This is a genomic window from Pseudomonas moorei, assembly GCF_042846945.1.
GTDB classification, from domain to species: Bacteria; Pseudomonadota; Gammaproteobacteria; order Pseudomonadales; family Pseudomonadaceae; genus Aquipseudomonas; species Aquipseudomonas moorei.
The window spans coordinates 3,987,317-4,044,223 of record NZ_AP035776.1 but is presented as its reverse complement, the minus strand read 5'-3'; the positions used below and the strand labels follow the sequence as shown (position 1 = coordinate 4,044,223).

The following is a 56,907-nucleotide window of genomic DNA, read 5'->3' as shown; positions in this document are numbered from 1 at the left end:
GTTTGGCCCCCGACGCAATGATTCATCACTGCAAGGGAGCCCGCCTCGTGAACGACAACCCGCCAAGCGATATCGAATTCTGCAATGTGGTCAAACGCTATGGCCAGGTGCAGGCCGTCAATGGTTTGAATTTCGCCGTGCGGCGCGGTTCGTTCCATTCCTTCCTCGGCGGCTCGGGCTGCGGCAAAACCACCACCTTGCGCATGATCGCCGGTTTCGAACAGCCCACCAGCGGTGAAGTGCGCCTGGCGGGCAAGAGCGTGGCCGGCGTGCCGGCCTTCGAGCGGCCGGTGAACATGGTGTTCCAGCATTACGCGCTGTTTCCGCACCTGACCGTGGCGCAGAACATTGCCTATGGCCTGCGTTATCGCACGCCGCGCCCCGACAAAAAACAACAGCTGCGCATGGCCGATGAAGCTCTGGAAATGGTGCGCCTCAGCGGCTTCGGCCAGCGCAAGCCGAGTGAGCTTTCAGGCGGTCAACAACAGCGCGTGGCCCTGGCCCGGGCGCTGGTCAACAAGCCCACCGTGTTGCTGCTCGACGAGCCACTGGCGGCGCTTGACCGCAAGCTGCGCAAGGAGATGCAGTCGGAATTGCTGCGCCTGCAACGCGAAGTGGGCATCACCTTCGTGCTGGTCACTCACGACCAGGAAGAAGCCCTGTCCATGAGCGACAGCATCAGCGTGATGCACAACGGCTCGATCATCCAGACCGCCACCCCGGAACAGCTGTATGAGGCACCGGCCAGCCGCTACGTGGCTGACTTCATCGGCGAGTCCAACCTGTTCAACGGCACCGTCCGCCATCTGAACGGCAGCTCGGTGGTTCTGCGCACCGAGCAGGGTCTGGAACTGTCCAGCCCGCTGACGCCCACCGGCAAGGCGCTGAGCGCGAACGCTGAAGGCTGCATCGCCGTGCGTCCGGAACTGATCAGCATCGCCGGTGCCAGCGCCGACATGGCGCGGGAAGTGACCCTGCACGGCTGTGTGGAGGACCGCATTTATCTGGGCAACACCACCGAATACCGCGTACGCACCCAGGCCTTCGGCGTGGTTTGTGTGCGCGTGCCGCGCCAGCAGGACCACGGCGCCAATGCATTCGAACACGGCGCGGCAGTGCGCGTCGGCTGGGATCACGCCAATGGCCTTGCCATGGCGTTGTAAGTCGTCGATTCGTTTCATCAACCGGATGGGGAGCGTGCTATGGACCAGAAGACCTTTATCAAAACCCTGCGCAGCTGGCAGAACGGCTCGATCAGTCGCCGCGACTTTCTTGGCCGCACCGGCCTCGGAATCGCCGCGGCGGTGGTCGCCACCCACATGCCCGGCCTGCTGACCTCCACGGCCGAGGCCGCCGAGCAAGGCAAGCTCGGGGATCGCCTGTCGCTGGCGACCTGGCCGAACTACCACAGTCAGGAAAACCTCGACGCGTTCGCCAAGACCACGGGGGCACGGGTGTCGATGAGCGTGTTCGGCTCCAACGAAGAAATGCTCGCCAAGTTGCAGGCCGGCGGCAGTGGCTGGGACGTGCTGGTGCCGACCAACTACACCATCAGCACCTATGTCGGCCTGGGCCTGATCGAACCGCTGGACCTGTCGCGCATTCCCAATTTCGATGCCTCGGCGTTCCAGCAGAAGTTCATGGCCCAGGGCACGGTCGACGGCAAGGTCTATGCGGTGCCGAAGAACTGGGGCACCACCGGCATGCTCTACGACACCGGCAAGCTGAAGAACGGCCCGACCAGCTGGAAAGAATTCTGGGCCGCCGCCCAAGGCCCCGCCAGCGGCCGCACCATGGTCCACGACTATCAACTCACCGCCATCGGCAACGCCCTGAAAAGCTTCGGCTACAGCTTCAACTCCCTGGACCCGAAAGAACTGGCCGATGCCGAAAAACTGCTGATCGAAGTCAAGCCACACCTGTTCGCCATCAACTCCGACATCCAGCCGTCGATGCGCAGCGGCGATGCCTGGCTGGCCATGTCGTGGACCGGTGACGCCTCGCAGCTGCATCGCGATAACGCGCAGATGCAGTTCGAGCTGGGTAAGGAAGGCGGTGAGCTGTGGAGCGACTTCTTCGCCATTCCGAAAAACTCGGAGCACAAGGACGCCGCCTACGCCTTCATCAACTACCTGCTCGATCCGCAGCACAACAAACTCGAAGTGCTGAGCCACGGCTACCCGAGCGGTGACAAGCGGGTCGATGCGCTGCTGCCGACGGCCATGCTTAATGATCCGATCATGTACCCGGCCGCCGAAGCCCTCAGCCCACTGGAATTCGGTGCGGCAGCGACGCTCACCAGCCCGGCCCGCGCCGAACTGATGGCCCGTTTCAAATCCGCCTGATCACTTGCCATGGCCAACGAGGAGTCGCCCATGAATGCCGCCGCCCACCCGCAAACGGTGCAGCCAGGCAGTGCCCTGTCAGTCGAGGTGCGCCCACGGCACAACCTCGGCCGGCGGATCACCCTGCTGATGCTCTTGCCTTCGACCCTGTGGTTCCTGCTGCTGTTACTGATGCCGCTGGTGATCATCCTGGTCTTCAGTTTCGGCGAGCGCAGCGCCGTGGGCGGGTATGCCGGGGGCTTCACACTGGCCAACTACCTGAACCTCGGTTCGCGGGCGGCGGCGTTCGGCAACACGCTGGTGTTGGCGCCACTGGGCACCCTGGTGTGCCTGGTGGCGGCCTACCCGCTGGCGTACTTCCTCGCCGTCAAGGTCAGCAAAAACCGTTCGCTGTTGCTGACGCTGGTGATCGTACCGTTCTGGACCAGTTTCCTGATCCGCACCTACGCGTGGATTTTCATCCTCAGCGGCAAGGGCATTCCGGCGTTGCTGGCCAGCCTTGGCCTGGAAGATGTGCGACTGATCAACACGCCTTGGGCCGTGCTGATCGGCATTGTCTACGGCTACCTGCCGCTGATGGTGTTCCCGATCTACGTCAGCCTGGAGAAACTCGACAAGCGCCTGCTCGAGGCCTCGGCGGACCTGGGCGCCAGTGCCTTCGAAAGCTTTCGCAGGATCACCCTGCCCCTCTCTGCGCCGGGGATCATCACCGGGGTGATGCTGGTGTTTATCCTGCTGATGGGCGAGTTCCTGATCCCGGCCATTCTCGGTGGCGGCAAGGTGTTCTTCGTCGGCAACGCGCTGGTCGACCTGTTCCTGCAGTCGCGAAACTGGCCATTCGGCAGCGCGCTGGCAATGACCCTGGTGGCGATGATGTTGCTGATCATCGGCCTGTATTTGAAGCTCGTGGCGCGCTACGGCGGCCGCCCTGCCGACGGAGGCCTGTGACATGTGGCTGCGCAGCTATTCGACTTCGCTGTACCTGTTTCTCTACGCGCCGATTGCCCTGATCATCCTGTTCAGTTTCAACGCCGGGCGCAGCGGCCTGGCCTTCGAGTGCTGCTCGGTGCAATGGTTTGGCCGCGCCTTCGACAACCCGTTCATCATGGAAGCCCTCGGTCACAGCGCCTTCATTGCCCTGTGCTCGGCGGTGCTGGCGACGCTGTTCGGCACCCTCGCGGTGTTCGGTCTGCAGCGTGCCGGACGCAAGGTTCGCCTGCTGTTCGATGCCCTGACCTACTGCGCGATCATCGTCCCGGGCATCGTCATCGGCATCTCCACGCTGATCGCCTTCATCAGCCTGTTCGACCTGATCAACCCGCTGCTGGCGAGCTGGATGCCCAGCGTGCCACGGTTGAACATGGGCTTCTTCACTGTGATCGCCGCGCACTCGCTGTTCACCATGGCACTGGTCATGGTGATCGTGCGCAGCCGTGTCGACTCTCTGGACAAGGCGCTGCTGGAAGCCTCCGCCGACCTGTACGCCCCGCCCATGCAAACCTTCTGGCGGGTGACCCTGCCGCAGATCAGCCCCGCGATCATGGCCGGGTTCCTGCTGGCGTTCACCTTCAGCTTCGACGACTTCATCATCGCCTTCTTCGTCGCCGGTTCCGAGACGACGTTGCCGATCTACATTTTCTCTTCCATCCGCCGCGGCGTGACCCCGGAGATCAACGCGATCTCGACGGTGATCATCTGTCTGTCCCTGGCACTGCTATTCACTTCCCGCTCTCTGCAAAACCGCCAGACCGGCGTCCAGGAGTCGCACCATGCGTGATCAGCTATACATCAACGGCGAGTGGGTCAGCCCGGACCTGGGCGGCTATCTGGAGGTCGTCGACCCGGCCACCGAGCACGCATTCCACCGCGTGGCGGCCGGCACTGAAGAAGACGTCGACCACGCCGTGCGCGCGGCCAGGCGCGCCTTCGACAATGGCTGGAGCCAAACCAGCGGTGCCGAGCGAGCGCAGTGGCTGGAAGCCCTGGCCGATGAACTGGAAAGTGGCCAGTCAGCGCTGGCGGAACTGGAAGTGCGCGACAACGGTAAACCGTTGCCCGAAGCGCAGTGGGACATCGGCGATGCGATTGGCTGTTTTCGCTATTACGCCGGCCTGGCCCGCGAACTGGACGAACAGCAGGACCAGCCGCTGGCATTGCCGGACGCCCGTTTCCGCTGCCGTATCCGCCATGAACCGATTGGCGTGGCCGGGCAGATCATCCCGTGGAACTACCCGCTGCTGATGGCCGCCTGGAAAGTGGCTCCGGCCCTGGCGGCGGGGGCCACGTTGGTGTTGAAGCCGTCCGAGCTGACGCCATTGACGGCGCTGGAACTGGCCGCCGCCGCCGACCGCATCGGCCTGCCAGCGGGTGTCCTGAACGTGGTCACCGGGCTCGGCGCCGAGGCTGGCAGTCCGCTGACCGAGCACCCCGGCGTGGACAAACTGGCCTTCACCGGCAGCGTGCCCACCGGGGCGAAAATCATGTCGGCGGCGGCCCGCGACATCAAGAACATCAGCCTCGAACTGGGCGGCAAGTCAGCGTTCATTGTCTTCGACGACGCAGATGTCGAAGCCGCCGTGGAGTGGATTCTGTTCGGGATCTTCTGGAACCAGGGCCAGGTGTGCAGCGCCACCTCGCGTCTGTTGGTGCAGGACACAATCGCCCCGAGGTTGATCGAACGCCTGGTCGAAGCAACCCGCAAGATCACCATCGGCCCCGGTCTTGAGTCCGGCGTGCTGCTGGGGCCACTGGTCAGCCAGGGCCAGTACGACAAGGTGCTCGGCTTTGTCGATCAGGGTCTGGCCAGTGGCGCGCGCCTGCTCACCGGAGGCCGGCGGCCGGCGCATTTGCCAGAGGGTTACTTCATCGAGCCGGCGATCTTCGACGAACCGGGACACAGCAGCATCCTCTGGCGCGAGGAAGTCTTCGGCCCGGTGCTGTGCATCAAGCGTTTCAACACCGAAGACCAAGCCGTGCAAATGGCCAACGCCAGCCGCTTCGGCCTCGCCGCCGCAGTGATGAGCGCCGACTTGCAACGCAGCGCACGGGTCGCCAACCAGTTACGCGCCGGGATTGTCTGGGTCAACTGCTCGCAACCGACCTTCGTCGAAGCGCCCTGGGGCGGCATGAAACACAGCGGGATCGGCCGTGAGCTCGGGCAATGGGGGCTGCACAATTATCTGGAGGTCAAACAGATCACCGAGTACGTCAGTGAGCAACCCTGGGGCTGGTACCTGAAGTAAACAGGCCAGGTACTTCGCGAGCAGGCTCAGCCCCACAGTTTGATCTTCAGCGGCCTCAAAGACCGAGCCCGGCTACGGTCCTTGTGGGAGCTGGCTTGCCAGCGAAGGCGTCGGCACATCCACCATCAATGCTGACAGGGGCGACGCCATCGCGAGCAGGCTCGCTCCCTTAAGGGATTGGCGGTATACGCAGAGGCCAGGTCCGCCAAACAACCTGTGGGAGCTGGCTTGCCAGCGATGACGTCGGCACATCCACCCTCAATGCTGACAGGGGCGACGCCATCGCGAGCTGGCTCGCACAGCTTGATCTTCAGCGACCTCAATTCATCACTCACGCAAACAGACCCTGCATAAAACGTTCGGCGTTTCCCTGACGAGTTCGTCCATCAATTCCCGCGCATTGTCGTGACGAATCAGCGCGACGGATTGCCCGGCAGACAACGAACCGAAATCCTCGCGGCCCTGCCCGACCGCCAGCTTCGCGAGGCTGCCCATGAACCAGGCCTGGACAGGATAAGGCGCGATGGGTGAGTCGCCGTGATTGATCTCGCGGGTCATCCGGTTCGTCAGGCTTCTGGCCAGGCGACCGGTGAAAGCTTTGGTCAAGGTCGTCGATCCCGCATAAATACGGACGCAGCAACGCGCCTGCCTGGCGAGCATCGGCGGGACTTGGCGCTGACTCCTGCGCATTGCACATCCAAAAGTTGATCGCAAAGGGTTTGCTCGTGGCCTGACGGATCTGCCGCACCACTTCAATCATCTGGTGCGGCTCCAGTGATTGCATGCCAAACGAACCCAAGCCGCCGGCATTGGAGACACTACTGAGCAGTTCCACGAATGAAGGACTGCCACCGGGCGCTTCCACCGCGCCCGGCAACATGAACATGCACCTCGAGCAACAACACCTGGTCATGCAAAGCGCGTTCGCCTAGGGAGTGCTCGCGTCCCCTCTTATCGCCATACCGGCATCGAGAGGGGACCTCCCGGCTTGTCGCCGCCGCTGATCAACGCGTAAGTTGAGTGGACTGAATGCCCCATCAGGCAGGAGTTGATCAATGCGCATTGCCTTGCTGTCCGACGTTCACCTCTCCGTCAACGCCATGCCGTTTCCCCAGGTGGAGGCCGATATCGTGGTCCTCGCCGGGGATATCGCCCGTCCGGCAGCGGCGATCGAATGGGCCAGATCCTGCCCTGCTCCGATCGTTTACGTGGCAGGCAACCATGAGTTTTATGGCAGCGATCTGGTCTCCACCTACGAGCACTTGAACCGATTGACCTACGGCACACGGATTCACGTGCTGGAACGCTCGGAATATGTCCACGAAGGCGTGCGGTTCCTGGGTTGTACCCTGTGGTCCGACTATCGGTTGTTCGACAAGCCGGAGGATCGGGCACAGGGTATCGAGATGGCGACGAAGCTTATCCGCGACTTCAGCCACATCAAGGTATCCCCCGACTTCCCGGACCTGTTCACGCCCGCCATCTCCCAGCTGGTGTTCCTGCAGACGGTCGCCTGGCTGGAGGAATGCTTCAGCCGCGACAGCCACCTCCCGACGGTGGTGGTGTCGCATTTCGCCCCGACACGGTCGAGCATCAGCCCGGCGTTTGCCAATTCGCCGATCAACTCGAGTTTTGTCTCGGATCTAGAAGCGCGGATCAAGGTCTGGCAGCCGGCGCTCTGGCTGCATGGCCATACCCATGGGAGCTTCGATTATCGGGTGGGCAACACCCGGGTCATTTGTAACGCCCGTGGCTATGCAAAGGGCGGTATCAATGAAAACCCGGATTTTGATGAGGCCTGCGTGATTGAATTGAATGGCTTGCAGGACATGTAGGCCACGCAATACCTGTAGGGGCCAGCCTGCTGGCGATGGTCTCAAGTGCGCCGCGGTTAACCAGGTTACACGCGTTACCCTTGACGACCATCGCTGCGATGCGGCGACTCGACGAGCCAGCTCCCACAGGGCGCTATCACATGGACAAAGCCGTCACATTGGCCCGCGCCATGTGCAGCTTTTTGTAGCTGTCGATCAGCTTCAAGTGGCGGTCGAGCCCTTCGAGCTTCATGCTCGTAGGCTTCAAGCCGTAGAAGCGCACGCTGCCGTCCACCGAGCCGATTGCCGCGTCCATCCGTTCGTTGCCAAACATCCGGCGGAAGTTGACCTCGTAATCGCCCAGCTCCAGGTCGTCGTCCAGTTCCACCTCCAGCACCACATTGAGGGCCTGATAAAACAGCCCGCGCTCGACGGTGTTGTCGTTGTACTGCAGGAAGGCCTCCACCAGATCCTTGGCCTGGTCGAATTTCTTCAAGGCGAGATAAATCAGCAGCTTCAGTTCCAGGATCGTCAACTGACCCCAGGCGGTATTGTCGTCAAACTCGACGCCGATCAACGTGGTGATGTCGGTGTAGTCATCCAGCTCACTGTCTTCCAGGCGCTTGGCCAGCGTTCGCAGGCCGACTTTGCTCAGGTTATGCAGGTTCAGGATGTCGGCGCGGAACAACAGCGCTTTGTTGGTGTTGTCCCAGATCAGATCGTCGACCGGGTAGATTTCCGAATAATCCGGTACCAGGATGCGGCAGGCGGTAGCACCGATGTGCTCATACACCGCCATGTACACTTCCTTGCCCATGTCTTCGAGAATGCCGAACAAGGTCGCGGCTTCCTCGGCATTGGAGTTTTCACCCTGGCCGGAGAAGTCCCACTCGACAAACTCGAAATCCGCCTTGGCACTGAAGAAGCGCCACGACACCACACCGCTGGAATCGATGAAGTGTTCGACAAAGTTGTTCGGCTCGGTCACCGCATGACCTTCAAAGGTCGGCTGGGGCAGATCGTTCAGGCCTTCGAAACTGCGGCCCTGGAGCAATTCCGTCAGACTGCGCTCCAGCGCCACCTCCAGGCTTGGGTGGGCACCGAACGAGGCAAACACGCCGCCGGTACGCGGGTTCATCAGGGTCACGCACATCACCGGGAACTCCCCGCCCAGCGACGCATCTTTCACCAGCACCGGGAAGCCCTGGGCTTCCAGGCCCTGAATCCCGGCCAGGATGCCAGGGTATTTCGCCAGCACCTCATGCGGCACATCAGGCAGTGCGAGCTCACCTTCGAGAATTTCGCGTTTTACCGCGCGCTCGAAGATTTCCGACAAGCATTGCACCTGAGCTTCGGCCAGCGTGTTACCCGCACTCATGCCGTTACTGAGGAACAGGTTTTCGATCAGGTTGGACGGGAAATACACCACCTCGCCATCCGACTGGCGCACAAAGGGCAGCGAGCAGATGCCACGCTGCGTGTTGCCGGAGTTGGTGTCATATAGATGCGAGCCAAGCAACTCGCCATCCGGGTTGTAAATCTCCAGGCAGTATTCGTCGAGGATTTCCGGCGGCAGCGCATCTTTCGGGCCGGGCTTGAACCAGCGCTCATCCGGGTAGTGCACAAACGCCGCGTTGGCGATGTCTTCTCCCCAGAACTGATCGTTGTAGAAAAAATTGCAATTGAGGCGTTCGATGAATTCGCCCAACGCCGACGCCAGCGCGCTTTCCTTGGTCGCGCCCTTGCCATTGGTAAAGCACATCGGCGAGTGCGCATCACGGATATGCAGCGACCACACGTTGGGAACGATGTTGCGCCACGAAGCGATTTCGATCTTCATGCCCAACTCGGCCAGGATGCCCGACATGTTGGCGATGGTCTGCTCCAGCGGCAGGTCCTTGCCGGCAATATAGGTGCCGGCCTGCTCGGCTGAACCGGGCATCAGCAATGCCTGGGCATCGGCATCGAGGTTTTCCACTTCCTCGATCACAAACTCCGGCCCGGTTTGCACCACTTTCTTCACCGTGCACCGGTCGATGGAACGCAGAATGCCCAGGCGGTCCTTGGCGGAAATGTCCGCCGGCAACTCGACCTGAATCTTGAAAATCTGGTTGTAGCGGTTTTCCGGATCGACAATGTTGTTCTGCGAGAGACGAATGTTGTCGGTGGGAATGTTGCGGGTTTCGCAGTACAACTTCACAAAGTAAGCCGCACACAACGCCGACGAAGCCAGAAAGTAATCGAACGGACCCGGTGCCGAACCGTCGCCCTTGTAGCGAATGGGCTGATCGGCCACCACCGTGAAGTCATCGAACTTGGCTTCAAGTCGAAGGTTGTCGAGAAAATTGACCTTGATTTCCATGTGCGATTACCAGAATAACGAGCTAAACAATTTGGCCGCCATTATCCGGCTTTTCAGCGGGAAGTCTTGTGCTTCTGTCTGTTGTCTTTAACTTGCAGTGGCGGGTTTCGGCCAGACGGCACCGGCATCGCATCAAGGACCGGGAGTACCGTATGCTGCCGGCTGAAGCGGTTACGACCGACCGGCACAGCCGTCCTGTCGGGAGGCTTACGGTCGGAAATCCAGTGATCACAGGCAACCCTCCATGGAGTGCAATTCGTGAGTAAAGCGTCCTATGTTCCTCCCAAAGTCTGGAAGCACACCGCCCCGTCTGGCGGCCAGTTCGCCAGCATCAACCGCCCGACGGCCGGGCCCACCCATGACAAGACGCTGCCGACAGGCAAGCATCCGTTGCAGCTTTACTCGCTGGCGACGCCCAATGGCGTGAAGGTGACCATCCTGCTGGAGGAGCTGCTGGCGCTCGGGCATACCGGCGCCGAGTACGATGCCTGGCTGATCCGCATCAACGAGGGTGATCAGTTTTCCAGCGGTTTTGTCGAGATCAACCCGAATTCGAAGATCCCGGCGTTGCTGGACCGCAGCGTGGAGCCGCCGATCCGTGTCTTTGAATCCGGTTCGATCCTGCTGTACCTGGCGGAAAAATTCGCCGCCTTCCTGCCCACCGATCCCGCCGGGCGCACCGAAACCCTGAACTGGCTGTTCTGGCAAATGGGCGCGGCACCTTACCTCGGCGGCGGCTTCGGCCATTTCTATGCCTATGCGCCGGAGAAGCTCGAATACCCGATCAACCGCTTTACGATGGAAACCAAGCGTCAGTTGGATGTGCTCGACCGCCGCCTGGGCGAAAGCCCCTACCTGGCCGGCGAGCACTACACCATCGCCGACATCGCGGTCTGGCCCTGGTACGGCCAGTTGGTGCGCAACAACGTGTACTCCGCCGCCGAATTTCTGAACGCGCAGCAATACACCCATGTGCAGCGCTGGGCCGAGGAAATCGCCAAGCGGCCAGCGGTCATTCGTGGCCAGCGAGTGAATCGGACGTGGGGGGATGAAGCAAGCCAGGTGCCCGAGCGGCATCAGGCGCAGGATCTGGACTGACGAGAGTGTTACGCCCTGCCCCTGGCGACCTGACGAACGGCCGCGCGCGGCAATGAACAACGTATCAGCAGAGACAAGGATGTCTCGCCCAACCCCGCCAAGGTGGCTGTCGGTGACACTGGTCCATGAATTCAACCAGTCGCTGCAACACCCTCTAAACTGAGGGGAGCGCGGTCACACACGCCTCTGGCCAATTTGCAGGTGAACCCCCATGACTGGAATAACCGTACGCCGATGTGCGTCATGTGCCCTGCTCTCCCTGCTGGCCATCAACCTTGCGTTGACCGGGTGTGCGGGCAAAGCAGGCACCTCTCGCCATGCCACTTCAAGCACGGGTTCAAACTGCTACGCCAAAGCCCTGCCCACGGCCGGCGAGGGCGGCCTGGCCTGGGGCGACACCTTGAACATGGCTCGCCAGAAATCCATGGACAATTGCATTCGCTATGCCAGCCACTCCGGCGGCACGCCGAACACCTGCCAAGTGGTGTTGGCCGAGTGCAGGCACTGACCACACTCCCTCAAGTCGCGCCGGTCATAACGCGCCAGACAACGAACCGTTATTGGGCAGCGCAGCCCCGCTCTTCGTTGACTGTCACTTTTAATGGTTTCCTTTCCAATAACTGATCGCGAAAAAAAAAAGCGGCTATCGTTGTAAGTGTCGGTCACCCAGACCTGAAGCGTACTGATGGAGTTCTTATGAAAAGGACCATTCTTACTGCTGTTGTCACTTCTCTTATTGCCGCAACCACCCCCAACATCTCGAGTGCCGCCCCGCCTACAGATCCGATATTTTCCTTTGGCTTACTGGGAAGCTACAGCGTTCTCGAATTCGACGGGCAGAAAAGCTCGAGCACCGAACACATGCCCGAAGGAGGATTGTTTCTCAACTATGGCAACAAGATGACCGCTCAGACCGGCTTTGTTTATCTGGCAGAAATCACTGGCCAGTACTCTGAAAAGCAGAATCAGAAAGTGAAGGATGGTCAGGTGGACCTGGATCTTGGCTGGCGCACGGCACTGGATGCGCACAACTTTTTAGACGTCTTGCTGGGCGCAGGATACAAGTGGAACCGGTTCAATCCGGACTCCAAAAAGTACGACATCGATCTCACCAGTCGCACTTCCTTCGCTAAAGCCGCGGCGGGTTACAACCATCAGTTCAGCACCGCAACCCTGCGTCTTGAGGCAGGGGTTCGACGGCTGATAAACGGTGATTCGCAACTCAAACTCCATGGCGTCAGCAGCGAGACGCTGGACTTGAAAGACAACACCAATCCTTATGTCGAGCTGAGCCTCCTGTTTAATCAACAAGGCACGATTCCGCTCATGGCATCCCTTTACTACAACCGCTTCAATTACGACCTGGACGGTCGATTTGCGGTGACCGATCTCGACAAACAGACCCGGGATGAGTACGGCATAAAAATTGGCGTGGCCTTTTAATGCGGTTATCAATTTTTCAGGATCGACAACCGTTGATGTTTGTTCCAGCAGCTGTGATGGGTAGCGCTTCAGTCAAGCCATCGCCAAGGCTTGACGATAGTCAGGCTGCAGGGTGCGCAGTTCAACACACCCTCGGCGGTGCTGCCGATGAAACGGTCGATCCCGCCTTCGTAGAGCGTGCCCAGCACGACCATGTCGAAGGCGTTTTGTCGGGCGAACCGCGTAATCACCTGATGAGGAATGCCCGTCAGCAGGTGGCGGCGCCTTTCGCCAATGCCATAACGTTCGGCAAGCACATCAAAAGCTTCTTCCTGAGCATCGTTGAGCGCGTCTCGCAAACTGTCTTCCAGACTCATTGTCGGCACGCTTCTCACGGCATCGCCCAGCACTGACCAGTGGCTCACGTTGAGCAAATGCAGGGCGGCGCCACAGGAAGCGGCCAGGGTCGAGGCGAAGTCGAGGATCCGGTCATTCAAGCCTTGGGTCAGGTCTTCGAGATGGGACAGGTCGACAGTCGCGAGAATTTTCAGCGGCTTTGGATGGTTGCCGTCGGTCACAAGGTGCAGATTCGCGGGGCAGTCACGCAGCAATAGCGAGTCCAGTGGACGATGAAACACGCGGTTAAGTGCAGGCACATGATGAACGTCCTTGATCACCAGATCCGGACGGAAGTCATTCACGTACTCAAGCACATGCGCCAGGCTGGCCGGGGCCCACACCACTTCCGTAGTGACTTGCGAGCCCGTGCAGCGCTGTAGCCGGGCTTGCTGTTCCAGCCACTGCCGATGCACCTGCAGATAGCCCTCCCGGGCCTGGTACATCGCGTCATGATCAAACAAGCCCGCCACCGCCAGCGTCTGAACATAATTGAACGCGACGATGTGCAACAGCGCACCGGTTGCACTGGCCAAGGCGTTCGCCCGATCAAACGCCGGGGTGCGGCTCATTTCGTTGGGTGCTATCAACAGGATACGTTTGAGTTTCAGCATGACATACCTCGTCCTGGAAGCGCGTTATCTGCCTGGTCACAAGCCCTTGATCCATTGGGCTTCATTCAACCGCCCGTGACTTGGAGTCCCCTTCCCCGCCGTCCCGGCGCTGCGGACATTCATCTCATCGGCAGTCCGTTGCGCAGCTCGCCTCTAACGCAGGAACAGCATCGGACGATGGTTCAAGTATCCGGCGCTGGCTTGTGAGGATTCTGATATAGGTCAACCAAGTGCCCTCTGGTTATTGAGCACAATGGTCCTGGCTCACAGAGGCGTTGTTGATATAGCTCAAGGCCGCCGTATTGCGCTGGCGTAGAAACAATCGAGGATTACCCCTGCTGCGAGAGGTTCGCCATGCTGGCCGTCACGCTGATCAATACACTGGTGGTCGTCCTTGCCGTAGTGATCCACTACGAATGCCTGTTGCGCCTGAACGACTGGCTGCCTCGCCTCAAGCTCTGGAGCCGGTTCAGGATTGTCGTCGGCGTATTCGGCGCCCTGATGGCCCACGCCGTTGAAGTCTGGTGCTTCGCGCTGGTCTATTACCTGATGGCTCGCGCCGGTGAATGGGGAAGCCTGATCGGCAACTTCGACGGTTCATTCATGGACTGCGTTTATTTTTCCTTCACCACGTACACCACCATTGGCTTTGGCGATATTTCACCCGTGGGCAACTTGAAGTATTTGACCGGATTGCAGGCACTCACCGGTCTGGTGTTGATTTCCTGGACCGCGTCATTTCTGTTCCTTGAAATGCAGAAATACTGGAAGAGCAAATAGCACTCGGGTCGGCAGCGTTAAAGCAGCTGCATCTCAACATCGTAAAATTGACAGGAAAACTTGTACAAAACAGTCCATTCGTCGACTAACCCGCAGTCACTTGCACCTGTCACCGACTCGTTAACTTGCAGGCACTATCCTGAATGTTCAGACAGAGGACCGGATGAAATGCCTGAAGCCCCCCCCTATCAAGCTCATCAACTGAAAACGGCCTGCTCCAGTTGCAGCGTTGTCGAGTTGTGCCTGCCCATTGGTTTGACGGGCTCGGAAGTCGAACGTCTCGATACGCTGATTGCGCAACGTTTCAAGGTCAAAAAAGGCGCAGCCCTCTACCGTGCCGGTGATCCCTTGCGTTCGCTGTACGCGGTGCGCATCGGTTCCTTCAAGACCAGCGTGCTCTCGGTCGATGGCCGGGAACAGGTCACCGGGTTCCAGATGCCCGGCGAAATGCTCGGTCTGGACGCGATCAGCACCGACTTGCATGCCTGCAACGCGATCGCGCTGGAGGACAGCGAAGTCTGCCCCATCCATTTCGCGCATCTCGAGAAACTGGCCGGGGAACTGCCGTCGCTGCAGCACAACCTGAACAAAATCCTCAGCCGGGAAATCGTGCGTGATCACGACATGCTGATGGTACTGGGCAACATGAACTCGGATGAGCGCCTGGCGGCCTTTCTGCTGAACCTGTCGCAACGCTTGAGTATGCGAGGTTTCTCGCCCAGGAACTTCGTCCTGAAAATGCGCCGCGAGGAAATCGGCTCCTACCTGGGGTTGCGGCTGGAAACCATCTGCCGAGGCATCGCCCATCTGCGTGATCAGGGCCTGGCGGAAATCAACGGGCGCGAGGTCAGGATTCAAAACCTGGATGGACTCAAACAACTGGTCGTGGGCTGTCATCGCCCGCTGCAATAGCACCGCACACCGGGAAAGTCATCATGCGCGCCATGGTTCTGCATACGCCCGGCCAGCCGCTGCAACGGGAAGAGCGCCCGATTCCGACCCCCGCTGCATGCCAGCTGTTAATCAAAGTGCTGGCGTGCGGCGTGTGCCGCACTGATCTGCACCTGGTCGATGGCGAATTGCCGCAAGCGGTTTTGCCTCGGGTCCCAGGCCATGAAATCGTCGGTGAAGTGGTGGCGCTGGGCGCGGACGTCGCACCCGAGTGGATCGGCCAGCGAGTGGGCGTGCCCTGGCTGGGCTGGACATGCGGTGAATGCGACTTCTGCCGCGCGGGCCAGGAGAACCTTTGCGACCAGGCCCGCTTCACCGGTTGTCATCTGGACGGCGGCTACGCCGAATACACGGTGGCCGACCAGCGCTTCTGCTTCCCCATCCCGAAGGCGCTCTCCGACACCCAGGCCGCCCCGCTCCTGTGTGCCGGGCTGATCGGCTTTAGGGCCTTGCAAATGGCCAGGGGCGCCCGGCACCTGGGCCTTTATGGCTTCGGCGCCGCCGCCCACCTGGCCATTCAAGTGGCGCGCGGGCGCGGGCAGCAGGTGTATGCCTTCACCCGCCCGGACGACAGCAGTGGCCAGGCCTATGCGCGATCGCTGGGCGCCGAGTGGGCCGGTCCTTCAGACCAGCCTCCCCCGCATTTGCTCGATGCCAGCCTGATTTTCGCTCCCGTCGGTGCGCTGGTGCCCATAGCACTGTCCGTCACCACCAAGGGTGGCTGCGTGATCTGCGCCGGCATTCACATGAGCGACATTCCGGCGTTCCCCTATCGGTTGTTGTGGGGCGAACGCAGCATTCGCTCGGTGGCCAACCTGACCCGCGAGGACGGCCTGGCGTTCTTCAAGGAATTGCAGCACACGCCGGTGCACAGTGATGTCACCTGTTTTGCCCTGGACGATGCCAATCAGGCACTGGTATTCCTCAGGGCCGGTCAATTCAATGGCGCCATCGTGCTCACGCCTTGACTGACTGCCTGACCGCCAGAATGCTGCCCGGCACCGAATACAAGGCGCGCTCGGTGTTGCTGCCGATCAGCCGGTCGATTCCCACTCGATGCACCGTCCCCATGACGACCACATCGACCAGGTACTCCTCGACAAACTCGCTGATCACCGGCACCGGCAGGCCCATCACGAAATGCCGCCGTTCGGGCGGGATACCGTAGCGATCCGCCAGAGTGACAAAGGCCAGGTGCAGGGATTCGCGCAACTCCTCGACGAAATCCACGCCCCAGCCACCACTGACCAGCGGCGCATCGCCATTGAAGGCCGGCGTCAGGTCATAGGCGTAAAGCAGGTGCAGTGGCGCGTCGCACGCCAGGGCCAGTGCATGGGCGGTTTGAATGATCGTGTCGTTCAGGCCATTGATTTGCGTGGAAGGATCGAATGGGTCCACTGCTGCCAGCACCCGGTGCGGCAACCCGTAACGGATCTGATTGACCAGGTGCACAGGGACCGGGCAATCGCGCAGCAGGTGACAATCGAGCGGTGTGATGAACACTCGCTTGAGTACCGGTTCCAGGCTGACATCCTTGATTAACATGTCCGGCTTGAGCTCCTCGACGGCCCTCAAGATGTCTGGCAACGGATGGGTGGTGAAGACCACTTCAACCGTCGCCTCCAGGCCCTGGCCACTGAGCCGCTCGACTTCGTCGGCTATCCAGCGGCGCACCCGGCGCAAATAGCGTTGATAGCTGGCATCGTCGACTTTCTCTTCCCACAAATGGACCACCGGCGCCGGTTCGACAAAGGCCCGGACATCCAGCGCGGCGCCGCTCGCCTTGGCCAACGCCACGGCACGCAACAAGGCGGGAGACGAATGCAGGGTTTGGTCGGCGATCAGCAGCAAACGTTGATATTGACCCATCACACACCTCGGCTCGACACCGGTCGCAATACGCCGGCACAGTCCTAGACTGCTCGTTGTCGCCTGCCTGTGCTTGATCTACATCAGACACCGATCAAAGAAGGCCTGCCGACACAAGTCTCTGATCCAGATCAGTTCCACGCACCATCAGCGGCGTACAAAGGAATCAACCGCTTGGTTCGCCACGGCGCGCCAATCTCGCCAACCCGCTGGAGGATCCCACCATGCTTACGGTCAAAGACCACAATGATCGGGCGGCGGCCGCCTACGCCGCAGTCACTGGAAAATACTGGATTGAAGCCCTCAAGGACGGGCGTCACGTGCTGATCCGGCCGCTGGCGGAAAAGGACCGCGACCGTGAATACGAATTTATCAAACGCTTGTCGCCCGAATCCCGACACATGCGCTTTCTTGCGCAGGTCAACGAGCCCGGGGCCGCCATGCTTGATCAATTGATGGACACCGATAACAAGCATCGCGTGGCGTACATCGCCATGGTCCACGACAACGGTAAATTGATCGAGATCGGCGTCAGCCGCTATTGCGCCACGGGCGAACATGAATGCGAATGCGCGGTGACCGTCGCCGATGAATGGACGCACCTGGGCCTGGGGACCTTACTGATGGAACATCTGATCAAGGCCGCGCGCAGGAACGGATATCACCAGATGTATTCGGTGGACAGTGCCAGCAATACGCCGATGCGCGACCTGGCCAAGGCACTGGGTTTCGAGACGCAAAATGATCCTGATGACAGCCGTCAGGTCATTCATCGTCTTCACCTGTAAAAAAATCGCCCCGTGATGGACCGGCCAACGGTCCATCACGGGGCGATTCAATGTTCGGGATTCACTCAACCGCACAGACAGCCCGGCTACCCTGGGTCGATGCAGTGAATGTTTTGTGCCCGGTGGTGCTGGGCCAGACATGCGGCGCATCGATGCGGGCCTTCAGTTGGGCGACGAACGCCTGCGCCTCTTCCAGGCTGTTGAAATTCACTTCCAGGGCGTCCAGTTGCACAGCCCAGCCGCGGTTTACCGGCTTTTCGGACACTTCAATGATCATGGTCTCCTCCGTCAATCTTGAGCGCGTCCGGCGTGCCATCAAGGTGCCATTACCACCTTCATGACGCCGTCCCGCTGCATTTGGCTTGCTCCCAAGACTGCGCCGCCGGGAGGGGTTAAAGATTGATCAGGGTCAACTTTTGCTCTATGGAAACCGTGGCGGACCGACCGGGCGTCGGACAGCCTTTTCGCGCCGCGCAACCGTTTGACAAAGATCAACCCGAGCCTCGGGGCCACGAGCAGGATAAGCACAAGGCTTCACCGTACAAGCGCACCACCGCCGGTGAGGGCACAGGGTTCTGCTCGTCCGCTTGGGAGATTTGTCATGTCTGAACAATCACGTTTCATGCTGGTCGTTTCACCCCTGATGGAAAACAGTCCTGCTTTCGACCGGGCGGCAGCATTGGCCAAGGCTTCGGACGCGGCACTGCACATCGTGGCCTTCGATTACCTGGAGGGCCTGGCGACCGCCGGCATGGTCAACGAGCAGGCGCGGGAGCAAATGCGCATCGGCTATGTCGAGCGCCATCGCCAATGGCTTGAAGACCAGGCCCGCCCCCTGCGCAAGATCGGGGTGCACGTCACCACCGAAGTGGTCTGGGTTGAAAAACCCTTGCAGGAAATCCTTGTTCACCTCAAGGAGCAACCCATGGCGGCCTTGATAAAGGCCCTGCATCACGAATCGCGGCTGTCACGCCTGCTGTTCACGCCCCTTGATGTCCACCTGCTGCGCGAGTGCCCGGTGCCTTTGCATTTTGTCAGTCATATGCTTCATGCATTGCCACGCAAGATTGTCGCGGCGGTCGACCCTTTCCACCGCGATGGCCAATACAAGGATTTCAACGACCGGATTCTGCGTGAGGCAGCAAAACTGGCGAGCACCTGCAATGCCCAGCTCGATGTGATCTATGCCCACGACCTGTCCACCATCAGCGCGGATGAACTGGGTTTTGCCGATGGCTCGGGGTTCTTCTCCTCACGCAAGGCCAAGACTCTGTACGACGCGCAAGGCGAAGCCTTCCGCGAGCTGAGCGAACGCAACGGCATCCCGCCAGAGAATCAACACATGATCATGGGGAACCCGGCGAAGGTGCTTGCCAGCTTCGCCGATGCCTATGACATTGACGTGATCGTCATGGGCCGAGTGGGTCACCATGGCCTCGGCCGGTTGATCGGCAGCACGGTGGAAGAGCTTCTGTACAAAATGCCTTGCAGCGTGTGGGTGATTTCGCCCGAAGAACTGCCTGACTGAAAAACCGATCCCTGTCGATCCCGGCCTGTCCGAATGCAAGGGCCGGGAACGCCAGTCTTGGCGCGCACCCGCGCGGTTCGGCAATACGCCTTTTCGGCCATCATCGAAGTCACGCGCTGGATCTTGTCCGTACGTGCGTCTGTACTCAGGCTCGATATATACGTATATTCGAATATTCATATTTACACATAGGCATGACATTCCATGAGCCTGTCCCCCCCTGCTGTCTTCAAGTGCCTGGGCGATGAGACCCGCGCCCGGATCATGCTGATGCTGTGCGCCGAGGGTGAGCTGTGCGTGTGTGAACTCATCTGGGCCCTGGATGACAGTCAGCCCAAGGTGTCCCGCCATCTCGCGCAGTTGCGCGCCTGCGGCCTGCTTGAGGATCGCCGCCAGGGCCAGTGGGTTTACTACCGCCTGCACCCGCAATTGCCGCAGTGGGTTCAGGACGTTCTCCAAGTGACTCTCAAGGCCAATCCGGCCTGGGCCGGGCGCGACACCGAGCGACTCGCTTCCATGGAAGGCCGGCCGGTTCGCCAGGCCTGCTGCTGACCCTAACCGCAAAGGCCCCGCGACTGAGCGTCCACGCCTGGGAGAAATAATGAAAGTCCTGTTCATGTGTACCGCCAATAGCTGCCGCAGCGTGCTCAGCGAAGGCCTGTTCAATCACCTGGCTCCGGACGGGATGACGGCCGTGAGCGCCGGCAGCTTCCCGAGCGGGCGCCTTAACCCACGCGCGGTGAGCACCTTGCAAGCTCTGGGCGTGGACACCTCGGCGCTCTACAGCAAAGACTCTTCCAGCTTCACCGACAGTCCGCCCGACATCGTGATCACGGTCTGCGACAAGGCCGCCGGCGAGCCCTGCCCGGTGTACTTCGGGCCATCGGTCAAGAGTCATTGGGGCCTGGCCGACCCCTCTGAAGTAGAAGGCAGCGACGAACAAATCCAGGCCGCATTTGACGCGACGGTTGCGCAAATCCGCCGTCGCTTTGCCGCCTTCTTCGCCCTCGATTTCGACACCCTCGCCCCAACCGAACTCAAGCCGGCGCTGGACCGCATCGGAGAAATGCAATGAACGAATACCCCACGCAAACCCCGGACGACTTTCCCAGTCTGGACCTGTCGCTGTTCGACACACCCAGCGCCGAGCAGCTCGCGCAACATGAGCAACCCGGGCACAGGCCACGCATCCTGCTGTTGTATGGATCGACCCGCGAACGCTCCTTCAGCCGCTTGCTGACGCAAGAGGCGGCACGCATCCTGACACTCATGGGCGCAGAGACCATCATCTTCAATCCCAGCGGCCTGCCGCTGCCCGACGATGCGCCCTCCGATCATCCCAAGGTGCAGGAGTTGCGCGACTTGATGACGTGGTCGGAAGGCCAGGTGTGGTGCTCGCCGGAGCGCCATGGCGCGATGTCGGCGGTGTTCAAGGCACAGATTGACTGGGTGCCGCTGGCAATGGGCGCCATTCGTCCGACTCAGGGCAAAACCCTGGCCGTCATGCAGGTCTCTGGCGGCTCGCAATCCTTCAACGTGGTCAACCAGTTGCGCGTGCTGGGGCGCTGGATGCGGATGTTCACCATTCCCAATCAATCCTCCGTGCCCAAGGCCTTTCTGGAGTTCGACGCAGACAACCGCATGAAACCGTCGGCGCTGTATGACCGGGTGGTAGATGTCATGGAGGAACTGATGAAGTTCACCCTGCTGCTGCGCAATCGCCCGGAGCTGGTCGATCGCTACTCGGAGCGCAAGGAGTCGGCACAAGAACTGACTCAGCGAGTGAATCAGCGGGCCATTTGATCGCGCAGCGGCCTGCTTGCTGCCCTGAAGGAGCAAGCCAGTCCGCTGCCGGTTCAGGGGCAACGGCAAGGTTCGCGGGACAAACGAAGCCTCTCGTCGCCTCCCTGGCATGGCGCGCGCGTTTTCCAATCCGCTGACATGCTTTTCACGAAACGCTCACATCAGCGAGCGCAAATTGAGTTCACAAAAGGATTTGACCCCAAAAAGAGAGCCCGCCCCCCAGCGGGCTTTTTTGTTTTTCCCCCGCCCTGCGTCTACGCTTTCCACTGGCTGGAATGGCGTCGCGCCACGTTCGGCCGCAACTCATGACAAATCAGATTAAAAGTCAAATGCAAATCATTGTTATATATGAGTTTTATGCAGTTTATTGACTCAATTTTTGCGACTGACTGCCGATGGCCTGTCTACAGGAACCAAGGAGTCATCGGAATGAGAAATAATCAGCCGGTCACGCAACGCGAGATCCCCCTCGCGCCTCAGCAAAAACTGATCTCGACGACCAATGTTCGCGGGGTCATCACCTACTGCAATGACGCCTTCGTCGAAATCAGTGGCTTTGATCGAGCCGACCTGATCGGAGCGCCGCAGAACATCGTCCGCCACCCCGATGTGCCCCCCGCCGTCTTCGCTCACATGTGGGGCACTATCAAGCAAGGCCAGCCCTGGATGGGGATCGTCAAGAATCGCTCCAGAAATGGCGATCACTATTGGGTTAACGCGTACGTCACGCCCATTTTCGAGGGCAATGAGGTGACCGGTTTCGAGTCGGTCAGGGTCAAGCCCACAGCGGATCAGATCCGTCGCGCCGAAGCCTTGTACAAGCGCATCAGCCAGGGCAAACCGGCCATCGCACACCGGGACACCTGGCAACCGCTGCTAGTGGATTACCTGCCGTTCCTGGCCATGGGACTGGCGAGCACCCTGGGCGGCCTGTTCTTCAGTGCACCCGTGGCGATTGCGCTGACCGCAGGTCTGGCCGTGCCCATCAGCCTGCTCGCCGCACACCGGCACAAGCAAGGAGCACAGCGTCTGTTGCAGATGGTTGAGCCGTCGACCTCCGATGCCTTGATCGCCCAGATGTACAGCGGCGAGCGTGGGCTCCAGGCGCGCCTGGAAACCGCTTTCGTCAGCCAGACGGCTCGCCTGAAGACCTGTCTGACGCGCCTGCAGGATTCAGCCGAGCAACTCAGTGCGCTGGCCGGACAATCCGACCTGCTGGCCACTGACAGCTCAAGGGGCCTCGACCGCCAACGTGTCGAAACCGAGCAGGTGTCGACCGCGATCAACCAGATGGCCGCGACAACCCAGGAAGTCGCCAGCCACGTCCAGCGCACGGCCGATGCCACTCAACAAGCCAACTTGCTGACCAGCCGCGGCCGCGAAGTCGCCAGGGACACCCGCGAAGCCATCGAACGCCTTTCCGCTGTCGTCGGCGAAACCGGCCAGACCGTGGCACAACTGGCGAGGGACAGCAACGAAATCGGCACCGTGGTCGACGTGATCAAAGGCATTGCCGACCAGACCAACCTGCTGGCACTCAACGCCGCCATCGAAGCGGCACGGGCCGGCGACATGGGCCGGGGCTTCGCGGTCGTGGCCGATGAGGTGCGTCAGTTGGCACAGCGAACCTCGCAATCGACCACCCAGATCCATGACCTGATCACCAAGCTCCAGACCTCGTCCAACAATGCCGTGCAGATCATGGAGTCCGGTCACCGGCAGGCCGAGGAAGGCGTGGCCAGGGTGCTTGAGGCCGACCAGGCCCTGGTTGGAATCAGCGAAGCGGTCGCCCATATCACCGACATGGCCAGCCAGATTGCCGCCGCCACGGAAGAACAATCGGCCGTCGCCGAAGAGATCAGTCGCAACATCAGCACCATCGCCCAATTGGCCGATCAGACCTCGGGGCAAGCGCATCAATCGACGGACCTGAGCAAGGAACTGACCCGGACCGCGTCCACCCAATACTCACTGGTCGAGCGCTTCAATCGATAACCGGCTTCATCTGGATCGATCCTCGTCACTGGCCCGGCAACTGTCGGATCGGTGACGCAGGATCATCGTCCCCACCACTTCACTCCATGACAAAAGACAGGGCCGCCAACCGCAATCATCCGGCGCCACAGGCCTCTTACCATCCGGGTTCTTCATCCAAAAACAAGAGAAGAACCATGGCCGCCATCCTCCCGAAACAGGGCAACAGCAACGACTTTTCGGTCACCGCCGTTGCCGACACACACCGCATGAGTAAACGCTCGCTGACGATGGCCTGGTGGGGCATTTGCAGCGCGATGTTCTGGCTTGTCGTTTCTGCCACGCTGGCAATGACCTTCGGCACTCAAAACGCGATCGTCGGCCTGCTGTTGTCGGTCGTCACCTACGCGGCCATCAACGGCGTGATATCGCGTTATGCGATCAAGACCGGACTGTCGGTCGCGTTGTTTTCGCGGGTGCTGTTCGGGCGCAAGGGCGCGGTCCTCGCCACCTTGATCTTCTTCGCCACCGCGACCTATTACAGCGTGTTCGAAGGCTCGGTGATTGCCATTGCGATCCACCAGTATGTGCCCTCGCTGTCGATCAATCAGGCGTACCTGTTGGTGGTGCTGTACAGCGTGCCGTTGATTGTCGGCAGCGTGCAAAACTGGATGGACAAGCTCAACGGCGTACTGCTGCCCTTCTATCTGATCGGTCTGGTCGCGCTGGTGGGGGTGACCATCGGGCAATACGGCTACAGCGCGGCCTGGTTGCAAATGGGCCCGGCGAGCGGTCCGGTAGTGAACGGCTGGTGGGACTGCTTCAGCTACTTCATGGGCGTATGGATCCTGATGATGTACACCTGGGACTACGCACGTTTCGGCCGCAAGGAAGACACCACCTACCATGGCCGCTTCAACTTCGGCCTGCCCTTCTACACCTTTACCTTTTTGATCAATGGCCTGGTCGGGATCTTCCTCGCCGGGACCATTCCCACCCCCGGTGGCCTGAGCGAGGTGTCGGTGGTGATGGCGATCATCGAGCTGATGGGGATCTGGGGCCTGATCTTCGTCTGGGTCAGCCAGACGCGCATCAACTCGGCAAATTTCTACCTCGCGGCCACCAACATGCAGGCGTTCTTTGGCGGCATCGGTCTGGCGAAAGTGCCTTACATCGCCTGGGCGATTGCCGTTGGGGCTCTGGTTTACACACTGATGCGCCTGAACGTTTTCGACTACATCCTGCAGGCCCTGTCGTACCAGAGCATCTTCGTGGTGGCCTGGGTGGCGATCGCCCTGGCGCACATTTTCTCGCCACGCTACAGCCAGCTGTTCCAGGACCGGATCGAATACCAGGTGGATCGGGTCAGTGCCTTCAATCCCTGCGGTCTCGGGGCGTGGTTTCTTGCCGCCGCCCTGGGCATTGCGCTGCTCAATTATGGCCCTCCGACACTGGCTACCTGGTCGGCCCCCGTGACCTTCATCAGTGCCTTCAGTACTTACTGGTTATTGCTCAACAACGCCCGGCGCAGCTGGTTCGTGCGCGCCAGTTGTGGCTGATCCCTACGTTCTCTAATAACCATCTTCAGGCGAACACAAACCAACCAACAGTGCACGGGCAATCAATTTCCAGTGCACTTTGCGCCAAGCCGACCACCGGTTCGAGCGCGTAGTTTGATGTCGTGGGTTAGACATTCGTCCTGACCTTCACCTGGATAACAACAAGATTTCTGGTGACCCATGAGTACAGTAGATCCGATCACCCTGGCCGTCGTGCGAGGCGCGCTGGAAACCGCGCAGCGCGAAATGACCATCACCCTTGAGAAAACCGGTCGTTCGAGCGTTTTCAACCTGGCTCACGACTATTCGAACGCGCTGTTCGACCACCTTCCGGAAATGATCCTGCAAGGCCAGGACATCCCGATTCACCTCGGTTCGCTGATTCCGGCGATGAAATGCGTCGCCGGATTCTTCGGTGACGAGGTCGAGGAAGGCGATGTGATCTACCACAACGATCCCGCCTACATGGGTAGCCACATCCTCGACTGCTGCATGTACAAACCGGTGTTCTACCAGGGCGAGCTGGTGTTCTGGGCCGTCTGCAAAGGTCATCTGACCGACATCGGCGGCCCGGTGCCCGCCGGCTACAACCCCGACGCCAGGGAAATCTACGCCGAAGGCTTGCGCATCCCGCCGGTGAAACTGTGGTCGCGGGGCAAGCGCCGCGAGGACGTAATCAACCTGCTGCTGACCAACATGCGCGCCCGTGCCTATCAGGAAGGCGATCTCAATGCCCAATACGGCGCCTGCAACGTCGGCGAACGGCACTTGCTCGAACTGCTCGATCGCTACGGCGTGGAGCAGGTGCGCGCGTGCATCGCCGAGTTGAAAGACATGGCGGACCGGCACATGCGTGCCTTGCTGCGTGATGTGCCGGACGGCTTTTATACCGGCACCGCAGTGCTGGAAGACTCGGGCCATGGGCTGGGTGAATTGTCGATCACCGCGCAGGTGGAGATTCGCGGCGACGAGGCGCACATCCTCATCGAAAGCCCGCCCCAGGTGCCCTACTTCATCAACTCGTACGCCGGCAACTCGGTGTCCGGGGTTTACCTGGGGCTGATGATGTTCGCCCAGGTGCCACCGCCCTACAACGAAGGGCTGTACCGCTGCGTGTCCGTTGACCTGGGTCCACCGGGCACCCTGTGCAACGCCCGGGAACCGGCGCCCCATGTCAACAGCACCACCACGCCGATGGAAACCCTGGCCGATGCGGTGCGCCAGGCCCTGGAGCAAGCCGCGCCCGACCGTGTGACCGCCTCCTGGGGCCACGCCAGCGGGATCAACATCGCCGGCCACGACCCGCGCAATGGCAACGACGAGTACGTGACCATGGTGCTCGCTTCGATCATCTCCGGTGCCGGTGCGAACAAGGCCATGGACGGTTGGCCGGCGTGCGGTCCGCTGTGCTGTTTCGGCGCACTGATGTCCGGTGACATCGAGTTGCTGGAGTACGCCTACCCGATCCTCATCCATCGCTACAGCCTGATGACCGACAGCGGCGGTGCCGGCGAATTTCGCGGTGGCTCGGGCACGCGCATCGAAATCGAACCGCTGAACCATGCGATGACGGTGGTGGGCTTTGGCGAGGGCCGGCAACTGCCGACGTCGGGTGCTGCGGGCGCGAACAACGTCCTGCTCGAACCGAAATTGGGGCGGCTGATCCACCGCAAGGCCGACGGTGAGGAACAGTCCTTCATCTACAACGCGCAACTCACCGCGCAGCCGGGCGAACGGGTGATCAACGTCAACCCCGGCGGCGGTGGCTATGGCAATCCGCTGCGCCGCCCGGTGGCCAGCGTGGTCAACGATGTGCGCAACGGCCTGGTGTCCCGCGACGGCGCCCGGCTGGAATACGGCGTGGTGATCGACAGCAACGGCCAGGTCGATGACGCCGCGACCAGCGCCTGCCGTGCGGCGAACTAATCGAGCCCGGCCCCTTTGAGCAATCTGGAATCCCTCATCATGAGCAAGCAACAATATCGTCTGGGCATCGACGCCGGCGGCACCTTCACCGACTTCATCCTCGCCGACCGCAGCGGCAACGTGCAGCTGTTCAAGGCGCCCTCCACGCCCCAGGACGGCACCATCGCCATCCGCAACGGCCTGGCGCAGATCGCCGACGCCATCGGCCGCACGCCGGCCGAGATCATTGGCGACTGTGACCTGTGCATCAACGGCACCACCGTGGCCCTCAACGCACTGATCGAAAAGACCGGAGTGAAGGTTGGCCTGCTGTGCACCGACGGCCATGAAGACAGCCTGGAAATCCGCCTGGGCCACAAGGAAGACGGGCATCGCTACGACGCCAGCTACCCGCCGGCGTTCATGCTGGTGCCGCGCCACCTGCGCCGGCCCATCGGCGGGCGAATGCTCAGCGATGGCAGCGAACACGCCGCGCTCGATGAAGACGCGATTCGCCAGGCCATCGAGTATTTCCGCGAACAAGACGTGAAAGCGGTAGCCATTTCCTTTGTCTGGTCGGTGCGCAACCCGGACCATGAATTGCGCGCCGCCGCAATGGTGCGCGCGGCATTGCCGGGGGTATTCGTCTGCACCGGCAGCGAAGTGTTCCCGCAGATCCGCGAATACACCCGCACCTCGACCGCGGTGGTCAACGCCTACCTGAGCCCGGTCATGGGCCGCTACATCGAACGGATCGACGCGCTGTTCGAAGAGCTTGGCGCGCAACAACCGACGCGCTACTTCCAGTCCAACGGCGGCCTGGCGCCGGGCGTGGTGATGCGCGAGCGTGCGGTGAATGCCATCAACTCCGGCCCGGCCTCCGCGCCGCAAGCGGGGTTGTGTGTCGCGCAGCCATTCGGCATCGATAACGTGATCACCGTGGACATGGGTGGCACGTCATTTGACATCACCCTGAGCAAATCCGGGCGTACCAACTTCAGCAAGGACACCGATTTCCTGCGTTATCGCATCGGTGTGCCAATGATCCAAGTGGAAACCCTCGGCGCCGGTGGTGGCTCGATTGCCTACCTCGATGACTTCGGCATGCTCCAGGTCGGCCCGCGCAGTGCGGGTGCCAACCCCGGACCGGTGTGCTACGGCAAGGGCGGCACCGAGCCCACCGTGACCGACGCCAACCTCGCCCTGGGCTACCTGGCCGACGGCGCGCTGTTGGGCGGCAGTATCCGCCTCAATCGCAAGGCGGCCATCGACGCGATCCGCAGCAAAATCGCCGAGCCTTTGGGCATCAGCGTCGAACGTGCGGCCATCGGCATCATCACTCTGGTCAATCTGAACATGGTCAGCGGCATTCGCCGGGTCTCGGTAGAGCGCGGTTACGACCCGCGGGACTTCGCCCTGATTGGCGCCGGCGGTGCGGCGGGCATGCACGTCATGCGTCTGGCCGAGGAAATCGGCAGCCAGGTGGTGCTGATTCCGAAAGTGGCTTCGGGGCTGTGCGCTTACGGTCAGATTCTCTCGGACATCCGATACGACCAGTTGGCCACCCTGCCGATGCGCCTGGACGACGATCTGGTTGACCTGCCGTTACTCAATCAGACGCTGCGCGACCTGCGCGAGCGCGGCATGACCGACCTGCGAGACGATGGTTTCGGCGCCGACGACAACGTGGAGTGCCTGTATAACCTGGAGATCCGCTACCTCGGCCAGATTCACGAATGCAGCGTCGAGCTGACCTGCGATCGGCTGGATCCGTCGAGTCTGGTGGCCTTGCGGGAAGCGTTTCATACGCGGCACAAAGCGCTGTTTTCCTACAGTGAGCCTGAAAGTCCCGCCGAGCTGGTCAACCTCGAATGCTCGGTGATTGCGCGCCTGCAACGCCCACCGATGCCGGAGTTGCCGCTGCCCGGCGAAAACGTCGCGCCCCAGGCGAGCGGCTACCGCCCGATGCTGTTCAGCGCCCAGTCGAGCTGGCAGGAAACCCCGGTGTACAACGGCGATCGCCTGCAATCGGGGCAAACCGTGCAAGGCCCTTGTGTGATCGAGGAGACGACCACCAACATCGTCGTCCCCCCGGGCTGGCAGGCGACGCTGGCACCCTCGGCCACCTACCGGCTGACACCTGGTGATTGACCGCCCGTAAGCATTGGCAAATGATGGCAAACCAGCGGTGCCGAGGATTCGTTACCTCGGCACCGTCCTCATAATAAAAAGATACGAGGGCCGCCATGGCGTACAAACTTTCCACCCGTTCCTGGCCCGACAGTCAACGCCAGCCGCTCTGGTCCCAGGCCATCGGCAACGCTTATTTCCCTTTATCCCTGGAGTTCGCCCCCAGCAGCATCTTCAGTGGCAGCCTGCAGATCTGGGAAACCGGCAGCACCCCGCTGACCCTGTCACGCTTGCGCTCCAGTCAGCTGGGTTATTCACGCAGCAAGGCCCAGGTCAGTGAAGATCGCGAAGCCTGCTACCTGGTCACCGTACCGCGTCGCAGCGAAGTGCATTTCGAACAGGACGGCCGCGCCCTGCATTGCCAGCCCGGTGGGTTTATCTTCGAACGGGGCGATGCGCCCTACCGCTTTCATTACGCCAGCGACAACGACCTCTGGGTGTTCAAACTCCCCGAGCGCGCGTTGCATGGGCAACTGCGCGGGGCCGAGCGCTACACCCGCTTCTGCTTCGATGCCAAGCGCGCACTCGGGCGAATCTTCGTCGATCAACTGGCGATGTGCGCCGCCCGCTTCGACGAATGCGACGAACCCGCCCGCCACATGCTGCTGGAGCAGGCACTTTCAACCTTGTTAATGGCCTTGCGCGACGATGAGCGAGTGCTCAACAGTGAAAGTTCGAACCTGGCGGCCATGCATTTGCAACGCATCGAGCAATACGTCGAGAAGCAGCTGGGCAACCCGGACCTGGCGCCGCAAGTGATCGCGGATGCTTGCGGCCTGTCCGTGCGCTACTTGCACAAACTCTTCAACAGCACGCCCTACAGCCTCGGGGAATGGATTCGTCTGCGCCGGCTAGAAGCGGTCAACCGAGGCCTGCACGACCCCAATTGCCACCTGTCGATCGGTGAACTGGCCATGCGTTGGGGATTCAGTGATCAGGCGCAATTCACCCGAAGCTTCCGCCAGCACTTCGGCTGCACCGCCAGGGAAGTGCGCAGCGGTGCCGCGCGGACGCCGGGTGCATCGACGTCGAATGTTTGAGCCGGGATTCAAATCCCGGCCCGTGTCATTCAAGGATCGACCTGGCCCATCAGTTCAGCCACCGATTCCTGGCGATTAGCGTAGCGCTGCGCCAGGACCGCACACACCATCAGTTGAATCTGATGGAACAACATCAGCGGCAGGATCAACACACCAATGGTGCTGCCGGCGAACAGCACCTGAGCCATTGGCACCCCGGTGGCCAAGCTCTTTTTCGAGCCGCAGAAGAGAATGGTGATGCGGTCTTCCTGATTGAAGCCAAAGGCTTTGCCCAGCACGGTTGACGCGGCCAGTACCAGCCCCAGCACCACGCAGCAGGCGACCACCAACCCGGCCAGGTCCCGCAACGGAATCTGGTGCCAGATGCCTTCGTTTACCGCCTCGCTGAACGCCCCGTAGACCACCAGCAGAATCGAGCCCTGATCGACGAACTTCAGCCAGCTCTTGTTGCGCCCGACCCAGGCGCCGATCCAGCGTCGTGCGATCTGCCCGGCAACGAACGGCAACAACAGTTGCACGCTGATCTTCACGATCGCATCGACGGTCGAGCCGCCGTCGCCGTGCACGTTCAACAGCAGCGTCACCAGCAGCGGCGTGAGGAATATCCCGAACAGGCTGGACGCCGCCGCGCTGCAAATCGCCGCCGGAATGTTGCCGCGTGCCAGGGAAGTAAAGGCAATCGCCGACTGCACCGTGGCCGGCAGCGCGCAGAGGTAGAGCATGCCCATGTACAGGTCGTCACCGATCAACGGCGACAGGACAGGCTTGAGCGCCAGGCCGAGCAGCGGAAACAGCACGAAGGTCAGGCCGAACACCAGCAAATGCAAGCGCCAGTGACCGGCACCGGCGATGATCGATTCGCGGGACAATTTGGCGCCATGCAGGAAAAACAGCAGGGCAATGGCGATATTGGTCAACCAGCCAAAGCCCACCGCCACCTGGCCACTGGCAGGCAGCAAGCTGGCGAGCAGGACCACGCCGACCAGGGTCAGGGTGAAGTTGTCGGGTAAAAAGCGCGGGCGCGTCATCGGGATCATCCGGTTTTGCCAGGAAGGTATCGGCGACTCTAACCCGCTGATGGATTACCGACTAACGCTAACAAGCCAGCCTGTGTCGGCTAAAGGACATGCCACTGGTCCGGGTAGGTTTATTTCAGGTGTGTCGCCGCCCGACGGCGCGATGCACCAGGAAACGGCGCCCGATCACTGACCGGGCGCCGCTTCATACCCGACATGGCTTTTTTGCTTATGAAGCGTTCATGGTTTTGTGGGTATCGATCAGGTGCTGCACCACACTTGGATCGGCCAGGGTGGAGATGTCCCCCAATCCCTCGTATTCGGCCGCCGCAATCTTGCGCAGGATGCGGCGCATGATCTTGCCCGAACGGGTTTTCGGCAGGCCCGGTGCCCACTGAATCACATCCGGCGAGGCAATCGGACCGATCTCTTTACGCACCCAGTTCTTCAGCTCAACCAGCAGTTTGTCGTCCGCCTCTTCGCCGCGATTGATCGTGACGTAGACGTAAATTCCCTGCCCCTTGATGTCATGCGGCACACCAACCACCGCCGCCTCGGCGACTTTCGGGTGGGCGACCATGGCGCTTTCGATCTCGGCGGTGCCCATGCGGTGGCCGGAGACGTTGAGTACGTCGTCCACGCGACCGGTGATCCAGTAGTAGCCGTCGGCATCGCGACGGGCGCCGTCACCGGTGAAATACATGCCACGGAAGGTCTTGAAGTAGGTGTCGACGAAGCGGTCGTGATCGCCGTACAGCGTGCGTGCCTGGCCGGGCCACGAATCGAGGATCACCAGGTTGCCCTCGGCCTCGCCTTCGATGATGTTGCCCAGGTTGTCCACCAGCGCCGGCACCACGCCGAAGAACGGTCGTGCCGCCGAACCCGGCTTGAGGGCGTGGGCGCCCGGCAGCGGGCTCATCATGTTGCCGCCGGTTTCGGTCTGCCACCAGGTGTCGACGATCGGGCAGCGGGACTTGCCGACGTTCTTGTAGTACCAGTCCCAGGCTTCCGGGTTGATCGGCTCGCCGACCGAACCGAGCAGGCGCAGGCTGCTGCCGTCGGCGCCTTCCACGGCAGCGGTGCCCGAGGCCATCATGGCGCGAATGGCGGTCGGGGCGGTGTAGAGGATGTTGACCTTGTGCTTGTCGACGATCTTCGCCACCCGGGTGATGTCCGGGTAGTTCGGCACGCCTTCGAACAGCAGCGTGGTCGCGCCGTTGGCCAGCGGGCCGTAGACAATATAGGAGTGCCCGGTGACCCAGCCGACGTCGGCGGTGCACCAGTAGACCTCGCCCGGGCGGTAGTCGAACACGCGCTCGTGGGTCATGGCCGCGTACAACAGGTAGCCGCCGGTGGTGTGCTGCACACCCTTGGGCTTGCCGGTGGAGCCGGAGGTGTAGAGGATGAACAGCGCTTCTTCGGCGCCCATTTCCTTCGGCGCGCAGACGGTGCCCGCCACTTTCATCAGGTCTTCGTACCAGATGTCGCGGTGCTGGTTCCACTTGATGTTGCCGCCGGTGCGCTGGCACACGATGACTTTCTGGATGCTGCTGGTTTCCGGGTTGGTCAGCGCGTCGTCGACGTTGGCCTTGAGCGGGATCTTCTTGCCGGCACGAATGCCTTCGTCGGCGGTGATCACCACTTTCGACTTGCAGTCGATGATGCGCCCGGCCAGGGCTTCGGGCGAGAAACCGCCAAACACCACCGAGTGAATCGCGCCGATCCGGGTGCAGGCCAGCATGGCGACCACGGCTTCGGGGATCATCGGCATGTAGATCGTCACCACGTCGCCGCGGTGCACGTCCTGGCCGCGCAGGGCGTTGGCGAATTTGCACACTTGTTCATGCAGTTCGCGGTAGGTGATGTTGCGGCTTTCCGCCGGGTCATCGCCTTCCCAGATGATCGCGACTTGATCGCCGCGCTCGGCCAGATGACGATCGAGGCAGTTGTAGGAAACGTTGAGGGTGCCGTCGGCGAACCATTTGATGTCGACATGGTGATCGTCGAAGGACGTCTGCTTCACCGTGGTGAACGGCTTGATCCAGTCGAGGCGCTTGGCTTGCTCGCGCCAGAAGCCGTCGGGGTTGACGACCGACTGCTGGTACATGGCCTTGTAGGTCGCCTCGTCGGTCAGCGTGTTGGCCAGAACCTCGGGGCGAACGGGATACAGGGAAGCCGCACTCATCTTTCTTACCTCGGTGGAATAGTTGTTTTTGTGATCTGTCGCAGGGTTGCAACCCAAGCATTCGGGCGATGGCAAAACTCAAATCCGGAATCGACCGAGCAGCTCGTCTTGCTGGCCGACGTGGTCCACCATCGCTGAGCATTGGCGAACCTGTTTGTCCGCATTGCCGGAGACTTCAATACTGATATCGCGGATGTTCGTGGTGTTGCGATTGATTTCCTCGGTCGTGACGCTTTGTTCTTCAGCCGCTGCGGCAATCTGCAGGTTCATGTCATTGATGCGATAGATGGCCGCACGTATGCGTTCGAGGGTGTCATTGGCTGCATCGGCATCCCCGGCAGTCTTGCTGGCCGTGTCGCGACTCTGCTGCATTCGCACCTGGGCGTGCCTTACGCCCGTCTGCAACTGGTCGATCATCTCGCGTATTTCCTGGGTCGATTGCTGGGTTCGCGAGGCCAGTGAGCGCACCTCATCAGCCACCACCGCAAACCCGCGTCCCGATTCGCCGGCCCGTGCCGCCTCGATGGCCGCATTGAGTGCGAGAAGGTTGGTCTGGTCGGCGATGCTGGTGATGACCGCGACAATGGAGCCAATGCTTTGACTGAGCGTGGACAACTCATTGATCGCATGACCCGTGGCGTCCATCTCTTCAGCCAGACGCTTGATGGCCCCCGTAGACCTGGAAACCAGAGCGACCCCGCCTGCTGTTTCTTCGTTAGCCGCGATGGCCGCTTCGGCGGCGGTTTGCGCGTTACGCGCGACATCTTCGGCGGTCGAGGCCATCTCGGTCATGGCGGTGGCCAATTGATCCAGTTCCTGCAGTTGAGTTTGCACGCGATTGGCGGCCTGATCGGCTTCGCAGGACGTCGCGGCAGTGCTCTCTCGAACGTGTCGCGAGCTGTTTTTCACATCGCCGATGAGCGCTTTCAGGTTCTGCAGGAACTGGTTGAACTCCCCGGCGACCAGCGCAATTTCATCATGGCCAACCACGGGCAGTTGACGGGTCAGGTCACCCTCGCCGCGATTGATGTCTGCCAACGAATCCTTGAGTTGATCCAGAGGCCGCAGCAGCCGCCTTACCAACAGGCCCAACACCAACAGGCTAAGCAGCACGCCCAGGCCTGTACCGATAACGGCACGCCAACTCAGGGTATGGGCTGCGGCCATGACGATGTCCTGATCCAGTACCACACCGATGTACCAATCCATGCCCTTGAGATCGGACAGCGGAATGAAGGACACCAGCAGCGACTTTCCATCGCTGCTGACCTCCTGAAGCTGACTGTCGAGGGGCAGGACGTTGCCTGCGAAAAGCTGGCTATAGGGCTTGCCGTTCAGTTCCGCGTTCGGGTGCGAAATGATGTTGCCACTTTTACTGAGCAGGAACGCGTAACCGGCCCCGCCGAAATCCAGGGTATTGATGGCGTCGGCAACCGTAGTCAGGCGAATGTCACCGCCAAACACCCCGAGCAATTGCCCCGCGTCGCTGATCCGCGCGACAGCCGAGATCAGGATTTCACCGGTGGTGGAATCCTTGTAGGGTTCGGTTAAAACGGCTTGGCTACTGGCCTTTCCAGTCGCGTACCAAGGGCGGATGCGACCGTCATAGTCAGGTTTTGGATTCCAGGCCGCCGTGTTCTTGATGGGTTTGCCATCAGCCTCCAGGGCACCGAACACCAGCTTGAATTCGTCTTTCAGAATGGGCGAATCGATGATTCGTTGGGTCGTTTGCACACTGTACTGGCGGTCGATCGCCTGGGACGCCAGATCCATCAGACGCAGTTTGCCGTTCAGCCAGTTTTCGATCTGACGTGCCACCGCATTGCTCGATTCCGAGATGCTCGCCTCGACCTGGTGACGCAAAATCGTACGTATCTGCCTGACTTGAACCAGCGATAGAAGGCTTGTCGTCACCAACAGCACACAGGCAGCCACAAGGCTCACCTTGTAACGGATTTTCATCGAAGACTCCAAAGGATCAATCAAGGCCAACAGCGCAAGTACCGGAGCATCCAGCCCTGGCGGATGCCTTCGCTGCATCGCAGCGAAGGACTCACCTCATTTCAAGAGGGGTTAGAAGAAGCCCAGCGGATTGATGTCGTAGCTCACCAGCAGGTTTTTGGTCTGCTGGTAATGGTCGAGCATCATCTTGTGGGTTTCGCGGCCGACACCGGACTTCTTGTAACCACCGAACGCGGCATGGGCCGGGTACAGGTGGTAGCAGTTGGTCCACACGCGACCGGCCTGGATGCCGCGCCCCATGCGGTAGGCGCGGTTGATGTCGCGGGTCCAGAGGCCGGCGCCCAGGCCGAACTCGGTGTCATTGGCGATGGCCAAGGCTTCGGCCTCATCCTTGAAGGTGGTGACGCCCACCACGGGCCCGAAGATTTCTTCCTGGAACACCCGCATCTTGTTATGGCCTTTGAGCAGGGTCGGTTGAATGTAGTAGCCGCTGGCGAGGCCACCCTCCAGCTTCTCCGCCGCGCCGCCGGTAAGGACTTGCGCACCTTCCTGCTGGGCGATTTCCAGGTACGAAAGGATCTTGTCGAACTGCTGCTCGGACGCCTGGGCGCCGACCATGGTGTCGGTATCCAGTGGGTCGCCGCGTTTGATTTGCGCCACCTTCTTCATCACCACCTGCATGAATTCGTCGTAGATCGACTCTTGCACCAGCGCACGGGACGGACAGGTGCAGACTTCGCCCTGGTTGAAGAACGCCAGGACCAGGCCTTCGGCGGCCTTTTCGATGAAGCTTGGTTCGGCCTGCATGATGTCTTCGAAGAAGATGTTCGGCGACTTGCCACCCAGCTCCACGGTGGACGGAATGATGTTTTCGGCGGCGCATTTCATGATGTGCGAGCCGACCGGGGTCGAGCCGGTAAACGCAATCTTGGCAATGCGTTTGCTGGTGGCCAGGGCTTCACCGGCTTCGCGACCAAAACCTTGCACAATGTTCAGCACGCCCGGTGGCAGCAGGTCGCCGATCAGTTCGACCAGCACGGTGATGCCCAGCGGGGTTTGTTCGGCGGGCTTGAGCACCACGCAGTTGCCGGCGGCCAGGGCCGGGGCGAGTTTCCAGGCGGCCATCAGGATCGGGAAGTTCCACGGGATGATCTGACCGACCACGCCCAGCGGTTCATGGATGTGATAGGCCACGGTGTTGCCGTCGATTTCGGCAGCGCTGCCTTCCTGGGCGCGCAGGCAACCGGCGAAGTAACGGAAGTGGTCGGCGGCCAGGGGGATGTCGGCGTTGAGGGTCTCGCGGATGGCCTTGCCGTTGTCCCAGGTTTCGGTGAGTGCCAGGGCTTCCAGGTTCTGTTCGATCCGGTCAGCGATTTTCAACAGGATCAGTGAGCGCGCCTGCACCGAGGTGGCGCCCCACCCGGCTGCAGCGGCATGGGCGGCGTCCAGCGCCTTGTCGATATCCTCGGCCGAGGAACGCGGGAATTCGGCGATGACCTGACCGTTGACCGGCGAGGTCGTGGTGAAGTACTGACCATTGACCGGCGCGACGAACTCGCCGCCGATGAAGTTACCGTAACGAGGCTTGAACGACACGACAGCACCGGGGGTGCCAGGTTGGGCGTATATCATGATGGGTCTCACTTGTTGTTATCAGTTGGCTGCTCATGTGCGCCGCTATGACCGGCCGCGTGGCGGCAACCGGTCACAGTCAGGTGCGATCAGAACGTTTGTGGCGACTCGCCACGCGCCAGGCGCGCGTTGATGTCTTCAACCACCCAGGGAAGGTCGGTGATGGTGTCGATGAAGTAATGCGGGCGTGAGCCTTCGAACATCGCGATGATGCGTGCGCGCTCGGTGGCCAGCTTGTCCGATGGCAACGCCACGAACTCGTCGTAGGTCAGTCCCAGGGCATTGCCGGAGCAGGTCAACGCGACCGTCCACATCCCTGCGCTGCGGCCTTCGAGGATGCCCGGCCAGGTGTCATCGACCTTGACGCAGGCCGCGACGTCATCAATGCCCAGGGCGATGACGTTGGCCAATGCCTGCGCAGGATGCGGGCGCCCGTTGGGCACTTCATCGGTGGCCACGACGTGATCAGTCACGTAGCCGTTTTCCCGGGCCAGCTCCACGACCTTTTCCATCACTACGGCCGGATAACCCGAGCAGGAACCGATCTTCAGTCCCTCATGGCGCAAGATCTCGATGGCTTCCAGCGCGCCCGGAATCAGCGCCGAGTGCAACGCGATTTTCTCGATTTGCAGCGGCATGAATCGCTCGTACAGGGCCGTCACGTCATCATCGGTCGGCAGGCGGCCGAAGGCGGTATGGAAACGCTCGGCAATCTGCGGCTCATTACACAGCGTGCGGATGTGATCCCACTTGCCCATGCCCATCGGGCCCCGCGCTTCTTCCAGGGAAACCTTCACGCCGAACTCGGCAAAGGCTTCAACGAAAATCTGGGTGGGTGCGAAGGAGCCGAAGTCAACGACGGTACCGGCCCAGTCGAGTACGACGGCTTGCAGCTTGGTAGGTTTCTTGTAGTTCATGGCGATGTCTCCAGTAGGTGGAACATTGAAAATGAGGCGCTGGAATCAGGCCTTGGCGCCGACGACCGCCGGTTGCCCGACTGATTGAAAGCTGTCCAGGACTTCCAGGGTTTTCGGGCGGCTGTTCCAGAACGGAATCAGCATCACACTGGCCACCAGCGCCGCGCCGGTGAACACCAGGAACACCGTGATGGTGTCGAAATAACCCGGCAGCAGACCGCCGAGAATGGCGCCCACCGAGCCGCAGCCGTTGACGAAGCCGGCCGCGGAAGCCGCGCCGTCCTTGCTGCCGAAATCGATCGCCGCCGAGCCGCTGATCATCGAGTCGGGCCCATAAAGCGTCATGCCCATCATGAACAGCAGGCCGACCACCATGTACAGGCTGCCGCTTTGCATCGAAGGCACGAACAGCGCCAGGCACACCGTGAGCAGCGCGAGACTGATGACACAGGCCGGCATGCGACGGGCGCCGAACAGTTTGTCCGAGGCATAACCAATGAGGATCGGACCGACCAGACCGGCCAACTCAAAGGCTGTTGGCACGATGGCGGAGGCCACTTTGCCGATCGCTGGCATGCGATCGTAGATAATCACCGGTCCCCAGAGCAGGATGGCGTAGCGCGCGGGTTTAAGCAGGAAGTAAGCAACGCCCAGCACCAGCACCGTACGGTTCTTCACTGCACTGCGAAGCCCTGCCAGAAGGCTTTCACGGGGCACGTCGGCACCACTGTCAGGCACGATTTCAACGGGCGGCAAGCCGACGTCTTGTGGCGTGTTGCGTTGCAGCAGGAAGAACAGCACGGCCACGACCATGACTACGGCAGCGCTGCTGATGAACGCCATACGCCAGTCGTGGGAGTATGAATAGGCCCACCAACCTGCAAAGGGCGTTGCGACCAGGCCACCGAATGCGTAGCAAGTCGACCAGTAGCCCAGCACGCGACCACGTTCAGTGGTGGTGAAGAAGCTGCCGATATTCTTGCAAAGGCCTGACCAACCAGTGGACTGGGCAAGACCCTGGATCAGGGTGCAGGTGACGAAGATCGGGATGGTGGCGTAGGTCCCCATGACCAGGGCCGCCAGGGCCGATATCACCAGGCCGCCGCAGACGACGACCCGTGGACCGAAGCGGTCGGAGAAGTTGCCCCAGAGGAACTGCCCCACGGCATAAGCCGCCAGGTACAGCGCATCGAGGTTGGCCATGGTGGCCTTTTCCAGCATGAAAGTCGGGTCTTCGCCGATGCCGAGCTTGGCGACGGAAAAGGCTTTACGCGTGAAGTAGAAGGCGGCGTAGGCCACCCAGGTAATGAGGAAAATCTGTACACGCCAGCGCTGGATTGATTTCCAGCCGCTCGCTGAAGCGCCTGCGATGTTGTTCATGGTCTTCTGATCCCGTATGGGTTGCCGTACAGCGCAAAAAGTTGTTTTTGTTTTTGTTTTGGGTGCCGCAACCCGTCCCGGCGAACTGCTTGAAGGGCAGCAGGCGAGGTTCAGGGTTGGTGGCTTCTGGCTTCAGACGTCAGATTATGGGTAGGCGATATCGCTGGCTCCTGCTCGGCACTGCCGGCTGTGAATGACCAGATCCATGGAAAAAAGAGGTCGCCGTAAAGAAGGTGCGATCCCAACACCCGCCCCGACACACCCAGAGTGGCGGCGACCCGAAAGGGGGAAGTGGGTTAAGCCGCTTCCAGTTCCACGCCCATCGCGAGAAGGCTGTCAGCGATGGCGCGCAGGAGCTGGTGGACGATGTGTTCATCGATCTGACCGATGCAGCCGATGCGGAAACTGTCAGCCACGGTCAACTTGCCTGGGTAGATGATGAATTGACGCGCTTTCAACTCTTCGTAGAAGCGCTTGAATTCAAAGTTGACATGCTCCGGGCTGAAGAAGGTGGTGATGATCGGCGACAGCCAGCGATCTTCCAGCAAGGTCTTGAAGCCCAGCTTGCGCATCCCGGCGACCAGCACGTCGCGGTTGCGGGTGTAGCGTGCGAGACGACCCTGCACGCCACCTTCGGCCTGGTGTTGCTCCAGGGCTTTGTGAAAGGCAACGACACTGTGGGTCGGTGGGGTGAAACGCCATTGACCGGTACGCTCCATGTAGACCCATTGCTCGTAGAGATCGAGGCTCAGCGAATTGGCGCGGCCTTTCGCGGCCTCCAGCACAGCGCGGCGGATGATCACGAAGCCGAAACCGGGAATACCCTCGATGCACTTGTTCGCCGAGGACACCAGCACGTCAAAGCGTATGTCGTCGACGCTCAGGGGGACTGCGCCAAACGAACTCATCGCGTCAATGATCAGGCTCTTGCCGTGCGCTTCGACCACTTCAGCGATTTCGCGCAGTGGATTGAGGATGCCGGAGCTGGTTTCGCAGTGGACGATGAACACGTTGGTCACGTCGGGGTTGGCATTGAGCAGCGCATCCACTTCTTCTGGCTGCGGCGGCAGATAATCGCCCTTGTCCAGGGTGATGTAGTCGCGCCCCAGGTACTCAAGCGTCTTGGTCGCCCGTTGGCCGTAAGCACCATTCATCAACACCAGTGCTTTGCCGTCACGGGGAATGGCGCTCGCCAGGGCGGCCTCTACCGAATAACTGCCGCTGCCCTGTAAAGGCACGCAGGCGAAACTGTCGTCCTCGACGCCAGCCATGCTCAGCAGTTGCTTGCGAACTTGTGCAGTGAGGGTATTGAAGGCGCCATCCCATGAGCCCCAATCCCGGAGCATGGCTTCTTTGGTGGCCTTTGAAGTGGTCAGGGGGCCTGGTGTCAGCAGGTAGGGTTCACCCAATGCCGGAACGGCCAATGGTTGATGTTGGGAGGGGAATTCGGCTTTGGTCATGATCTTCTCCTGCGTTGTTTTTGTAAGGGAATGATTCATGGGCCGATGAAAACAACTTCCAACAAATAATCAAAATCGATTTGTTGTATTTCAAATATAAGTTGAGCTTATTTGTAAAAAATTTATATTGATTATCAATGGGTTGGATTTTTTGTGAGTGCCGTTTTGGCCAAAACATCGTTCGATTTGGTCAGGCGGAGAGTGGTGATGAAAGGCGGCGCGATCGTGCCGCCTGATGGGCAGCCCGGTCTGTAAGCATTGCGCTCACAGCCAAGATCCAATGGAAGACAGCTGCTGTCTTCCATTGACTGGATGGGCTAGATACCGATGGCCGGGTATTCATCGCTTTGATCGGGCCAGGCCGACAACACCTGGAAGCCATCGTCGGTGACCGCCACCATGTGCTCCCACTGGGCCGATAGCGAGTAATCCTTGGTGATCACTGTCCAGCCGTCCGCCAGGGTTTTCACATGGCGCTTTCCGGCGTTCAGCATTGGCTCGATGGTGAAAATCATCCCGGCCTTCAACTTCAGTCCCTGGCCCGGATAGCCGTAATGCAGGACTTGCGGTTCATCGTGGTAGACCTTGCCGATACCGTGCCCGCAGTATTCACGAACAACACTGAAGCCATCCCTTTCCGCGACCGCCTGAATCGCATGCCCGATATCGCCCAGCGTTGCCCCGGGGCGCACGACTCGAATGCCGGCGCACATGGCTTCGTAGGTGGTCTTGACCAAGCGTCGAGCCTGCGCGCTGGGCTCGCCGACGAAGTACATGCGGCTGGTGTCGCCGTACCAGCCGTCCTTGATGACTGCGATGTCGATATTGACGATGTCGCCATCCTTCAACGGCTTGTTCGAAGGGATGCCATGGCAAACCACTTCGTTGACGGAGGCGCACACGGTTTTCGGGAAGCCGTGATAGCCGACATTGCCCGGTATGGCCTGTTGCACGTTGACGATGTAGTCGTGGCAGATCCGATCGAGTTCGTCGGTGGTCACTCCCGCTTTCACATGGGGGGTAATCATGGCCAGAACCTCGGCGGCCAGCGCACCTGCAGCGCGTGACTTGGCGATGTCGGCGGGCGTGTTGATCTTGACGTTCGCCTTCATGGCTTGGCTCCGCAGGTTGCAAGGGATGGCGAGCCTTGCGAGACATCCGCCAGCGCACAGAGTTGTTGCACATCCAGGCCGCCGGCCAGTTCGGCACGAATCAGCAGGCGCGAGATTTCGCTGTGGTCAAGATTTGGATGTAACTCCGAGAGCATTCCGATGCGCATCCAGTGCTCGGCTTGAGCATTGATCGAGCGACTCAGCGCATTGCTGGCGACGCGCAAGTTCTCGTGCATGTCTTCTGAAATTTTTACGATACCCATGATATTCACTATATGAAATGCATATGGATCGTATATTAATCGCTTTGCGCCTGAATTCAAATGGCCGCCATGACATGCAAACGCCCCGGTCAAGGGGCGCCATGACCGATGTGTCGGTCCGCTTTGGGTCATTTCATTGAGCCAGTTAAATCGAAAGAACGAACCGGCATTCGTCCCCGGCCTGGTCGTCAGGCCCTGATTGATCAGGCAAGAACCCGCAGCGATCCAGGACTTTTCGGGAGCCCAGGTTCTCTTCGTACACATAAGCAATCAACTGGTTGAGATCCCAACGCACCTTTGCTTGCTCGATCAGATGCCTCAGCGCCAGGGTCGCCAGCCCCTTTCCGCAGGCCTGTTGATCGATCCGGTAACCTACCTGGGCAGAACGCTGCGACACGTCGATGCATTTCAAATTGGCCCGGCCCACGATGCATTCGCTGGAATCCTCGATCACAAACGGGTGCCAGGCGCCCATAGCAAAGTCGGACAAATAGCTCTCGATGTGCTCGGCGACGCCTTGCAATGAATAAAACGAAGGGTCACGCGCATCAATTTGAGATTCGAACCAGGCACGGTTGCGCATTTCAAATGCCAGCAATGCCTCAGTGTCCGTACTTTTCAGCTCGCGAACGGTGAATGATTTCCTCAAGCCCTTCTCCTGTGCCCCAGGCCGAAAGCGGACAAGAATGCCCAGCGCCTCCAGACTTGAGAGCGGTCGTTTAGCGGTCGATCCCTATGCGGCAGGCACACCCTGAGGGGATGCCTGCCGACCGTCGCCCACCTTCACGCAAAGCCCCCGATCAAGTCAACGCCCTGCCCTCTCCCGCATGAGCACCCGTAACAGCATGCAGCGAGCCTGATCGCCTCAATGACCTTTGACTTTCCTGATACGGAGCACGATCAACGCAAGGATGCCGATCGCCAACGGCGTCATGGCCAGCATGGCCTCTCGCGGCGCCACGCCGACACCGAGCAGGTGCAAACCCGAGTAGCCCAGCTTGAGCAGATTCAGCAAGTAGTAGGTAATGGCGATGATCGACAGGCCTTCCACGGCGCGCTGGATCTTGATCTGCGCATCGGCTCGGGCGTTGAGGCTTTTGAGAATTTCCGAATTCTGTTCTTCCATCTCGACCTGGACCCGTGCCTGAAGCAGATCACCCAGGTTGGCCACGCTTTCGGCCAAGTGTTCCAGGCGCTGTTCAGTGGCGGTGCAGTACCTGACGGTGGGTTTGAAGCGGCGATCGATAAACACACCAAGACGCTGGCAGTCGCCGACGTGAGTTTCGCGCAACTCACCCAAACGCTCGAACACCAGTTGCGCATAGGCCTGTGTGGCACTGAAGCGGTGACGGGTCTTCGCGGTACTGCTGACCACTTGCGCCGACAGGTTGGAAATATCCGCCAGCAGCGCCTTTGCATTACTGCCATGGGGATCGGCGTTGCGTTCCGAGAGCGTGACCAGGGTCTTGTCAAACTCATCGAGCTGCGCGCTCAGGGTCTTGGCCATGGTCAGGGATAACGAGGCCATCATCCGGTAGGTCTCGATCTCCAGCAGGCGGCGAATCATTCGGCCCTGGCGGTAAGCGTTGAGGCGCCGGTTGACGAACAACAGGTGGTTGACGCCGTCCTCGCTGATACGAAAATCGCTCCACACCACCGCATCGCCACCGCCCACGCAGGAACCGCAAGGGTCCTTGAAGCCATAGCGGGACAGGTCCAGCCCGGCTTCACCCCGCACCACGATCTGCACCGAGTTGATCAGCGCCGGCAAATGCGCTTCGACCTTGCACGCCAACAACTCGGGCAAGGTTGTCCAGATCAGGTCATCGCGGGAGGAAGTGACCACCAGGGTCAGGGTGAAGAACTCGGCATGGCGCTCCCATTTCAGCGCGTGGCCTTCGAGCCGGGTAATGCCCTGGGCGGCATTCAGGTCGAGGGCGTCAAGGCCGCAGCTTTGCAGGAAGGCATTGCATGCCTGTTCGTTGCCGAGGAAGGCCAGATGAAATACATGGGCCGGCTCATCGAAATACAGTGACGGACGCGCGTGCAGTTCGTTGTGCAGGCTTTGTCGTAACGGGTGCATGTGGTGTGGCCATGTTGGAGTTGTTTTTGGCGCTTACGATCGATGCGCACTTGAAGCACGGCATCGTCGACTGCTGTTGTGAGTGGGACTGGCCAAAGAACCCATGAGTCACGCCAATGACAATCAACCCGGCCACCGGAACTGAATGAAGCCCCCAAAGGTTGCAGCCAACTTTTGGGGGGCAGCCCATCAAGCCGTCAGGTACGCCCTACCGAACCCGAGACCGGCAGATTGCCCAGCAAGTTGAGCCCGGTGCTCTTGACGAACGCGTCATAGTCCATCGGCCGCTCGATACGGGTTTCGGCATTGGGCAGCACGTAGGCCCAGGCACGTTTGGACGATGCGTCGTAGACCAGCTTGAACAGGCGGGTCGGTACCCACACCTTGTTGTCGCCGACGGTGGCGTGGCCTGAATCAAAGAGCGGGCCGGTAAAGACATAGACATCACCATTGGCTCGCTGGGCGAACTTTCTGACATCAGACTTGAGGGCCTGGCTAAGTTGCATGAAGTATTCGCCCAGGCGTTTGCGAGGCAGGCTTGTCTGGCAGGGAGGCGCTTGTATTTGAGCAATCCATGACCACTGGATTTGGACAGTCCTGCAGGGTTATGTGCTACTCCGCTATCTCGGATACCCTCGCGACAAAATCAAGATTCTGCATGGCGGCTACAGCCCTTGGCTGTTGCCGCTGACCGAAAACTGACCCAGTAAAGGCTGTTCTGCCGACTGAAAACTGACCCAGGTGTTCAACTGCTTCTGCTCACTTTTCGAGCAGGAGAACACAGGGTGATCAGCATGGAAATGTTGGGAAAAATCCGGCGGATGTACTTCCGCGACAAGCTCTCGCTGCATCAGATAGCCAAGCGTACCGGACTGTCGAGAAACACCATTCGAAAATGGGTCAGAGCACCCGAAGCCACCCAGCCGGCCTACCAACGGTGCGCAACCTTCAACAAACTCAGTCCATTTCACGAGACGCTGGAGCAGGCGCTCAAGGCCGATTCGTTTCGGGCAAAGCACAACCGCAGGAGTGCCAAAACACTCTTCGAACAGATCAAGGCCGAGGGGTACGACGGCGGCTACAGCCAACTCACCGCCTTTATACGCTCGTGGCGCGGCGAGCAAGGCAAGTCTTTACGAGCTTTTGTGCCGCTGACCTTTGCACTCGGGGAGGCCTTTCAATTCGACTGGAGCGAAGAAGGTCTGCTGATCGGCGGCCTGTTCCGACGCATCCAGGTCTCCCATATGAAGCTGTGCGCCAGTCGCGCATTTTGGTTGGTTGCGTATCCCAGCCAAGGCCACGAGATGTTGTTCGATGCCCATACCCGCTCGTTTGGCGCGTTAGGTGGGGTGCCGCGTCGCGGCATCTACGACAACATGAAGACCGCTGTCGACAAGGTCAACAAGGGTAAGGGCCGCACGGTCAATGCTCGGTTTGCCGTGATGTGTGCGCACTACCTGTTCGACCCGGACTTCTGCAACGTCGCTTCCGGCTGGGAAAAAGGCATCGTTGAAAAGAACGTCCAAGACAGCCGACGGCGCATCTGGCTCGATGCTCAAAACTGCATGTTCCACACCTTCGAGGAATTGAATGCCTGGCTCGGCCAACGCTGCCGTGCGCTCTGGGGCGAACTGCTGCACCCGCAGTACAACGGGCTGACCGTGGCGGACGTCCTGGAGCTGGAACGCGCTGAATTGATGCCGATGCCGACTGCCTTTGATGGCTACGTCGAGCGCACCGTACGGGTCTCCAGCACCTGCCTGATCAGCGTGGCGCGAAATCGCTACTCGGTGCCGTGTGAGCGGGTCGGCCAGTGGGTCAGCAGCCGTTTGTATCCTTCCCGGGTGGTGGTCATCGCCGATGAAACGACGATTGCCAGCCACGAGCGTCTGTTTGATCGAGATCAGGTCAGTTTTGACTGGCAGCATTACATCCCGCTTATCGAGCGCAAGCCTGGAGCGCTGCGCAATGGCGCTCCGTTTGCTGATCTGCCGAAGCCGTTGCAGCTGTTAAAACGCGGTCTGAGGCGTCACGCCAATGGTGATCGAGTCATGACGCAGGTACTGGCGGCAGTTCCCATCGCCGGGCTCGATGCCGTGTTGGTGGCTGTGGAGTTGGTACTTGAATCAGGCAGCTTGAGTGCTGAGCACATCCTGAATGTCCTGGCTCGACTGACATCGACAGCAGCCCCTCCGTCCGCCGAAACCAGCCTTCAACTCAAGATAGCGCCTGTCGCCAATACGGCACGCTACGACCGGCTCCGTACCACCGATGAGGAGACTCGCAATGCGTGATCTTATGGCGGAACTCAAAGAACTGCGTCTGCATGGCATGGCCAGCGCCTGGGAAGAACTAGCCTCGCAAGGAGAAGCTTCGACGGCATCCTCGAAATGGCTACTTGAGCATCTTCTCCAACAAGAACATGCGGATCGAGCGGTGCGCTCAGTGAACCACCAGATGAACATGGCCAAACTCCCCATGCATCGTGATTTGGCCGGCTTCGACTTCAGCGCTTCTAGCGCAGATGCCCGCCTGATCAGGGATCTGTCCAACCTGGAGTTCACCGATACCGCGCAGAATGTCGTATTCATCGGCGGGCCTGGAACAGGCAAAACACACCTCGCCACCGCCTTGGCTGTGTCCGGGATCACGACGCATCACAAACGCGTGCGCTTCTACTCCACGGTGGATCTGGTCAATCTGCTGGAGCGCGAAAAGTACGATGGCAAGACGGGCCGCATCGCTCAAGGGCTGTTACGAACAGACCTGGTGATACTCGATGAACTGGGGTATTTGCCCTTCAGCCAGAGCGGTGGTGCCCTGTTATTTCACTTGCTGTCCAAGCTGTACGAGCACACCAGCGTGGTCATCACCACCAACCTCAGCTTCTCGGAATGGTCGAGTGTGTTTGGTGACGCCAAGATGACAACGGCGTTGCTGGATCGGCTGACACACCACTGCCACATCGTCGAAACGGGCAACGAGTCCTACCGCCTGCAACACAGCAGCTTGGTCGCCCAGACCAAGATCAAATCACGTGAACGAAAGCGCAAAGACAATGATGGTGCCGAGGACGATGAGCTGTTTTGATCTGCACCAAAAATACCCTGCCGCATGCCCACATGCGGTGGGGCTTTAATGCCTCTTCCACCGGGACACGACTGCTAAGCTTATCCACAATTGCTGATGCCAAAATCAGCAATCCGCCCTGGGTCAATTTTCAATCGGCAGGGTGGGTCAGTTTTCAATCAGCGCCAACAGCCAGTCTGCTTGATGACCTGATCGATACTGATATAGCGGCGATTGAGGCCGAGCTTCAGGCGTTGCAAATAGCACCAGCAGCGACCGAGGAAAAGCAAAAGCCCAAGCGCACGGCATTGCCGGCAGAATTCCCACGCACGTTGATCCATCACGAGCCGGACAACACTCACTGCCCATGCGGCTGCGCACTGAAGCGCATCGGTGAAGATGTCAGTGAAAAGCTGGACTACACGCCGGGTGTGTTTACCGTTGAGCGCCATGTTCGTGGCAAGTGGGTTTGCGATGACTGCGAAACGCTGATCCAGGCGCCGGTGCCGGCGCAGGTCATCGACAAGGGCATCCCGACGGCCGGGTTACTTGCTCACGTCATGATTGCGAAGTTCGCTGACCATCTTCCGCTTTACCGTCAGGAATCGATTTTTGGTCGTGCCGGCTTGGCGATTCCACGCTCCACGCTGGCTCAGTGGGTTGGCATGACAGGCGTGCAGTTGCAGCCTCTGGTCGATGCCTTGCGGGACGTAGTGATCGGGCAACAGGTCATGCACGCGGATGAAACACCCGTGCAAATGCTTGCTCCAGGCTCGAAAAAAACTCACCGATCTTATGTTTGGGCATACGCCACCAGCCAGTTCTGCGAGACAGCCGCTGTCGTCTACGACTTCAGCCCCAGCCGCGCCGGCGAGCATGCTCGTAACTTCCTGCAAGGCTGGAAAGGCAAGTTGGTTTGCGATGATTTTGGCGGTTACAAGGCCAGCTTCGAACTCGGCGTGACCGAGATCGGCTGCATGGCCCATGCCCGGCGCAAGTTCTTCGAGTTGCACGCAACCAACAAGAGCCAGATCGCCGAGCAGGCCCTGCGCTACATCCAGCTGTTGTACGAAGTCGAGAGCGAAGTACGCGACCTGGAGCCGAATTTACGGCGCCGAATACGGCAAGAAAAAGCCGTACCGGTGATGGATAGGTTGCATGCCTGGATGATCGCGCAGCGTGATGTTGTGCCCGAAGGGTCGGCTATCAGCAGAGCACTCGATTACAGCCTCAAACGCTGGGCAGCGCTGTCGCGCTACCTCGATGACGGGGCGGTTCCCATTGATAATAATTGGGCGGAGAACCAGATCCGGCCATGGGCTCTTGGACGCAAGAACTGGCTCTTCGCCGGGTCACTACGCAGCGGAAAACGGGCTGCGGCGATCATGAGTTTGATCCAGTCAGCACGGCTGAATGGCCATGATCCGTACGCCTATCTAAAGGATGTTCTCACGCGCCTGCCGACGCAGCGGGCGAGTGAAATTGAGCAGTTGCTTCCGCATAAGTGGCAGCCGGTTTAATCACGCAAGACGTGATGCCCGGACGCATACGCTCTTGGCGACATCGGTAGCGGTACTGACCGCTATTCCAACTTCGGCTTGACGGAGAGCTGGAGCGTCGTTGACGCCGTCGCCCGTCATTCCGGTTACGTGCCCTGCGGCTTGAAGATGCTTTACCACGATATATTTATCTTCCGGGTACACTTCGGCAAATCCGTCAGCACCGCCGAAAAGGTCGTCTCCGGCACCCGTTTGTGAGCTCGCGGCCTTTAAATCCGCGACGCGCCGGATCTGGGTGAGTCCGACGCCTTCGCCGATCTGGAGTGCCACCGGGAGCGCGTCCCCTGTCAGCATCTTGACCTGGACTCCCAACTCATTAAGAGTTGAGATAAGTTGCCTGGCGTCCGGTCGCGGAGGATCGTACAACTCCACGAGTCCAATCAGTACAGGGACGCCATCCTCGGCGCCGCGAGCTACCGCTAGCGTGCGAAAGCCTTTTGCCGCTGACTCGCTGACGCGCGCATCCAACGTCTCGATTTCGAGAGGCAGGAGTCCACAAGCTTCGGCGATGGTGCGCACGGCGCCCTTCATTACGCGCACCCGCTGACCATTCTGCTCAATAACAGCTTCCGTCCGCCGAGTTTTCGCATCGAATGGAGCGAAGGATACGGTTGTTCCAACGGCAATGCCGTCGAAGACATGATGTGTTTTAGCTGCGGCGAGAAAGGCAAGATCTATAGGATCCTGGTTGGATTCCTGTGACGCTAGCGCGCCCGCGATCAGAACGTCGGCTTCCGTCGAGCGTTTTAGTGGGGTCACTCCCGTGACCGCCAATTGATTCATTGTGATTGTGCCTGTCTTGTCCACGCAAAGGACGTCCATCGTCGCGGCGTCTTCCGCAGCACTCAACCGAGTGACAAGCACCCCACGCTGGGCCAGTTCCTTCGACCCGAAAGCCATGCTGACGGTGAACATAACGGGAAGAGCTACAGGTACCGCGCTCATGAGTAGGACAAGCAGGAGAGGAATCATTTCGAGCAGCGGCACGCCGCGAATCAGCGATAGCATGAGCACCACGCCAAGTAGCACACCAACAATGACAAACAGCCAGCGCACGATCTTAGTCACGACCGCTTCGATATGAAGTTTCGGATGCGCCTGCTGCACGAGTTCTGTGGTTCGGCCGAAATAGGTTTGTGCCCCCGTAAGGATCACCACGCCGTTGCCTTCCCCACGACGGACGATAGACCCGGAGGAGAGGACTTCGCCGGGTGCTTTATCAGTTTCTTTCGACTCGCCCGTTAGCGCCGATTGATCCAGGCTCATCGCGCCGGTGAGGAGTTTCACATCTGCTGGAATGATGTCACCTGAGCGTACGCGGATAATGTCACCTGGTACCAGTTCTCGGGCGGTAATCACCTGCCACTTCGAGTCGCGCAGCACTCGGGTATTAACCTGTAAGCGTTTTTGTAGAGCTTTGACGACGCCAGCGGCGCGCTGTTCCTGAGTGAAACTCAGTACAGCGTTGACAACCAGTAATACGCCCACAACTGCAAGATCAGTATAGTTTCCCAGTACAGCGGATAAAATCATGATCAGTTCGAGCATCCAAGCCGAGATCCCCCAGAATTTTCGCTGGAATCTCAAAGCCGGATGCCCTTTCGTCTCCGCTACTTCGTTGTAGCCGTGCTCCTTGCGCTGCGTTTCGACCTGCGCATGCGTGAGACCTACATCAGGGTTAACATGCAGCGCTGCAAGCGTTTGAAGAACCGTTGCAGCGGCGATGTCAGTTGCGTTTACTGGAGGAGGCCGAGCGTCGGAGTCATTTTTGAGGGGGCTCATCCTGAATCTCCTTCTCTATCGTTTACGCAAGTCACACTGGTTTTGGTGGGTGGATCGTAAGGCCTCATTCGTCTGCGACATTCGCCCAAAATACGCCCGTTACCAAGGTTTTTAGATTTTCTTAAAACGCTCCTTAGCAAAACCAGAATCCGGTGTTGCGCAGCCCCGTCCCTCTGCATTGTCTTTCCAAACCTGAGCGGGTTGCTCACCTGACCGCCTCGCACTAGATTGGAGAACGGCTTGGAGGGATTTCAAAAACGGTAAAAAACTCATAGGTGATCGAGTTACCAATCGAGATTCCACATAGCTCAAATTCGCATCTCCCAGATTATAGGAAGGGTTCAGGCTAACTGGCCTTCTTGCCGACAGTGCCCAACTCGATAGGAGCTTTTATATAAAACACAGAGATGTCCTCAACCTCCAACCTCTTGAACAACCTTTCAGATTCATCCTCGGTAATTGCCATACGAATCTCTGTAGGCTGATCTGCCAACTCAAAAAAGTGGGAGGAATGCAGCCGCCCCGTGTGTCCAAAGCCCTCAATGGCCGTAGACAAGGTCGCACCGCGCAGCCCCATTTCTTTAGCCAAATCAACGATCCACTCGCCAAGCATCTTTCCCTGATAACGACGGTTCTGTTGAGTAAAGAAAATCACCAGAAAGCCTTTCATTACCATCTCCTTAACGCGTGCCAATCATTTGATAGGACAAAAGCCCGGCAGCGGTCATCGCTAACGAGCCTACAACGTGCAATGAAATTGAGCCGAACGCCCACAGAAGTCTACCCTCCTGAATCAGGGCAACTGTTTCGGCTGAAAACGTGGAGAAGGTGGTGAGCCCCCCACAGAAACCCGTGATGATCAGCAGGCGCCATTCAGGGCTTAAGGTGGGGGACGCGGCCAAGAAAGCGATAGCTAACCCAATGATGTAGCCTCCGACCAAGTTCGCGACCACAGTGCCTGGCGGAATCGTAGGGAACAGTCCGTTCAGTGTCATGCCCAAGAGCCAGCGCAACCAGGCACCAAGGGATGCGCCGATAGCTATGACGAGAAGTGACTTCAGCATGGTCGCATGTCTCCCCAGGACTGATAGAACCGAGGAGGTGCTGATAAGCGCAAATTACGAGTGGTAGCTGATATGAGATTTTGAGTCACGATCCTGTCCTGAATTGGAGAACAGGGAGACGCACCTACGCACCCTGTCCAGGGTTCACGTAGGCATCATCAGCACAAAGGCGGTTATAAGGAGGAATGCCATCTCCTGTTTTCATCCTAAAGCAGCGGCGGCCGGAGATTCAAGCCATAACAAGCTTGAATTGAAGCATTCAGTCAATGTCGATCAGCATTCTCAACATATGAGCTAGATCAGTTGGATTCAAACTTGGGTCGCTATACTGGATACCGCCCAACATCGACTCAAGGGTTTCCCCATGACTCCTTCGCCCAGCGACCAACGAGATGTAGTGATTATCGGTGGGGGTCAGTCAGCCTTGGCGGTAGCGTATTTCCTGCGCCGAACTCAACTTTCGTTCGTTATCCTCGACGCAGAGGAGGAGCCCGGTGGTGCCTGGCGGCGTGGCTGGAACTCGCTGCGTTTATTCTCCCCGTCCACCTGGAGTTCGATCCCTGGCTGGATGATGCCTCCTGCGCAGGAGGGGTATCCAACGCGAAATCATGTAATCGACTATCTCAACCAATATGAGCTGCGCTACCAGTTTCCTGTTGAGCGTCCGGTTCGGGTCGTTTCTGTGGAACGCTTAGAGTCTGGCTTACGAGTACGTTCTGACGACAGGTATTGGGATGCCAAGGTTGTAATCAGCGCTACCGGCACCTGGAGCAATCCGTATATCCCTCACTACCCTAATGCCGAGTTATTCGCCGGTCGGCAATTGCACTCCGCGAACTATGTCGAAGCACAAGCCTTTGTTGGCAAGAAGGTTTTGGTGGTGGGTGGTGGCAATTCAGGAGCGCAGATTTTGGCAGAGGTATCCAAGGTCGCCGAGACCACTTGGGTAACCGCTACTGAACCGGTCTTTTTGCCTGACGATGTGGATGGACGGGTACTGTTCGAGCGCGCCACTCAGCGCTTGAAGGCCCAGCAAGAGGGGCGTGTCATTGACCAGCCAGTCGGCGGGTTGGGAGACATTGTCATGGTGCCGCCAGTTCTGGAAGCCCGTGAGCGTGACGTCCTCAAATCTGTGCGCCCCTTTGAACGCTTCACTCGCGATGGTGTGATGTGGGCCGATGGATCTGAATCTGTAGTGGATGTGGTGATCTGGTGTACCGGATTCAGGCCCGCACTTCAGCATCTGGATACGCTGGGGGTGATCGACACTGAAGGTCGTGTTGAGGTCGAAGGCACTCACTCGATCCAAGAGCCAAGACTATGGCTGGTGGGCTATGGCGAGTGGACAGGTTCGGCTTCCGCCACGCTGATCGGTGTAACACGCACAGCACGCAGCACAGTCAATGAGATCGCGACCTATCTTGGCGATCCGTCCATGACCTAGTGTGCCTACACCCCTAGGAGTAGAGGACATGAATGAAATGATCGTGCGCTGGCCTGAGCGCAATCCCCGCATGTTTTTAGCGGTAGCAGCGCTTGTCTGGTTCGGATTGTATGAAGCCCTGATACCTATTTCAGAGGCTTTGGTCGCAGCGCTTCCTGTTGATCGCAAGAGCCACCTTGGGGGCGCCTTACAGTTTTTTTTCTACGACACGCCCAAAGTGCTGATGCTGTTGACCGGCATCGTGTTCTTGATGGGCATGATCAACTCTCACTTCACGCCTGAACGCACCCGCGCAATGTTGGCGGGTCGAAGCGAGGGCACGGCCAATGTCATGGCGGCCTCTCTCGGTGTGTTTACCCCGTTTTGCTCGTGCTCAGCCGTTCCTCTGTTTATAGGTTTTGTTCAAGCTGGAGTGCCCCTGGGGGTGACTTTCTCTTTCCTCATTTCTGCGCCCATGGTGAATGAGGTAGCGCTGACACTGCTACTTGGCCTGTTCGGCTGGAAAGTTGCATTGCTATACATCAGCCTGGGATTGTTTATTGCGATTGTTGCCGGCTGGGTCATTGGGCGTCTGAAAATGGAGGCCTATCTGGAAGACTGGGTTCGCGATATGCCCAAGATCCAGGCAACCGCTGCAGACACGAGTATGCCGCTTTATGAGCGGATAAATGCCGGGTTCAGCAGCGTGCGTGAAATCGTCGGAAAAGTATGGCCTTACATCCTTGCTGGCATTGCCATTGGCGCAGGCATTCACGGGTATGTACCTGAGGATTTCATGGCCAGCTTCATGGGCAAGGAAGCCTGGTGGTCAGTTCCACTCGCGGTTCTTATCGGCATCCCCATGTATACCAATGCGGCAGGCATCATCCCCATTGTGCAGGCACTGCTCGCAAAGGGCGCAGCGCTGGGCACTGTGCTGGCCTTTATGATGAGTGTCATCGCTCTATCGCTTCCGGAGATGGTGATATTGCGCAAGGTGCTGAAAGTTCGCCTGATAGCCACCTTCACTGGGGTCGTCGCCGTCGGCATTCTCATCGTTGGTTACATCTTCAACTTCGCGTTGTAATCCACCTACCGAGGCTTTTATGAAAGACATCAAGGTTCTGGGCACCGGTTGTGCAAAATGTAAATCGACAGTAGCCATCATCGAACAGGTGGCGAGTGCGAAAGGCGTCCCCGTTAAGCTGGAAAAAATCGAAGACATGCAACAGATCGTCGGCTACGGGGTCATGTCCACCCCGAGTGTCGTGATTGATGGAAAGGTTGTTCACTCAGGGGGCATCCCGAGCCGTGAAAAGGTTGAAGAATGGCTCAGCGCTTGAGTCAAGTGCCCCTGCACACCCAACAAGACTCGGTTGTGAGAGGCCTAGCCTGTTGTACTGCGGATGCACCAGCTCGCTCCAGAGTGCAAGACAGCGCTGGCCGAGCCAGACATTCATCTTGTTGCCACAGCGGACGCTCTCACACTGCTCCTGCATAACCAGCACGCCATTAGCGCGGCCATTGAAGAGGTGACAAAGTGGCTCTCTGAAAATGGACTGGGGAGTGTCGCGGCTAACGCAATTGCGGCAATGGAAACGCTGGGCACAAACGCTCAAGGCATCACAGACGCCATCATGCGACTACGGAGGTTATAGGCATCATCTACCCCCCCCCCGCCCGTGGCCCTTCCTTGATGAGCGAGTCCCGCCTCATAGCTGCCAGTCGCGACAGGCAGAAATTGGCCGATTCTGTTGAAAAAGTCGGCAATGGTTTCCGCGTTAGAAAAGTACACGCTTGAGATTGAAATATTTTTGGCTTGGCCGCCACTGAGCACAAAACCATCAAACAACAGGCTCTCAATATACTCTTCAGGAAATGCCGGCGCGCTATCAGCGACTATTGGGACGTCCCCTGGCAAGGCAACAGCCCGCACCACTTTAGCGCTTTCGGTGGCGGCCTCTCGGCCTTTGGTATGGTTTAGCAGCGATGCAGCTTTTGACGTATTCCAACGGCGCCAGAAGGCAATTTGCTCGACTACAGAAGCGGGCCGGCGAAAGGGATTAATGGCTGTGGTCTTGAAGCGCTCGTGGAGCCAGTCACTTATCTCGCAGACCAGGCTCACCAATCGATTAACTCGCTGCTGCGTCCTGGAATGCCACCAGAGACCTGTGGGGTCATCGCTATCCTGAATGGTTCCATACAAGAGGGCATTAGCAAACGAATTAAGTAGTCGGCTGCGATCCCCTACCTTAGCAAACTCACAGGCCTTCACCGCCAGGAAGTCTATGAAAAGACCGGCAGCCTGGGCGTAGGTTGCCTCGGTAGAGAAGTCGAGGTTTCTGGCCTGGAAATAATGAAAAAGTGGCCAAACGGGAGTTCCGCCGGCCACGATGAGATGGATGAGTTTACCACTCCGCTCTGAATCAGCGACTACGAGACAAAGATGGGAATGTTCATGTAATGAACGCATTTTGTTGAGGCTATCCCTTCAACTGAACACCTGGCAGGAGTTCAATACCGATGCGATTAACCAGTTCACGATAGGAGATGGGCTTTGTAACGGTGGCATCATCTTTGTTTTCAACCCAGTAGGCCCAAGCTCGCTGCGCATTCGGATCATAAACCAACTTAAAGAGATGCGTAGGTACCCAGACATGCCCACGACCAATGGTTGCCACCTGTCCCTCAAAAGCCGGGCCAGTGAACACATAAACATCGCCTTGAGCACGCATGACGTAATGGCGGGTAGCCGCCTCAACCCGACGTGCCCAAACACCCCTATTATTTTCAGGCGCTTGCGGCACCATATTGGCCAGGGAAAAACTTTGGGCCATCGAACCAGGTGTGGGCATATCGGCTGCGGGTGACATGTGCCCTCGATCATAACCAGAGCCTTTGTAGTCGTTCAGCGAGGCTCGCTCAGCTGAAGGCAGTCGTGCGTCTTCATAGAACTTGTTTGTGCGTTCTTCGTCCTTGGCATCGGCAAGCCGAGCGCGATTAAGTCGCTCTACCGTATAGACAGGGGTCTTGCTCTCTCCTGAATGCAGCACTGCAAAGGATTCAAAGCAGATTTCACGCAACTTGGCCTTGTTTATAACCTGAGGGACAACCTTTCCTGGGAAGTAATCACGGCACGCGTCAAACGCCGCATATGCACCTGAAGGAGCAATTGCCAAACCAACCAATAAAAAGGCTAAAAGGACTTTCTTCATACAACGACCATTAGAAGTATATAGTTACTGGGGTAATTTAAAAAAAACGAACACTCAGACAACTCCAGAGATGCAGGCTTTTTCGTATAGAAATCTACTAATTTTTAGGCAGATGGCGAGCTTATACGGCCTGCGATGAGTATTCAGCTGGGGTGAAGTACCAGATCTTGCGGTTGTTGGTGGGGTCTTGCGGCACCATGTTCGACAGCGCAAAGGACTGCGCCATTGCATTGGGGTTCGGTGCATCGGCGGCCGGGGATTGATGGCCACGGTCCACCGCCGGATGCTGGCTACGGTAGTCGCTCAACTCGGCCCGCCCGCTCTTGGGAATGCGTGGGTCCGGATAGAACTGATTGGTGCGCTCCTCCCCTTTGGCGTCCTGCAGCTGCGCGGCGTTAAGGCGCTCGACCACGATCAGCGGCGTCTTGCTGGTTTGCGAGTACAGCACCGCAAAGTTGTCGGAGCACAGGGCCAGGGGTTTCATCGTTGCCGACACAGTGGCCATGCTGAGCGGTTTCGCCGCCGGGAACAGATCGGCGCAGCCGTCAAACGATGCCTGCTTCTGCTTGTTGGAATAAAGGTCCAGGGCCGCGGCCTGGCTGATCGACCCCGAGCGCGACGTCGATTCCTGATGCTGGGTGGGCAGCTTGATGAAATCCATCAGACCGCGGGCTTGTGCCCCGGACGAGAGCAAAACAAGGGCCGACAGCCCAACTGCAATTTTGCGTAGGTACATGCGTTAAATCTTCGATGTGGATGGAGGGGCAAACGAACGCGAGTCCCGATTCACGGAACCCGGTGAAGGCGGTGCGGATTATATGGCGGCGAGCATGTTTTCACTGTCCTTGATCAAAATACCGAGGCGAACGCGGTCGGCGTCGAGCCATGCGACCTATGAGGATCGGTGCGGGCTTTATTGACCATGGCAAATCATATAAGTGCCGGGCCCACACACTGGCTCTCAGCGTTTTGGGTGGTTTCAAGGTGGGCGGTCAGGGTCGAGAGTGCAGGCCGTGTTGTAGCGCGTCCTCCACTGACGGAACTCAATCAACCTGAGGGAGCGAGCTTGCTCGCGATAGCGGCGTGTCAGTCGACAAAGAGACTG

The 56,907-nt window shown here is 59.4% G+C and carries 49 protein-coding genes, 6 pseudogenes and 1 riboswitch; of the genes and pseudogenes, 30 read left to right on the top strand and 25 right to left on the bottom strand.

Translation table 11 applies throughout. From position 1 onward, the window contains the following. The first annotated feature begins 47 nt into the window (after positions 1-47). From ACGJAX_RS19120 to ACGJAX_RS19100, 5 genes are read left to right on the top strand one after another with little or no spacing between them, the layout of a single operon-like run. Entirely contained in the window at positions 48-1,163 is a 1,116-nt protein-coding gene (locus ACGJAX_RS19120) for an ABC transporter ATP-binding protein (protein ID WP_247256987.1), read from the top strand. Positions 1,164-1,202: 39 nt separating this feature from the next. Continuing rightward, complete coding sequence (locus ACGJAX_RS19115) at positions 1,203-2,345, top strand: PotD/PotF family extracellular solute-binding protein (protein ID WP_247256988.1); 1,143 nt, start codon at positions 1,203-1,205, stop codon at positions 2,343-2,345. 30 nt (positions 2,346-2,375) lie between these two features. Then, positions 2,376-3,293 carry an ABC transporter permease gene (locus ACGJAX_RS19110; protein WP_090322971.1) on the top strand — a complete coding sequence of 306 codons (918 nt, stop codon included), beginning with the start codon at positions 2,376-2,378 and terminating at the stop codon, positions 3,291-3,293. A gap of 1 nt (position 3,294) precedes the next feature. Continuing rightward, positions 3,295-4,122, top strand: coding sequence for an ABC transporter permease (locus tag ACGJAX_RS19105; protein ID WP_247256990.1), 828 nt, complete (start codon positions 3,295-3,297; stop codon positions 4,120-4,122). Continuing rightward, entirely contained in the window at positions 4,115-5,587 is a 1,473-nt protein-coding gene (locus ACGJAX_RS19100; RefSeq protein WP_390955725.1) for an aldehyde dehydrogenase family protein, read from the top strand. The genes ACGJAX_RS19105 and ACGJAX_RS19100 overlap by 8 nt, the downstream gene beginning before the upstream one ends. A 327-nt stretch (positions 5,588-5,914) precedes the next feature. Here ACGJAX_RS19100 and ACGJAX_RS19095 read toward each other — a convergent pair whose 3' ends face one another. Further along, entirely contained in the window at positions 5,915-6,193 is a 279-nt protein-coding gene (locus ACGJAX_RS19095) for a hypothetical protein (RefSeq protein WP_390955724.1), read from the bottom strand. A 124-nt stretch (positions 6,194-6,317) separates the two neighbouring features. Continuing rightward, positions 6,318-6,416: pseudogene (locus tag ACGJAX_RS19090) on the bottom strand (hypothetical protein); the annotation flags it as partial. On the opposite strand from ACGJAX_RS19090, the gene ACGJAX_RS19085 reads away from it, so the two are divergent. Both ACGJAX_RS19085 and ACGJAX_RS19080 read left to right on the top strand, forming a co-directional pair. Beyond that, positions 6,370-6,519, top strand: a complete 150-nt coding sequence (locus ACGJAX_RS19085; protein WP_390955723.1) for a hypothetical protein — start codon at positions 6,370-6,372, stop codon at positions 6,517-6,519. The pseudogene ACGJAX_RS19090 and the gene ACGJAX_RS19085 overlap by 47 nt on opposite strands. A 123-nt stretch (positions 6,520-6,642) precedes the next feature. Continuing rightward, on the top strand, positions 6,643-7,422 hold the full coding sequence (locus ACGJAX_RS19080) for a metallophosphoesterase (protein WP_390955722.1): 780 nt from the start codon (positions 6,643-6,645) through the stop codon (positions 7,420-7,422). A gap of 136 nt (positions 7,423-7,558) precedes the next feature. Here the strand turns inward: ACGJAX_RS19080 and ACGJAX_RS19075 are convergent, their stop codons facing one another. Further along, positions 7,559-9,763 (bottom strand): OsmC domain/YcaO domain-containing protein, encoded by a 2,205-nt coding sequence (locus tag ACGJAX_RS19075; protein WP_390955721.1) that lies wholly within the window; start codon positions 9,761-9,763, stop codon positions 7,559-7,561. Positions 9,764-10,021: 258 nt separating this feature from the next. On the opposite strand from ACGJAX_RS19075, the gene yghU reads away from it, so the two are divergent. The 3 genes from yghU (at position 10,022) to ACGJAX_RS19060 (ending at position 12,304) form a co-directional block, all read left to right on the top strand. After that, positions 10,022-10,861, top strand: coding sequence for a glutathione-dependent disulfide-bond oxidoreductase (yghU, locus tag ACGJAX_RS19070; RefSeq protein ID WP_247256996.1), 840 nt, complete (start codon positions 10,022-10,024; stop codon positions 10,859-10,861). A 211-nt stretch (positions 10,862-11,072) separates the two neighbouring features. Then, the gene (locus tag ACGJAX_RS19065; protein ID WP_390955720.1) at positions 11,073-11,369 is read left to right on the top strand and encodes a hypothetical protein; all 297 of its coding nucleotides are present in this window, start codon (positions 11,073-11,075) and stop codon (positions 11,367-11,369) included. A 188-nt stretch (positions 11,370-11,557) separates the two neighbouring features. Beyond that, complete coding sequence (locus tag ACGJAX_RS19060) at positions 11,558-12,304, top strand: hypothetical protein (RefSeq protein ID WP_247256998.1); 747 nt, start codon at positions 11,558-11,560, stop codon at positions 12,302-12,304. 68 nt (positions 12,305-12,372) lie between these two features. Here ACGJAX_RS19060 and ACGJAX_RS19055 read toward each other — a convergent pair whose 3' ends face one another. Beyond that, entirely contained in the window at positions 12,373-13,293 is a 921-nt protein-coding gene (locus ACGJAX_RS19055; protein WP_390955719.1) for a universal stress protein, read from the bottom strand. Positions 13,294-13,647: 354 nt separating this feature from the next. On the opposite strand from ACGJAX_RS19055, the gene ACGJAX_RS19050 reads away from it, so the two are divergent. The 3 genes from ACGJAX_RS19050 (at position 13,648) to ACGJAX_RS19040 (ending at position 15,992) form a co-directional block, all read left to right on the top strand. Next, positions 13,648-14,073, top strand: a complete 426-nt coding sequence (locus ACGJAX_RS19050; RefSeq protein WP_090322986.1) for a potassium channel family protein — start codon at positions 13,648-13,650, stop codon at positions 14,071-14,073. 168 nt (positions 14,074-14,241) lie between these two features. Next, a complete protein-coding gene (fnr, locus tag ACGJAX_RS19045; RefSeq protein ID WP_248915943.1) occupies positions 14,242-14,985 on the top strand; it encodes a fumarate/nitrate reduction transcriptional regulator Fnr in 744 nt (247 codons plus the stop codon). Positions 14,986-15,008: 23 nt separating this feature from the next. Then, positions 15,009-15,992 (top strand): zinc-binding alcohol dehydrogenase family protein, encoded by a 984-nt coding sequence (locus ACGJAX_RS19040; protein ID WP_390955718.1) that lies wholly within the window; start codon positions 15,009-15,011, stop codon positions 15,990-15,992. On the opposite strand, the gene ACGJAX_RS19035 is transcribed toward ACGJAX_RS19040, so the two are convergent. Continuing rightward, on the bottom strand, positions 15,982-16,893 hold the full coding sequence (locus ACGJAX_RS19035) for a universal stress protein (protein ID WP_390955717.1): 912 nt from the start codon (positions 16,891-16,893) through the stop codon (positions 15,982-15,984). The genes ACGJAX_RS19040 and ACGJAX_RS19035 overlap by 11 nt on opposite strands. Before the next feature lie 224 nt (positions 16,894-17,117). On the opposite strand from ACGJAX_RS19035, the gene ACGJAX_RS19030 reads away from it, so the two are divergent. Then, positions 17,118-17,681, top strand: a complete 564-nt coding sequence (locus tag ACGJAX_RS19030; protein ID WP_247257003.1) for a GNAT family N-acetyltransferase — start codon at positions 17,118-17,120, stop codon at positions 17,679-17,681. A gap of 61 nt (positions 17,682-17,742) precedes the next feature. On the opposite strand, the gene ACGJAX_RS19025 is transcribed toward ACGJAX_RS19030, so the two are convergent. Further along, on the bottom strand, positions 17,743-17,958 hold the full coding sequence (locus ACGJAX_RS19025) for a hypothetical protein (protein ID WP_247257004.1): 216 nt from the start codon (positions 17,956-17,958) through the stop codon (positions 17,743-17,745). Between the two features lie 324 nt (positions 17,959-18,282). Here ACGJAX_RS19025 and ACGJAX_RS19020 point away from each other — a divergent pair, with 324 nt between their 5' ends. From ACGJAX_RS19020 to ACGJAX_RS18980, 9 genes are all read left to right on the top strand, one after another. Next, on the top strand, positions 18,283-19,209 hold the full coding sequence (locus tag ACGJAX_RS19020; RefSeq protein ID WP_390955716.1) for a universal stress protein: 927 nt from the start codon (positions 18,283-18,285) through the stop codon (positions 19,207-19,209). Positions 19,210-19,413: 204 nt separating this feature from the next. After that, positions 19,414-19,761: a metalloregulator ArsR/SmtB family transcription factor gene (locus tag ACGJAX_RS19015; protein WP_090322997.1), complete on the top strand. Its 348-nt coding sequence runs from the start codon at positions 19,414-19,416 to the stop codon at positions 19,759-19,761. Between the two features lie 49 nt (positions 19,762-19,810). Further along, complete coding sequence (locus tag ACGJAX_RS19010) at positions 19,811-20,284, top strand: arsenate reductase ArsC (RefSeq protein WP_390955715.1); 474 nt, start codon at positions 19,811-19,813, stop codon at positions 20,282-20,284. Continuing rightward, a complete protein-coding gene (gene arsH, locus ACGJAX_RS19005) occupies positions 20,281-21,012 on the top strand; it encodes an arsenical resistance protein ArsH (RefSeq protein ID WP_390955714.1) in 732 nt (243 codons plus the stop codon). Before ACGJAX_RS19010 ends, arsH begins: the two co-directional genes overlap by 4 nt. Positions 21,013-21,441: 429 nt before the next feature. After that, complete coding sequence (locus ACGJAX_RS19000) at positions 21,442-23,007, top strand: PAS domain-containing methyl-accepting chemotaxis protein (RefSeq protein ID WP_247257007.1); 1,566 nt, start codon at positions 21,442-21,444, stop codon at positions 23,005-23,007. 176 nt (positions 23,008-23,183) lie between these two features. Next, positions 23,184-24,545, top strand: coding sequence for a purine-cytosine permease family protein (locus ACGJAX_RS18995; RefSeq protein ID WP_390955713.1), 1,362 nt, complete (start codon positions 23,184-23,186; stop codon positions 24,543-24,545). A gap of 246 nt (positions 24,546-24,791) precedes the next feature. Continuing rightward, complete coding sequence (locus ACGJAX_RS18990; protein ID WP_245706744.1) at positions 24,792-26,471, top strand: hydantoinase B/oxoprolinase family protein; 1,680 nt, start codon at positions 24,792-24,794, stop codon at positions 26,469-26,471. A gap of 39 nt (positions 26,472-26,510) precedes the next feature. After that, positions 26,511-28,601 (top strand): hydantoinase/oxoprolinase family protein, encoded by a 2,091-nt coding sequence (locus ACGJAX_RS18985; RefSeq protein ID WP_390955712.1) that lies wholly within the window; start codon positions 26,511-26,513, stop codon positions 28,599-28,601. Between the two features lie 95 nt (positions 28,602-28,696). After that, entirely contained in the window at positions 28,697-29,680 is a 984-nt protein-coding gene (locus ACGJAX_RS18980; RefSeq protein WP_390955711.1) for a helix-turn-helix domain-containing protein, read from the top strand. 29 nt (positions 29,681-29,709) lie between these two features. Here ACGJAX_RS18980 and ACGJAX_RS18975 read toward each other — a convergent pair whose 3' ends face one another. The 13 genes and pseudogenes from ACGJAX_RS18975 to ACGJAX_RS18915 form a co-directional block, all read right to left on the bottom strand. Further along, positions 29,710-30,708, bottom strand: a complete 999-nt coding sequence (locus ACGJAX_RS18975) for a bile acid:sodium symporter family protein (RefSeq protein ID WP_090327373.1) — start codon at positions 30,706-30,708, stop codon at positions 29,710-29,712. A 217-nt stretch (positions 30,709-30,925) separates the two neighbouring features. Continuing rightward, complete coding sequence (gene acs / locus ACGJAX_RS18970) at positions 30,926-32,881, bottom strand: acetate--CoA ligase (RefSeq protein WP_390955710.1); 1,956 nt, start codon at positions 32,879-32,881, stop codon at positions 30,926-30,928. A gap of 78 nt (positions 32,882-32,959) precedes the next feature. After that, positions 32,960-33,505: pseudogene (locus tag ACGJAX_RS18965) on the bottom strand (methyl-accepting chemotaxis protein); the annotation flags it as partial. Between the two features lie 360 nt (positions 33,506-33,865). Then, positions 33,866-34,843: pseudogene (locus ACGJAX_RS18960) on the bottom strand (cache domain-containing protein); the annotation flags it as partial. 111 nt (positions 34,844-34,954) lie between these two features. Further along, positions 34,955-36,475 (bottom strand): aldehyde dehydrogenase family protein, encoded by a 1,521-nt coding sequence (locus ACGJAX_RS18955; protein WP_390955709.1) that lies wholly within the window; start codon positions 36,473-36,475, stop codon positions 34,955-34,957. Between the two features lie 89 nt (positions 36,476-36,564). Next, positions 36,565-37,392: a phosphonoacetaldehyde hydrolase gene (phnX, locus tag ACGJAX_RS18950; protein WP_390955708.1), complete on the bottom strand. Its 828-nt coding sequence runs from the start codon at positions 37,390-37,392 to the stop codon at positions 36,565-36,567. 45 nt (positions 37,393-37,437) lie between these two features. Beyond that, positions 37,438-38,772, bottom strand: coding sequence for an MFS transporter (locus ACGJAX_RS18945; RefSeq protein WP_390955707.1), 1,335 nt, complete (start codon positions 38,770-38,772; stop codon positions 37,438-37,440). Positions 38,773-39,068: 296 nt separating this feature from the next. Next, positions 39,069-40,232: a 2-aminoethylphosphonate--pyruvate transaminase gene (locus tag ACGJAX_RS18940; protein WP_247256881.1), complete on the bottom strand. Its 1,164-nt coding sequence runs from the start codon at positions 40,230-40,232 to the stop codon at positions 39,069-39,071. Between the two features lie 317 nt (positions 40,233-40,549). Continuing rightward, the gene (gene map / locus ACGJAX_RS18935; protein WP_390955706.1) at positions 40,550-41,344 is read right to left on the bottom strand and encodes a type I methionyl aminopeptidase; all 795 of its coding nucleotides are present in this window, start codon (positions 41,342-41,344) and stop codon (positions 40,550-40,552) included. Then, the gene (locus tag ACGJAX_RS18930; protein WP_390955705.1) at positions 41,341-41,607 is read right to left on the bottom strand and encodes a ParD-like family protein; all 267 of its coding nucleotides are present in this window, start codon (positions 41,605-41,607) and stop codon (positions 41,341-41,343) included. The genes map and ACGJAX_RS18930 overlap by 4 nt, the downstream gene beginning before the upstream one ends. A 145-nt stretch (positions 41,608-41,752) precedes the next feature. Next, on the bottom strand, positions 41,753-42,256 hold the full coding sequence (locus ACGJAX_RS18925) for a GNAT family N-acetyltransferase (protein WP_390955704.1): 504 nt from the start codon (positions 42,254-42,256) through the stop codon (positions 41,753-41,755). Positions 42,257-42,472: 216 nt separating this feature from the next. Continuing rightward, positions 42,473-43,690 (bottom strand): DUF3422 family protein, encoded by a 1,218-nt coding sequence (locus ACGJAX_RS18920; RefSeq protein ID WP_390955703.1) that lies wholly within the window; start codon positions 43,688-43,690, stop codon positions 42,473-42,475. Positions 43,691-43,887: 197 nt separating this feature from the next. Then, positions 43,888-44,178: pseudogene (locus tag ACGJAX_RS18915) on the bottom strand (DNA/RNA non-specific endonuclease); the annotation flags it as partial. Positions 44,179-44,484: 306 nt separating this feature from the next. Here ACGJAX_RS18915 and istA point away from each other — a divergent pair. The 3 genes and pseudogenes from istA to ACGJAX_RS18900 all read left to right on the top strand — a co-directional run. Continuing rightward, positions 44,485-45,984: an IS21-like element ISPpu27 family transposase gene (gene istA, locus ACGJAX_RS18910; RefSeq protein ID WP_390959928.1), complete on the top strand. Its 1,500-nt coding sequence runs from the start codon at positions 44,485-44,487 to the stop codon at positions 45,982-45,984. After that, positions 45,977-46,780: an IS21-like element helper ATPase IstB gene (istB, locus tag ACGJAX_RS18905; RefSeq protein ID WP_010466203.1), complete on the top strand. Its 804-nt coding sequence runs from the start codon at positions 45,977-45,979 to the stop codon at positions 46,778-46,780. Before istA ends, istB begins: the two co-directional genes overlap by 8 nt. Before the next feature lie 158 nt (positions 46,781-46,938). Next, positions 46,939-48,279, top strand: a pseudogene (locus ACGJAX_RS18900) (IS66-like element ISPpu19 family transposase); the annotation flags it as partial. Here the strand turns inward: ACGJAX_RS18900 and ACGJAX_RS18895 are convergent. The 3 genes from ACGJAX_RS18895 to crcB form a co-directional block, all read right to left on the bottom strand. Then, positions 48,280-50,100, bottom strand: coding sequence for an HAD-IC family P-type ATPase (locus tag ACGJAX_RS18895; protein WP_390955702.1), 1,821 nt, complete (start codon positions 50,098-50,100; stop codon positions 48,280-48,282). It abuts the pseudogene before it with no gap. A gap of 346 nt (positions 50,101-50,446) precedes the next feature. After that, positions 50,447-50,770: a DUF190 domain-containing protein gene (locus tag ACGJAX_RS18890; RefSeq protein WP_090185463.1), complete on the bottom strand. Its 324-nt coding sequence runs from the start codon at positions 50,768-50,770 to the stop codon at positions 50,447-50,449. A 10-nt stretch (positions 50,771-50,780) separates the two neighbouring features. Continuing rightward, positions 50,781-51,164, bottom strand: a complete 384-nt coding sequence (gene crcB, locus ACGJAX_RS18885) for a fluoride efflux transporter CrcB (protein ID WP_090185466.1) — start codon at positions 51,162-51,164, stop codon at positions 50,781-50,783. A 142-nt stretch (positions 51,165-51,306) separates the two neighbouring features. Further along, a riboswitch (Fluoride riboswitch) is annotated at positions 51,307-51,369 on the bottom strand. 159 nt (positions 51,370-51,528) lie between these two features. On the opposite strand from crcB, the gene ACGJAX_RS18880 reads away from it, so the two are divergent. The 4 genes from ACGJAX_RS18880 (at position 51,529) to ACGJAX_RS18865 (ending at position 54,245) form a co-directional block, all read left to right on the top strand. Further along, positions 51,529-52,608: an ArsO family NAD(P)H-dependent flavin-containing monooxygenase gene (locus tag ACGJAX_RS18880; RefSeq protein ID WP_390955701.1), complete on the top strand. Its 1,080-nt coding sequence runs from the start codon at positions 51,529-51,531 to the stop codon at positions 52,606-52,608. Positions 52,609-52,636: 28 nt separating this feature from the next. Further along, a complete protein-coding gene (locus ACGJAX_RS18875; protein ID WP_390955700.1) occupies positions 52,637-53,674 on the top strand; it encodes a permease in 1,038 nt (345 codons plus the stop codon). A gap of 19 nt (positions 53,675-53,693) precedes the next feature. After that, positions 53,694-53,930: a thioredoxin family protein gene (locus tag ACGJAX_RS18870; RefSeq protein WP_017337836.1), complete on the top strand. Its 237-nt coding sequence runs from the start codon at positions 53,694-53,696 to the stop codon at positions 53,928-53,930. Positions 53,931-53,993: 63 nt separating this feature from the next. Further along, a complete protein-coding gene (locus ACGJAX_RS18865; RefSeq protein WP_090185472.1) occupies positions 53,994-54,245 on the top strand; it encodes a hypothetical protein in 252 nt (83 codons plus the stop codon). Here ACGJAX_RS18865 and ACGJAX_RS18860 read toward each other — a convergent pair. The 3 genes and pseudogenes from ACGJAX_RS18860 to ACGJAX_RS18850 form a co-directional block, all read right to left on the bottom strand. Next, positions 54,203-55,060 carry a hypothetical protein gene (locus tag ACGJAX_RS18860; protein ID WP_390955699.1) on the bottom strand — a complete coding sequence of 286 codons (858 nt, stop codon included), beginning with the start codon at positions 55,058-55,060 and terminating at the stop codon, positions 54,203-54,205. The genes ACGJAX_RS18865 and ACGJAX_RS18860 overlap by 43 nt on opposite strands. A gap of 10 nt (positions 55,061-55,070) precedes the next feature. Then, the gene (locus tag ACGJAX_RS18855) at positions 55,071-55,802 is read right to left on the bottom strand and encodes a DNA/RNA non-specific endonuclease (RefSeq protein ID WP_390955698.1); all 732 of its coding nucleotides are present in this window, start codon (positions 55,800-55,802) and stop codon (positions 55,071-55,073) included. A 160-nt stretch (positions 55,803-55,962) separates the two neighbouring features. Then, positions 55,963-56,538: pseudogene (locus tag ACGJAX_RS18850) on the bottom strand (DNA/RNA non-specific endonuclease); the annotation flags it as partial. Positions 56,539-56,907 lie beyond the last annotated feature (369 nt).

What these genes read in the sequence shown, in the direction of transcription:
- ACGJAX_RS19105 (WP_247256990.1), top strand. Translation starts at nt 3,295, where the DNA reads ATGTGGCTGCGCAGCTATTCGACTTCGCTGTACCTGTTTCTCTACGCG.
- ACGJAX_RS18980 (WP_390955711.1), top strand. Translation starts at nt 28,697, where the DNA reads ATGGCGTACAAACTTTCCACCCGTTCCTGGCCCGACAGTCAACGCCAG.
- crcB (WP_090185466.1), bottom strand. Translation starts at nt 51,164, where the DNA reads ATGCTGAAGTCACTTCTCGTCATAGCTATCGGCGCATCCCTTGGTGCC.
- ACGJAX_RS18920 (WP_390955703.1), bottom strand. Translation starts at nt 43,690, where the DNA reads ATGCACCCGTTACGACAAAGCCTGCACAACGAACTGCACGCGCGTCCG.
- ACGJAX_RS19015 (WP_090322997.1), top strand. Translation starts at nt 19,414, where the DNA reads ATGAGCCTGTCCCCCCCTGCTGTCTTCAAGTGCCTGGGCGATGAGACC.
- ACGJAX_RS18875 (WP_390955700.1), top strand. Translation starts at nt 52,637, where the DNA reads ATGAATGAAATGATCGTGCGCTGGCCTGAGCGCAATCCCCGCATGTTT.
- ACGJAX_RS19025 (WP_247257004.1), bottom strand. Translation starts at nt 17,958, where the DNA reads ATGATCATTGAAGTGTCCGAAAAGCCGGTAAACCGCGGCTGGGCTGTG.
- ACGJAX_RS19080 (WP_390955722.1), top strand. Translation starts at nt 6,643, where the DNA reads ATGCGCATTGCCTTGCTGTCCGACGTTCACCTCTCCGTCAACGCCATG.
- ACGJAX_RS19115 (WP_247256988.1), top strand. Translation starts at nt 1,203, where the DNA reads ATGGACCAGAAGACCTTTATCAAAACCCTGCGCAGCTGGCAGAACGGC.
- ACGJAX_RS18945 (WP_390955707.1), bottom strand. Translation starts at nt 38,772, where the DNA reads ATGAACAACATCGCAGGCGCTTCAGCGAGCGGCTGGAAATCAATCCAG.
- ACGJAX_RS18890 (WP_090185463.1), bottom strand. Translation starts at nt 50,770, where the DNA reads ATGAAAGGCTTTCTGGTGATTTTCTTTACTCAACAGAACCGTCGTTAT.
- ACGJAX_RS18860 (WP_390955699.1), bottom strand. Translation starts at nt 55,060, where the DNA reads ATGCGTTCATTACATGAACATTCCCATCTTTGTCTCGTAGTCGCTGAT.
- acs (WP_390955710.1), bottom strand. Translation starts at nt 32,881, where the DNA reads ATGAGTGCGGCTTCCCTGTATCCCGTTCGCCCCGAGGTTCTGGCCAAC.
- fnr (WP_248915943.1), top strand. Translation starts at nt 14,242, where the DNA reads ATGCCTGAAGCCCCCCCCTATCAAGCTCATCAACTGAAAACGGCCTGC.
- ACGJAX_RS19110 (WP_090322971.1), top strand. Translation starts at nt 2,376, where the DNA reads ATGAATGCCGCCGCCCACCCGCAAACGGTGCAGCCAGGCAGTGCCCTG.
- ACGJAX_RS19075 (WP_390955721.1), bottom strand. Translation starts at nt 9,763, where the DNA reads ATGGAAATCAAGGTCAATTTTCTCGACAACCTTCGACTTGAAGCCAAG.
- ACGJAX_RS19100 (WP_390955725.1), top strand. Translation starts at nt 4,115, where the DNA reads ATGCGTGATCAGCTATACATCAACGGCGAGTGGGTCAGCCCGGACCTG.
- ACGJAX_RS18895 (WP_390955702.1), bottom strand. Translation starts at nt 50,100, where the DNA reads ATGAGCCCCCTCAAAAATGACTCCGACGCTCGGCCTCCTCCAGTAAAC.
- ACGJAX_RS18870 (WP_017337836.1), top strand. Translation starts at nt 53,694, where the DNA reads ATGAAAGACATCAAGGTTCTGGGCACCGGTTGTGCAAAATGTAAATCG.
- ACGJAX_RS19020 (WP_390955716.1), top strand. Translation starts at nt 18,283, where the DNA reads ATGTCTGAACAATCACGTTTCATGCTGGTCGTTTCACCCCTGATGGAA.
- ACGJAX_RS19060 (WP_247256998.1), top strand. Translation starts at nt 11,558, where the DNA reads ATGAAAAGGACCATTCTTACTGCTGTTGTCACTTCTCTTATTGCCGCA.
- ACGJAX_RS18990 (WP_245706744.1), top strand. Translation starts at nt 24,792, where the DNA reads ATGACCATCACCCTTGAGAAAACCGGTCGTTCGAGCGTTTTCAACCTG.
- ACGJAX_RS19010 (WP_390955715.1), top strand. Translation starts at nt 19,811, where the DNA reads ATGAAAGTCCTGTTCATGTGTACCGCCAATAGCTGCCGCAGCGTGCTC.
- ACGJAX_RS18930 (WP_390955705.1), bottom strand. Translation starts at nt 41,607, where the DNA reads ATGGGTATCGTAAAAATTTCAGAAGACATGCACGAGAACTTGCGCGTC.
- ACGJAX_RS18865 (WP_090185472.1), top strand. Translation starts at nt 53,994, where the DNA reads ATGCACCAGCTCGCTCCAGAGTGCAAGACAGCGCTGGCCGAGCCAGAC.
- istA (WP_390959928.1), top strand. Translation starts at nt 44,485, where the DNA reads ATGGAAATGTTGGGAAAAATCCGGCGGATGTACTTCCGCGACAAGCTC.
- ACGJAX_RS19000 (WP_247257007.1), top strand. Translation starts at nt 21,442, where the DNA reads ATGAGAAATAATCAGCCGGTCACGCAACGCGAGATCCCCCTCGCGCCT.
- ACGJAX_RS19085 (WP_390955723.1), top strand. Translation starts at nt 6,370, where the DNA reads ATGCCAAACGAACCCAAGCCGCCGGCATTGGAGACACTACTGAGCAGT.
- ACGJAX_RS19040 (WP_390955718.1), top strand. Translation starts at nt 15,009, where the DNA reads ATGCGCGCCATGGTTCTGCATACGCCCGGCCAGCCGCTGCAACGGGAA.
- arsH (WP_390955714.1), top strand. Translation starts at nt 20,281, where the DNA reads ATGAACGAATACCCCACGCAAACCCCGGACGACTTTCCCAGTCTGGAC.
- map (WP_390955706.1), bottom strand. Translation starts at nt 41,344, where the DNA reads ATGAAGGCGAACGTCAAGATCAACACGCCCGCCGACATCGCCAAGTCA.
- ACGJAX_RS19055 (WP_390955719.1), bottom strand. Translation starts at nt 13,293, where the DNA reads ATGCTGAAACTCAAACGTATCCTGTTGATAGCACCCAACGAAATGAGC.
- ACGJAX_RS19065 (WP_390955720.1), top strand. Translation starts at nt 11,073, where the DNA reads ATGACTGGAATAACCGTACGCCGATGTGCGTCATGTGCCCTGCTCTCC.
- istB (WP_010466203.1), top strand. Translation starts at nt 45,977, where the DNA reads ATGCGTGATCTTATGGCGGAACTCAAAGAACTGCGTCTGCATGGCATG.
- ACGJAX_RS18880 (WP_390955701.1), top strand. Translation starts at nt 51,529, where the DNA reads ATGACTCCTTCGCCCAGCGACCAACGAGATGTAGTGATTATCGGTGGG.
- ACGJAX_RS18975 (WP_090327373.1), bottom strand. Translation starts at nt 30,708, where the DNA reads ATGACGCGCCCGCGCTTTTTACCCGACAACTTCACCCTGACCCTGGTC.
- ACGJAX_RS18995 (WP_390955713.1), top strand. Translation starts at nt 23,184, where the DNA reads ATGGCCGCCATCCTCCCGAAACAGGGCAACAGCAACGACTTTTCGGTC.
- ACGJAX_RS18855 (WP_390955698.1), bottom strand. Translation starts at nt 55,802, where the DNA reads ATGAAGAAAGTCCTTTTAGCCTTTTTATTGGTTGGTTTGGCAATTGCT.
- ACGJAX_RS18940 (WP_247256881.1), bottom strand. Translation starts at nt 40,232, where the DNA reads ATGACCAAAGCCGAATTCCCCTCCCAACATCAACCATTGGCCGTTCCG.
- ACGJAX_RS19030 (WP_247257003.1), top strand. Translation starts at nt 17,118, where the DNA reads ATGCTTACGGTCAAAGACCACAATGATCGGGCGGCGGCCGCCTACGCC.
- ACGJAX_RS18955 (WP_390955709.1), bottom strand. Translation starts at nt 36,475, where the DNA reads ATGATATACGCCCAACCTGGCACCCCCGGTGCTGTCGTGTCGTTCAAG.
- ACGJAX_RS19050 (WP_090322986.1), top strand. Translation starts at nt 13,648, where the DNA reads ATGCTGGCCGTCACGCTGATCAATACACTGGTGGTCGTCCTTGCCGTA.
- ACGJAX_RS19035 (WP_390955717.1), bottom strand. Translation starts at nt 16,893, where the DNA reads ATGGGTCAATATCAACGTTTGCTGCTGATCGCCGACCAAACCCTGCAT.
- ACGJAX_RS18985 (WP_390955712.1), top strand. Translation starts at nt 26,511, where the DNA reads ATGAGCAAGCAACAATATCGTCTGGGCATCGACGCCGGCGGCACCTTC.
- phnX (WP_390955708.1), bottom strand. Translation starts at nt 37,392, where the DNA reads ATGAACTACAAGAAACCTACCAAGCTGCAAGCCGTCGTACTCGACTGG.